We start from the raw sequence: 57540 nt of genomic DNA on the forward strand, positions 1-57540 counted from the left end.
AGCCAGGATCAAACTCTCAAGTTGAAATGCGATTGCTCGCATATCCTTGACGTTCGAACCTCTGCACATCTTCATCAGGAGGCTAATCCTGATGAAAGTCTCTGTTTGTGTGCTTGGTTTCCAAAGAAACCGAAGCCGTACAAACAGTGAAGCTGACACTGGATCATCGGAACCTAAGCTCCTACCAGCGCGATATACAGACGTTGATCCATCGAAATGAACCAAACCGCCCACATATCTCTTCAGTTATCTATCAATGTCAAAGAGCAACACCCAGCGGCCAAAACAAACAGATGCGCCAATCTCTCAGCGCGCCCGCCTGCCTCATCCTCAAAGATGCCCCAGTCTCTCCTGAGCGTCTCAACCGTCTTTCCGATCCGTCAGCTGCGTCTCCGCCGCGCCCCGTAGCGCCTCAGCGCCGCCGGTGAAGGGGGTTCTAGTCCCAACTCCAAATACCCGCAACCCCAAAATCAACAAAAACCGAAAAAACGGGAAATTTCTCGCAATACTCAACAAAATCAAATTCTTAGCCCAAACTTAAATCTGGCCCCGATGTGCGATTGAGCGGTACATTCTCCTATTTGCTGGTCCTCCCCCCCCACACTCGGCGAGGGACGCTTAGTCCTCCACAGGGTTATCCACAGAGCACCGTTGAATCACACCTGAATCGGGTTGGAAACGGATGGGAATCGCCCGGACGAGAGCCGGTCAGAGGGCCAAACCGACTCGACGACCATCGAAAATTGCCTGCGCTGCCATCCGGGGCGCATCGGCATCACCGACGAGTTGCGGCGTAACACCCAGCCCGATCAACTCGTCCCGCAGAGACATATCCGCATGGTTCGGGACCGCCATTACCAAATCGTCGGCCGGAATGGCCCTTTGCGAGCCGGTCAGCAGGCAGGTCACCGTCGCGCCCTGCCCGTCCCAGCCTGCGATGGCGGCCTCGGTCACGAAGGTGACACCCAACTCCGCCAGTGCGCGGCGGAGGTGGAGATCCGTGGCCGAACGCTGCAGCTCCTTGCCCACCATCGGGTCCGGCGTCACCAGCGTCACCCGGTGCCCGTCTTCGGCCAGCCGCCAGGCGGTGCCGCAGCCGCGCCAGTTGCCGCCTTCATCCAGGACGATCACCTCCTGGCCCAGACGGGCACGGCGGGCCATCACATCCTCGGCGGACCAGACGTGGCCGTGTTCGATCCCCGGCAGGTGGGCCAGATGCGGTAGGGCCTTTTGGAACCCGGTCTCCGTCGGCTGGCTGCCGGTAGCCAGGACCACCCTATCGGCGCCCTCGCCCTTTATGTCCTCCGCATCCATATAGGTGTTGAACCGGACATCAACGCCCAGACGAGTGAGCTGGCGATCGTACCAGCTGATCAGATCGGTAATCTGCCCCCGGCGTGGCTGCAGACCAGCCAGATGGAATTGCCCCCCTAGATGCGCAGCCGCCTCGGCCAGGGTCACGTGGTGGCCACGCTCGGCCGCAACCCGGGCAGCCTCCAGCCCGGCGGGGCCACCGCCGACCACCAGCACCTTTTTCGGATCGGTCGTCGGGTTGAAGCGATCACCGCCCCAGTCATGCTCTCGCCCGGCGGATGGATTGACCAGGCAGGAAATCCAGTAATCCCGGCTGCGCCTCCCCCAACACTGCTGGTTACAGGACAGGCAGCCCCGGATATCCTCTGCCCTGCCCGTCTCTGCCTTGGCGACAAGATGCGGATCGGCGATCTGGCCGCGCACCAGGGACACCAGATCTGCCTCTCCCGCGCCCAAAAGAGTATTGGCGTTCTCCGGCGTGCGGATATGACTTTCGGATGTCACAAGGGCCTGCTGCACAGCGCCCTTCAGCGTTCCGGCTAGATCCGAGGTCAGCTTCTCCCCGTGCTGAAAGCTGGGCAGCAACCGGGCGAAATCGAAATAGGAACCGGAGCCGACGGTCACATAGTCCATGGCACCTTCGCTGTCGTGCAGGGCGACGATCTCGGCCATGCTTTCACGGCTGAGAGCAATATCGACCCCCGGTTCGTCATTGACCGACAGGCCGATGATAAAGTCCTCGCCGCAGGCGCCGCGGATGCGGTGCAGGATCGTGCGCGAGAGGCGCGTTCGGTTTTCCAGACTGCCACCCCAGCGATCATCGCGCTGGTTGGAAAAGGGCGTCCAGAACTGATCGAGCAGACAATGATAGGCAGCCCAGACCTCGACCCCGTCGAACCCTGCTTTTTGGCAGCGGATCGCGGCCTGAACGAACCCTTCGATGGTTTCCTCGATTTCGGCCTCGCTCATCATGTGGCTGGCGTCGCTGTCGTGGTAACTTGGCCCGCCCGAGGGCGACCAGGCGGCGTGCCAGGAATTGTCCTGATCTCCGTGCGCGCCGACGTGATAAAGCTGCTGGATCATCACCGCGCCTTCGGCCTTGCTGGCCTCGGTCAGGCGACGGAAGTGGGGGATCACTTCATCGCTGGAATGGAGGAAATTCCCGCGCGTCAGCACCGCAGAGGCATGCACCGGCATCGGCTCGACCACGATCATCGCCGCGCCGCCCAGCGCCCGTTCGCGGTAATAGGCCGTATGCGCCTCCCCCGGCAGGCCGCCATGGGCCATGTTGGTGGTATGGGCGCCAAAGACGATGCGGTTGCGCAGCGTCTTGTGGCGCAGGGTCACCGGGCGAAAGATATGCGGAAAAGTGCTCAATGCTCAGCCCTCCAGGTCGTTCAGTCCTGACATCAGATCGCCGGTGATCCCGGCGGCCTCCATATGCTGGCGCAGGCGCTGGTTATAGCCGCCGGGTGTGTTCAGCGCTTCGATCAGATCGGCGCAACCGGTATCGGCCAGGCTGGTGGCGACCAGCATCCGCAGGAAGGCCTCTCCCTGCGCCGGATCTGTAACGCGCTCCCCCAGCCAATCCGCAGCATCGCCGACCATGCGCGCCACCGGTGACAGCACCGCCTGCGCACAAAGATAAGCGTCCAGTTCCGCACTGTCTTTGAGGGCAAAGACGGTATTGCGGGCGCCAAAGATTTCATTGACCAGAGCGGTATCGCCCTGCGCCATGATGGCGGATCCCCCCTGCGCGATACCGGGAAAGGGCATCATCACCGCCGAGGCCGACGCCGGGGCGATCATCTGCCCCACCTGCCCGAGATCGGCGCCCGCCATGAAGGAGATCACCCGCTGATCCGCGCGAAAGGTGAGCGGCGCGAGGATATCCGGCGCGACCCCGGCCATGAGCCCGAGAAAGATCACATCGCTTTGGTCCAGAACCTGCTGGTTCGGCGCGATGGTCACGTTTTCAAACGCATCGGCCAGCGCAGCAGAGACAGCCGTGCTGCGTTCTGATACCGTGATCTGGTGGCCATCGCCCGCGATGCCGCGCACCACCGCGCCCGCGATGGTGCCGGTGCCGATGACGCCGATCCGCACCTCAGATGTCCTTCATCAGGCGCAGGGCATCATAGATCGCCGCATGGGTGTTACGGGCCGAAACCGCATCGCCGATCCGGAACAGCTGGAAGGTGCCATCTGCATTGCGCGTCACCTCCTGTGGCGCACCTGCGATCAGCGCCTCGTGATCCAGCTCGCCGCCATTGCGGCTGAGCGGTTTCAGATCGAAGTAGAGATCATCCAGCGGCAGGGTGCCATAGTTCACCACCACCTGATCGTAGTCGGCGGTATAGCTGTGATCGCTGTAATCGGTGCCGACGGTCGCGGTCAGCATATTGCCGTTCTTCGCCACATCGAGCAGACGACGCGTCACGGTAAAGCGCACATCCTTGTCCTGAAGGCTACGCATGTAAGGCACCAGGTTCATCGCCATGATATCCGGTGCGAACACACGATCCGGGGTCATCACCTCGACCGTGCTGCCTGCGGCAGCCGCAGCCTCGGCCGCCATCAGGCCGGGGTGATCGCCGCTTTCGTCATAGATCAGCACGTTCTGCGCAGGCTTCACATCGCCCGAAATCAGATCCCAAGCCGAAATCACGTTGGCAGCTACTTCCTTTTCCTCAAACAGGTGGCCGTTGGGCAGGCCGCCAGTGGCCACGATCACCACATCAGGGTTGAGGGCGGTGACATCCGCCGCCTCGGCCCAGGTGTTGAAATGGAAGGTCACATCGCGCGCCGCGCATTGCGCCATGCGCCAGTCGATGATGCCGATCATCTCGCGGCGGCGTGGGCTTTGCGCGGTCAGCAGCACCTGCCCGCCGGGATCGGCGGCAGCCTCGAACACAGTCACGTCGTGGCCGCGCTCGGCGGCAACACGCGCTGCCTCCAGTCCAGCAGGGCCGGCGCCGATGATGACAACCTTCTTCTTCTCGTCTGCCGCCGGAATGTCATGCGGCATGGTCAGCTCGCGCCCCGTTGCAGCGTTGTGAATGCACAGGGCATCCCCCGCCTGATAGATCCGGTCCAGACAATAGGTGGCCCCGACGCAGGGACGGATATCATCCTCGCGCCCCTCCATAATCTTTTTCACCACATGGGGGTCGGCCATATGGGCGCGGGTCATCCCCACCATATCCAATAGCCCCGAGGCCACCGCATGGCGCGCCGTCGCCACATCGGGAATGCGCGCGGCATGGAAGGTGGGCATGCCGGTGGCCTGTTTCACCGATCCTGCAAAGTCCAGATGCGGCGCGGCGGTCATGCCCTGCACCGGGATCACATCGGTCATCGCCGGGTCGGTATGGATGCGCCCCCGGATCACGTTGAGGAAATCCACCATGCCGGTGGCAGAGAGGCGTTTGGAGATCTCAAGCCCCTCTTCGGGAGAGATGCCGCCGGTCTGGTCCTCATCCGCCGTGTAACGCAGGCCGACGATGAAATCATCGCCGACCCGGTCGCGCACCGCCTGAAGCACATCGAGCGGCAGTTTCATCCGACTTTCAAGGGTGGCACCGCCATAAGACCCATCCAGATCATTGGTCAGCGGCGACCAGAACTGATCCAGAAGGTGACCGTAGACCTGCAATTCGATACCATCCATGCCGCCTGCCTTCATCCGCTCGGCGGCATCGGCGAAATCGGTGATGATCCGTTCGATATCCCAATCCTCGGCCAGTTTCGGAAAGGCCCGGTGCGCCGGTTCGCGGTGGCGGGTGGAGCTGACCGAAGGCAGCCAGTCGCCCTTGTTCCAGTTGGTGCGGCGCCCCAGATGGGTCAGCTGGATCATTACCGCCGCACCGTGTTCGTGCACCCGGTCGGTCAGCGCCTGGATCCAGGGCACCACCTCGTCCTTATAGGCCAGCACGTTGTTGAACACCGGTGGGCTGTCCTTGGACACCGCCGCCGACCCCGCCGTCATGGTCAGCGCCACCCCCGCCTTGGCGCGTTCGGCGTGATAGGCGGCATAGCGTTCCTTTGGCATGCCGTCCTCGGGGTAGGCCGGTTCATGGCTGGTGGTCATGATCCGGTTGCGCAGGGTCAGGTGTTTCAGTTGGTAGGGCTGCAAAAGCGGATCATTGGACATCTTGGCGCTCTCCTTGCGGGCATCTGTTGCGGGGTGGTCGGGTCAATGGTGAAACGGAAACGGGTTCAGGAAAAGGCCTCAGTACAGGACTTAATACCAAGCATCGGGCACCTCGGCTTTCTTCTGGGTGATAAAGGCCTGAAGCGCCTCATCCGTACCTTTGTCCATGGCCGGCGCCTCATAGGCGGCCAGCTGTGCCTTCCAGCGGGCGTTGGCGCGGGAGGCCGCATCGACGCTGCCCTTTTCATCCCAGGTTTCCCAAGGCTGGTGATCGTCCACCGCGCTATCCCAATAGGCGGTCTGGTAATGGCGCAGGGTGTGCTGGGTGGAAAACAGGTGCTGCCCTGGGCCGCCTTCGGCCAGCGCGTCGAACCCGAGCGTGTCTTCGTTGACCTCGAACCCTTTCAGATAGGCATGCAGCGCACCGCAAAGGTCCGTATCGAGAATGAATTTTTCGTAGGACATCGACAAAAGCCCGTCGAGGAAACCTGCCGAATGCAGGATGTAATTGGCCCCGCATTGCACCGCAGACATCATCGACATCATCGCCTGCTGCATCGCCTGCGCATCCGGCAGTTTCGAGGTTGAGAAATTCCCGGCGCAGCGCAGCGGCAGCTTCAGGCGACGCGCCAGCTGCCCCATGGCCAGCGAGGCCAGCGCCGGTTCCGGTGTGCCAAAGGTGGGCGAGCCCGACCGCAGCGACATGGAACTGATGAAGGAGCCCAGAATGGTCGGGGCACCGGGACGCACCAGCTGGGTGATGGCGCAGGACACCATGGTTTCGGCCAGGCATTGCGCCAGCGCCCCGGCCATAGTCAGCGGCGCCACTGCCCCGCCCAGCAGGAAGGGCAGATGGATCGACCCCTGCCCCGCCGCCGCATAGGCACGGATCCCCTGCGAGGTGACGCCATCGATCACCAGCGGTGAGGTGGTGTTGAAATTGCCCATGATGACGCAGTTCTGATCGACGAACTCCGCACCAAACAGGATGCGGCACATCTCGATGCTGTCCTCGGCACGCTCGGGCGCGGTGATCGAACCCAGGAAGGCCCGGTCGCTATAGCGCATATGGGCATAGACCATATCCAGATGCCGCTTGTTGACGGCAATATCTGTCGGCTCGCAGATGGTACCGCCGGAATGGTGCAGGAAGGGACTCATCTGCGCCAGTTTCACGAAATTGCGGAAATCGGCGATGGTGCCGTAGCGGCGGCCATTGTCCAGATCCATCACGAAGGGAGAGCCGTAAGAGGGCGCCAGCACCATGGCATCGCCGCCGATCTCAACCGAGTTGGCAGGATTGCGGGCGTGCTGGGTAAATCGCGCGGGCGCGGTTTTCAGAATCTCCCGGATCATGCCGGGGGCAAATTTCAGATTCCAGCTGCTGGCGGTCAGATCGGTCACCGCGGCGCCCGCTGCGCGGAACAGGGCAACGGTTTCGGGATCGTCGCGGAACTCCAGTCCGATTTCGGACATGATACGCTCGGCGGTGGCCTCGATCTGCGCAAGACTCTCCTCGGACAGGATGTCATAGGTGGGGATCCTGCGGCTGATATAGGGCACGCGCAGGTGTTCGTTCTGCCCCGGCTCTGCCGTGCGCCCAGCGCTGCGGCGCGCCCGCCGACCCCGCGATTTGACTGCCACCTCTGCCATCTGTGCGACCTCCTCTTATCGAATTGACATCATCAGTTGACATAAGTGTCAATTCAATAATCACATACGTCAACTTCGATTGCGTCACGAGGATGTCGCTGTTATGCAAAATACCATGAACGCTTCTCAGACCCTTGCAGAACTCTCCCAGCAGACCAGCAGCGCGGATGCCTGGCTGATGGCCGCCTATGAAGAGCTGACCGCCCATGGCGTCGGCGCGGTGAAGATCATGCCGCTGGCGAAAAAACTGGGGGTCTCGCGCACCAGTTTCTACTGGTATTTCAAGGATCGCGAGGCGCTTCTGGAGGCAATGATCCGCCACTGGGAGGACAAGAACACCGGCAATCTGGTGGCTCGCACCGAAGCCTATGCGGAGAATCTGTTCGAGGCGGTGTTCAACCTCTTTGATTGCTGGCTAGACCCGGATCTGTTCGATTCCCGGCTGGATCTGGCGATCCGCAACTGGGCGCGCAGCGACCCGTCGCTACAGGCCCGACTGGATCTGGCCGATGCTCGCCGCAAGAGGGCGATGACCGATATGCTGATCCGGTACGGGTATGATCCCGAGGACGCCGAGATCCGCGCCCTCACCATGATCTACACCCAGATCGGTTATATCTCGATGCAGGTGCACGAGGATGCGGCCCAGCGTCTGGCGCGGATGCCAGGCTATATGGAGGTTTTCACCGGCCAGAAGCCCGCGCAAAAGGACATCGACCGGTTCATGGCGCGCCATCGCTGAACAGCGCGCCGTGCCTTAGTCGTTGAAGATCGCCACCGCTCGGATGAACCCGGCAGAGGCATCCTTGATCTTGAACGGAAAGCAGGAAATCTCGAACCCCGTGGGCGGCAGCTGATCAAGGTTGGTCAGCTTCTCCATATGGCAATAGCCCACCTCCATCGAGGCGCGGTGCCCTTCCCAGATGATCGCCGGGTCGCCCGATTTTGCGTATTCCTGCGCCGTCAGCGGAAAGGGCGCATCCCAGCTCCAGGCATCCGTGCCGGTGACACGCACACCCCGCTCGGTCAGGTACAGCGTCGCCTCCCGCCCGATGCCGCAGCCCCGCACCAGGTAATCGGGATGCCCATAGCGCTCCCCGGCCGAGGTATTGACCACCACGATATCAAGCGGCTGCAATTCGTGGCCGATCCGGTCCAGCTCGGCCTCCACATCCGCGGCTGTAACCACATAGCCATCGTCGAAATGGCGGAAATCCAGTTTTACCCCCGGCGCCATGCACCATTCCAGCGGCACCTCGTCGATGGTGATCGCCCGCTCCCCGCCATTCATGGTGGAATGATGGTGATAGGGCGCATCCAGATGGGTGCCGTTGTGGGTGGCGATCTGCAGCCGTTCGATCGCCCAGCCCTCACCGCCGGGAAGATCCTCCCGTTTCAGCCCCGGGAAAAAGCTCATCACCTGTTCAGCGGTCTGATCGTGAGAAAGGTATTCGATCTGCGGCAGCATGATCTCTGGGTCGGACTGGATACCTGTTTCTAGAGCAACGGAAAGATCGACAAATCGGCGCGGCATGGGAAATCCTTTTTGAAATCTGCCGCGATGCTAGCGCCTCAGGGCAGGCATGAGAACAGGGTTCTGTTGTCGCGAAACCAAGGTTCCAGAATGCCCTTGAGCGCCGTGACCTTGGCCGATCCCTGCAGGTCCCGGTGGCTCAGCAACCAGATCGGCGCGTAGGGTTGTACCGGCAGATGCGGCAGCGGCACCAACTGCGGATAGGCGCGCCCAAGGAAGACGGGCATGCGCAGGGCACCCATCCCCGCCAGCGCCGCCGCGATCATGCTGGGCATATCATCAAGCCGTGCCCGCACCCGTATATCGGGATGGATCTTGCTGGCGGCGGCGGGCGGCGCATCGTGCCCCGCATAAAGCACCCATTCCAGCGGTGCCTGCGGATCGCGCGCCGCCGCTTCGGCGATCTCGGGCAGCGCGAAAAACCCGCTCTGCTGTTCGGCCAGCTTGCGCCCCACCAGCGTCTCCTGCGGGTGGCGACTGATCCTGAGCGCCAGATCAGCCTCACGCCGGGCGAGATCCAGAACGCCATTGGCCGCCCTGACGGTCAGCTCCAACTGTGGGTGCGCGGCCGTGAACTCTGCCAAAAGCGGCGCCAGAAAGGTCTGGATCAGCAAGGGCGGCGCGGTGAGGCTCAAAGGGCCGCTCAGATCCTGCGCCCGGCCCGACAGGCGCCGCATCGCCGCCTGCTCCTCGGCCTCCATTCGGGCGGCGGCCGCAGCGATCTCATGCGCCTCTTCGGTCGGGTGATAGCCCTCGGGGCGGCGTTCGAACAACGGACGACCCAGCGCCTCCTCGGCGCGGCGGATGCGGCGCGCCACGGTGGTATAGGTCAGCCCCAGCTGCGCGCCCGCAGTGGCCAGATTGCCGCCGCGCACCAGCGCAAGAACGGTCTGCATATCATCCCATGTGATCTTCATGCGTGCGTTTTTGCATGTCTGATGTCGAAATTCACGCGTTTTTCTACACCACACTGCCGGGCATTCAGCACGGGTTGAAACACGGGTCGCAAACCCGACCACTCCACAGAAGGAAACGCATCATGGTTTATGCCTATGTCAATCTGCCCATCACCAACCCGGACAGCTTTGCCGCCTATCGCGAAAAAGCAGGCGCCGCGCTTGCAAAACACGGGGTGCGGGTCGTGACCTCCTCCCCGCAGCAGCGGGTGATTGAAGGCTCCCGTGACGAAACCGGGGTCGGCGTGATTCTGGAATTCGACAGCACCGAGGCTGCGCTCGGCTGGATCAACGATGAAGAGTTGAAAGAAGTGCACGGCCTGCGTCAGGCCGCGGGCAACGGGGCCATCACCCTCTTGGGCTGACCCATACAAATAAAACCGGGCGCAATGTGGATGACATTGCGCCCGGGCACAGCTTCATCTGGCTGGATTACTCGGCCGCGATCTGTTCTTCCGCCTTTTCGACCCGAACCGCCGAGAATTTGAACTCGGGGATCATGCCGTAGGGGTCCAGCGCCGAGTTGGTCAGCACGTTGGCTGCCGCCTCGACATAGGCGAAGGGCACAAAGACCATATCTTCGGACACGGCCCGGTCGGCGCGCGCCATGATCTTGATCGAACCGCGCCGGGTGGAGAGACGCACCATGCCGCCGGGCTCAACACCCAGTTTGCGTAGGGTCTTCGGGTGCAGCGAGCAGTTCGCTTCCGGCTCTACCGCATCCAGCACCAGCGACCGGCGGGTCATCGCTCCGGTGTGCCAATGCTCGAGCTGGCGGCCGGTGGTCATGATCATCGGATACTCATCATCCGGCGCCTCATCCGGGGCGATCACTGCCGCCGGCGTGAACATCGCCTTGCCACCTTCGCGCGGGAAGCCATCGCCGAACACCACCGACTGGCCCGGATCCTCGGGCGACAGCGATGGATAGGCCACGGTCTCGCGCTCCAGCCGCTCCCAGGTGATGTTGTTGAGCGACTTCATGTTGAGCTTCATCTCGGCAAAGACCTCGGACACATCGGTATAGGTCCAGGGCAGACCGATCCGCTGCGCCAGATCGACGGTGATCGACCAATCCTCGCGCGCCTCACCCGGAGGGGTGACAGCCGGGCGGACCCGCTGCACCTGCCGGTTGGTGTTCGAGACGGTGCCGTTTTTCTCGTAAAGAGCCGAAGCGGGCAGGATGATATCGGCAAAGTTCGCCGTCTCGGTCAGGAAGATATCCTGTACGATCATCAGTTCCAGCTTAGCAAAGGCCTCCCGCGCGTGATCCGCGTCGGGGTCGGACATCGCCGGGTTCTCACCCTGGATGTACATGCCCTTGATATTGCCCGCATAGACCTGATCGACGATCTCGGTCACCGTCAGGCCCTTCTCGTTCGAGAAGTCGCCGCCACCCCAGACATCGGTAAAGGAGCTGCGCACTTCGTCGCTGGTCACTGTCTGGTAATCCGGCAGGAACATCGGGATCAGGCCGGCATCGGATGCACCTTGCACATTGTTCTGACCGCGCAGCGGGTGCAGGCCCGTGCCCGGACGCCCGACGTTCCCGGTCATCAGCGCCAGACTGATCAGACAGCGCGAGTTGTCGGTGCCGTGGATATGCTGGCTGACGCCCATGCCCCAGAAGATCAGCGCAGATTGCGCGCCAGCGAACATCCGGGCCACGCGGCGCAGCTGCTCCGGCGGGATGCCGCAGATCTCGCTCATCTTTTCAGGGGTGAACTGGCGCAGATGCTCTTTCTCGGCGGCCCAGTTGTCGGTCCAGCGGTGGATATACTGGCTGTCGTAGAGTTCTTCCTCGACGATCACATTCATGATCGCGTTCAGCATCGACACATCCGCGCCGGGGCGGAACTGCAGCATCTCGGTGGCGTAGCGGCGCATGCCGACACCGCGCGGATCCATCACGATCAGCTTGCCACCGCGTTTGGTGAACTGCTTGAAATACGTCGCCGCCACCGGATGGTTCTCGATCGGGTTGGCACCGATGATGATCGCCACATCGGCGTTTTCGATCTCGTTGAAGCTGGCGGTCACCGCACCGGAGCCGACGTTCTCGATCAGCGCCGCAACCGAGGAGGCGTGGCACAGACGGGTGCAGTGGTCGACGTTGTTATGCTTGAAACCCTGGCGAATGAACTTCTGGAAGAGATAGGCTTCTTCGTTGGTGCATTTTGCCGAGCCAAAGCCCGCAACGTTGCGCGGATCCTCGTTGCGCAGCTTGATCAGCCCCTTGGCCGCGAGATCCAGCGCCTCTTCCCAAGTCGCTTCGCGGAAATGGGTGGAGAGGTTGCCCGGATCGACGTTCAGCCCCTTGGCCGGCGCGTCGTCGCGACGGATCAGCGGCTTGGTCAGGCGGTGCGGGTGGTGGATATAGTCGTAACCGAAGCGGCCCTTGACGCAGAGACGGCCTTCGTTCGCCGGGCCATTGATGCCCTCGACGTATTTGACCTTGCCGTCCTTCACCTTGAGGCTGACCTTGCAGCCGACGCCGCAGAAGGGGCAGACGCTCTCGGTTTCGGAATCGTAATCCTTGCTGTCGCCAACCTGCGCCTCGTCCACCACAGAGGCGGGCATCAGCGCGCCGGTCGGGCAGGCCTGAACGCATTCGCCGCAGGCCACGCAAGAGGACGCGCCCATCGGGTCGGCGATGTCAAAGGTCGGATAGGCATCGTGACCACGCCCGGCCATGCCGATCACGTCGTTCACCTGTACTTCGCGGCAGGCGCGCACACAGAGGCCGCAGGAGATGCAGGCGTCAAGGTTCACGCTCATCGCGACATGGCTATCGTCGAGCAGCGGAATGCGACCCTCTTCCAGCTTGGGGAAACGCGACTCCGAAACCCCGTTCAGCTCGGCCATGTCCCACAGGTGCGAGGACTTATCATGCGCCTCTTCCTGTTTGGGCTGGTCGGCCACCAGCAGTTCCATCACCATCTTGCGGGCATTTGTGGCGCGCGCATTGTTGGTGGTGACAACCATGCCCTCGGCGGGTTCGCGGATACAGGAAGCTGCGAGCGTGCGCTCTCCTTCGATCTCCACCATGCAGGCGCGGCAGTTGCCGTCGGGGCGGTAGCCGGGCTGCGGCTTGTGGCACAGGTGCGGGATTTTCAGGCCGCGACCGTTCGCGACTTCCCAGATGGTCATGCCCGCATCCGCGGTGACCTGTTCGCCGTCGAGGGTAAAGGTGATTTGCTTCGACATGGCTCAGATCTCCTTGGCTTGCGAAGATGAGAATAGGGAAGTGCCCGACCCGGGGTGGGCGTGAAGCGCCCGCCCATGGGGGCGGGTCGGGCGCTGCCCGGCGTTACCCGCCGGGCGGAACATCAACTGAAGGATCATGCTCAGATCTCCTCCGGGAAATGTTTCATGGTCAAACGGATCGGGTTCGGCGCAGCCTGGCCCAGACCACAAATAGAGGCATCCACCATGGTCTGGCTCAGCTCCTCCAAAAGGCCCTGATCCCACTTGTCGGCCTGCATCAGTTTTACCGCCTTCTCGCAGCCAGCCCGGCAGGGGGTGCACTGGCCACAGCTTTCATCCTCAAAAAACCGCAGCATATTGAGCGCGGCCTCGCGGGCGCTGTCCTGATCGGACAGGACCACCACGGCAGCGGAACCGATGAATGTGCCATGCGGCTGCAGCGTGTCGAAATCGAGCGGGATGTCATCCATATGCGCCGGAAGCAGACCCGAGGACGGACCGCCCGGCTGATAGGCCTTGAAGGCGTGGCCATCGAGCATACCGCCCGCAGCCTCGATGATATCAGCGATGGTGGAACCTGCGGGCAGCAGATGAACACCGGGGTTCTTGATCCGGCCCGAGACGGAGTAGTTGCGCAGCCCCTTGCGACCGTTTTTTTCAACCGAATTCAGCACTTCGGGGCCAAACCGGCAGATGCGCGCGACCCAGTAGAGGGTTTCGACATTGTGCACGAGCGTCGGCTGCCCAAAGATCCCCACCTGCGCCACAAACGGCGGGCGGTGACGCGGCTCACCGCGCTTGCCTTCGATGCTTTCGATCATCGCGCTTTCTTCGCCGCAGATATAGGCCCCTGCCCCGCGGCGCAGATCGATATAGCCTTCCTCGACAATACCGGCATCTTCCAGCGCCTTGATCTCGCGGCGCAGGATTTCCAGCACCGCCGGATATTCGTCGCGCATATAGATAAAGGCTTTCTCGGCCTCGACGGCCCAGGCGCCGATCAGCATGCCCTCAAGGAACATATGCGGGTCGCGCTCAAGATGGTGACGGTCCTTGAATGTGCCGGGCTCTCCCTCATCGCCATTCACGGCCAGATAGCGGGGACCGGGATTGGCGCGTACAAAGCCCCATTTCTTACCCGAGGGGAAACCGGCGCCGCCAAGACCGCGCAGACCGGCCTCAAGCACCTTGTCCTGCACCGCTTCCCAGTCGCCGCCCGCGCGCAGCTCGGCAAGGATGCGATAGCCGCCATCGGCGACATATTCGGCATAGGTTTGGTAATCAGGGATCTGCGGGTGCGTGTCACCGGCGTGAACGGCGGCAATCGCCTTTTCCGCAGTGGCGTGATCGATGTGATTGTGACCGATCTCCAGCACCGGCGCCGTGTCGCAACGGCCCATGCAAGGCGCGCGCAGCACGCGCACCTCGGACGGGTCCAGCCCATCCTCCAGCGCTTTTTGCAGCTGCTGGGCACCGGCCAGTTCGCAGGACAGGCTGTCGCAAACCCGGATGGTCAGCGCAGGCGGCGGGGTCTCGCCTTCCTTCACCACATCGAAATGTGCGTAGAAACTGGCGACCTCATAGATCTCGGCCTGACCAGTGCGCATTTCCTCGGCCAGCGCCCGGATATGCGCCGCGCTGAGACAGCCATACGCATCCTGGATGAGATGCAGGAATTCGATCAGAAGATCGCGATTGCGGGGGCGGTCCCCCAGAAGTGCCAAGACTTCCTCGTGGGCCTGATCGTCAAGCTGACGACCCTTGGGGGTTTTGCGTCCCTTGCCCTTGCCGGATTTCCATACGCCCTTGCTATTGTCCAACGGTGCCACGTTGATCTCCACTTCGCTGGTGCCATGCGCTTTGGCATTTCATCAGCTGTGAATATCGTCAAATCGCATATTCATAAGGCACGATAACGAAGACTTATTGTTCAAAGGCGGCAACCACGTCCCTCAGCGCCCGGACCGTGGTCAGCTCGGGCTCGCGGTCCAGCGTGGCCATGCAGATCGGCCGCGCCTGTTCCGGCGCCTCCAGCCGCAGCACCCGGGTTCCTTCGATCGGGCCCAGCGCATCTGCCAGCGCTTGCGGCAGGATGGTAGCCACAAGCCCCTCACGCGCCATAATAATAGCGGACATAAAGCCGCTGGATTCCGACAGGACCTCGGGCCGCAGCCCCTGCTCGGCAAAGATCCAATCCAGAATACGCCGGTTCTGCATCGATTGATCCAAGAGGCTCAGCGGCAGTTCAGCAGCCTGTGCCCAGCTGATTTCACCGGCGCCCTCGCCCGCCTGCAGAGCGATCTGCGCCACCAAGCCGACCGGCGCCAGAACCACATAACGTTCGTCGTAAAGCGGCTGCCTGATCACAAGATTTTGTTCGATGGAGTCCATATACGTGAGCCCCGCATCCAGCGTTCCCTCGAACAGACGCTGCTGGATGGCCGCCGAAGACATCACGTTGATTCGAGCTAGAATGCGCGGGTGGGCCTGTTGCAGCCGGTTGACCAACCGCGCCGCGAAACTGGTGGCCGTCGGCACCACACCCAGATCCAGCGTGCCAGTAACCTGCCCGCGGGCCGCCGCGATCTCCTGCTCCAGCGCCCGGGCGTCATCCAGCAGCGACCGGCCCCGCGCCACGATCAGCTCGCCTTCGCCTGTCAAACCCTGAAACCGGTTGCCGCGCCGCACGATGGACACGCCCAACTTGTCCTCCAGGTTGCGGATCCGCATCGAGAAGGCAGGCTGCGACATGCCGCATTCTTGTGCAGCTTTGGCGAAATGCTGGTGTCGGGCCAGCGCCGTCAGCAGTTGTAGGTCTTTGAGCTCAATCATGCGGTGACATTAGGGGCTTGCAGAGTGCAACTTCAATGCCGCGCGGTTCGGTCCAGATCACAATGACTTTTCCAATATTCGAAAGCTCGCGATGCCTGACATAGGCAGAATGCGATGCCATGAATGGAATCGGCGGGTAGCCGCCCCTGTGCCGTCAATATTCAACCATCAAAAACGCCATGAAAACCGCGAGATAACACTTACAATTTTAAGCTTGTTATCTCCAATGCCCGCCTGCGCACGCCTCCCTTCCCCCTGTTTCAAGGCTGTGTCTTCCTTACTGCGCCCTGTCACACAATCGTGATTTTGAATGTAATTCAGAGGCTTGCTGCATTTCGCAGGCACGCCCCCGATCAGTCGCTGCAACGCAGAATTTCCCTTCAAAACCTGGCCCAAAGGCCGCCCGGGACCCTCACTGCACCGTTAATTCATCCGTAAACCCTTGGACCTAGCGTCGATCATGGTCTGCATCCCGACCTAAATCACAGCAAAGAGTATCCAATGCGTATAGTTACCTGTTCCGCCCTGTTTTCCCTTGTTCTGTCGCCCGTCTGGGCCAACGACTTTGAGCCAAGCATGAAAGCGTATCTGGAAAATAGCATCCGTGACTGGGCAACCGCCCCGGTTCTGATTGATGCCATCAACGGGCAAAACGCCCGGACTTCCGGCTATTCGCAGGCTCAGATCGATGCCATGGACACAGCTTGGCGCGCCGAAGTGGGGACCGCCTCCACACCGACGATCACGCCTGTGCTGGAGAATGCCGCCGCCGACTTCCTGCGCGAGCAGGTGGTGAAATCGGGTGGCCAGATCACCGAAGTTTTCGTCATGGATGCCCATGGGCTGAACGTGGCTGCCTCGGCGGCGACCTCTGACATGTGGCAAGGCGACGAGGCCAAGTTCCAGCAGACCTACCCCGTCGGCCCGGATGCCGCGCACTTCGGGGATGTCGAGCTTGATGCATCTACCCAAAGCTATCAGGCGCAAATCTCGCTTACCATTGTGGATCCCGCAACCGGCGCTCCGATCGGAGCAATGACGGTGGCTGTTGACGCTGAATCGCTGATGTAATCCAGCGCGTTCCACGCACTGCAAAAGATCGAAAGGTGCACAAATGAAAGTCCGTCTTCCCTCGATATCCCTGTTCAAAGGCATGTCGGTATTCATGAAATGCTGCCTGTTGATCGCGGCAACCACTCTGGTGGTAGCCGGATCGCTGACCTACAAGAACGAGAAGACCTTCAAGGCCGCCGTTGAAAAGGGCGTCCGCACGCTGGGCAGCGGGGTCACAATCACCGTGGCGGCCCGCAGTGGCGGCGCCATCCGGTTTGGGGACTCGGACCGGCTGTCGGCTGATATCGAGAAACTGATCGAACTGTCCGATGGCCGCGCCCTGGCAGGGGTTGCCGTAAACAAGGATGGCAAGGTCGTTGCAACCGGTGGAGAAATCAGCGAAGCCGACCTGGCAAAGCTGAGCGAGCTCGGCCATGCCTCGGCTCAGTCTGGTCAGACGGAAATGTCGGCGGACGGTTACTATGTTGCTGCTCCCGCGACGGCCGGGGCCGATGGATCCGTCATTGTCGGCTCTGTCGCAATGCTCTGGTCGCCCGAGGTGGCCTTTGCCGAAGCCGCCTTTGACGAAATGATGTCCATGGTCTTCGCGATTGCCGCCTTTGTGATCATGTGTACACTATCGGTCTTTGCACTGCGCTCTATCCTGTCGCGCCCGCTCAGCAGCGTCACCAAGTCGATCGACGTGATTGCCGACGGCGATTACGACACCGAAGTCAGCCACCTGGACCGCCGCGACGAAATCGGCCGAATTGCCCAGACGCTGGATCATTTGAAGTCCCAACTGGCCGCCGCCCGTGAGGTGGAGGAGCAGCGCAAGGTGGCCCAGGCTGAGCAGAAAAAGGTCGTCGAAACGCTGAACGTGGCGCTGCAGGACATGTCCGAAGGCGATCTGAGCAAGACCATCGACACGCCCTTTGCCACCGAATACGAAAGCCTGCGCCAGAACTACAATGCCACCGTGGAAAAGATGGTCGGCATCATCGACGCGGTGATCGACAATTCGACCCGCATCCGGGAAAACTCCGAGGAAATCAGCCAGTCGTCCAGCGATCTGTCGCAGCGCACCGAAAGCCAGGCGGCCACGCTGGAGGAGACTGCAGCGGCCATGGAAGAGCTGACCGTCAGCGTCCGCTCCGCCGCCGATGGCGCCAAGGAAGTTGAAACCATCGTGACCGAGGCGAAATCCACCGCCGAGCAAAGCGGCAAGGTGGTGACCGATGCGGTCAACGCGATGTCCCAGATCGAAACCTCTTCCGAAAAGATCTCGCAGATCATCTCGGTCATTGACGATATCTCCTTCCAGACCAACCTTCTGGCGCTGAACGCCGGGGTGGAAGCCGCCCGTGCAGGCGAAGCAGGCCGTGGCTTTGCCGTCGTTGCCTCGGAAGTGCGTGCCCTGGCGCAGCGTTCCTCGGATGCTGCTCAGGAGATCAAGGGCCTCATCGCCGAAAGTTCCCAGCATGTGAACAAGGGCGTTGATCTTGTCGGCAAGGCCGGTGACGAGCTGAAGAAGATCATCGACCGCGTCGGCACCATCTCCGGCCATATCTCCGAGATCGCCGGCGGCGCCCGGGAACAGTCGACAACACTGGCCGAGATCAACACCGGCGTCACCCAGCTGGATCAGGTCACCCAGCACAACGCCGCCATGGTCGAAGAGGCAACCGCCGCAGCCCAGATCCTGCGCAACGATGCCAACGAACTGGCCCGGCATGTCTCGGTCTTCAACACCGGGGGCGGTCGTCGCCCCGTGGCCAGCATCGCAACGATGCCCGCGCCTTCGGCCCACCCGGCACCCGGCAGCGAGAACGACGATTTCTTTGCGGACGAGCCGCCTGCGAAAGTGGCGGTAGGCTGGGAAGACTTCTGATCCCCGCCCACTCCTCAAGGATAAAAAAACGCGGCCCAATAGGGGCCGCGTTTTTCATTGTAAGGGGGCACCATCGGCCTTTTGGGAAGGCCCCAGTGTCAACTTCCGTAAACGCTGCCCCAGCGCTCGATCAGCATCTGTTGCAGCGCTTTCGCCTTGCGGTTCCATCCACGCGCGCCTGGCGGGCGCTCCCGGTCGGCGCGTTTGATCCGTGACCGGGCCGTGGTGTTAGCAGCAAAGATCGCAAAGGCCAGCTCGGTGCCGTCGGCAGCGGTCATGAAGCCGCCCAGCCCTGAGACGAAATTCAGGGTCCCGGTCTTGGCCAGCACTTTGATGGGATGAGATTTCAAGACCCGCCCTTTGCGGTCCCTCATCGGAAACGGTTTCAGCAGGGGCTTCAGCTGCCCTGCCCCATGGGCCGCGATCAGCACCGTGACCAGATCATCCGGCGTCATCCGCGAGGCATCGCCAAGGCCCGAATGATCCACCAACCGGCTGTCTTTCATACCGTATTTACGCGCTGCCCAATCGCTCATCTGGGCAGCGGACTGCCGCAGCGATCCGGGACGCTTGCCCGCTGCTGCTGTCGCCGACATGCCGATCATTTCAGCCATCAGATTGTTGGAATACTTCAGCATCGCCTTCAGCATCACACTCAGCGGCGGGCTCTGATGCTGGGCAAGAACCTGCGTCTGCGGCAGGCTCTGCGTGACCTTGGCCTTGCGCAGGGCAATACCGTGCGACCGCGCCAGGGTCCGGAACACATCGCCCGCATATTCCGCCGGGCGCCGCACCGGCAACCAGCGCGAACCACCATTGCCCAGCGCCTGACTGGCCACGGTCCAGGTATCGGCGCCGCCCCGGTCCACATAGGTATAGACCGGCAGGGCGCGGTTCTTCACCGCCATGCGCGCCATGGCAACTTCGGGGCGGTATTTCTCGGTGCGGGCATCCATGCTGACGGACCAGCCCTTGGCCCCGCGTTTCCATTCGAAATGAACACGGTTGAAATTGAGCGCGATGCCAGACACCGCCGGGCTGTAACCCACGTGATCCGGCTGCTCCGGATCGATCGACTGCACCTGTGGCAAGGCGCCATCCCAGACTTTGAAATCGCCACGCACCTCACGCAGGCCCGCGGCCTTCATGCTACGCGCCAGCTGCGCCAGATGGTCGGTGTTCAGCATCGGATCGCCGCCACCAGCAAGGATCAGATCACCATGCAGCACGCCACTGCGGATCTGGCCTGCGGCCAGAACCTGGGTGGTAAACCGGTGTTCAGCCCCCAGCACATCCAGCGAATAAAGCGCCGTCAGGGTTTTTGCGACGCTGGCCGGCGGCAGCCCGGCCGCGCCCGCTTGCGATTCAAGCCGCGCCCCGGTTTTGACATCCGCCACCGCGCAGGCAACCTTGCCCTGCAGGCCAGAGCCCGCCAGGATCGCCTCCAGATCCGCAGCCGCTGCTCCGGCAAGTACCTTTTTCCGAGCTACAGGACGCAGGGACACCGTCGGCGCATTGGCCCAGCTTGCCGATCCTGCTAGCGCCGCTATCCCGGCGCCAAGGAATTTTCGTCGCGATATCATATCTGTCAGTGTCTTATAAAAACTGCCAAACGACAAACCCGGGCGGCTTTTTCTGTTTCGCCTCCGTGCCCTGCCTGCTACCGCTGGCCCCCATGTTCCAAGCAGTCACTATCATGTTCATCGCCATGTCAATGATCCCCGCCGGGGATCTTTGCGGGAAGTTATTGACCAGCGGCGGCCTGGCAACACCCGGGTTCGTGGCCTGGTCCCGTTTTGCCATCGGTGCGCTGCTGGTGCTGCCCTTTGCCCCCCGGGGCTGCCTGCGCCTGCTGAAGGACTGGCGGATCTGGCTGCGCGCGAGCCTCATCACCGGCGGTATCCTGTCGATCCAGACGGCCCTGCAGACAGAGGCGATCGCCGATGTCTTTGCCGCCTTCTTCATCGGGCCGGTGATCAGCTATGTACTGTCCGTGACCCTTTTGCGGGAAAGTACCACGCCGCTGCGCGCAATCTTGATGGGCGCGGGCTTCTGCGGTGTGCTTCTGGTGGTCCGCCCCGGTTTCGGTGGCTCGGCCAATCTGATGTATGCGGTTCTGGCGGGTTGTTTCTACGGCTGTTTCCTGACGGCGTCGCGCTGGCTGGCCCATGTCGGCAAACCGGTCGAGCTGAGCTTTACGCAGCTCCTGCTCAGCGCGCTGTTTCTGTTGCCGCTTGGCCTGTCCAACCTGCCCGAGGCGAGTCTCTCTACCGCCGCCCTGACCGTCGGAAGCGCGACCTTTTCCATGCTGGGGAACCTACTCTTGCTTTATGCCTACAGCCGGACCGAGGCCTCGCGTCTGGCCCCCACGGTGTATTTCCAGCTGATCGCGGCGGTGCTGCTGGGCTGGGCCGTCTTCGGTCAATTGCCGGATCTTCTGACATGGGCCGGGCTTCTGGTGGTGATCAGCGCCGGGATCGCCTCGGCCAGCTTACGTCGCTGACCAGTCCCCCCGCGCGCGGATTTCCGTCGAACTGGTATCGACCATCGGCACATTCAGGAAACACCAGGCAGGAGTCTCTGCCCCGGCCAGCAGGTGGCTCTGGCTGCTTTTCAGCCGGTATTGCCCATAGATCTTCGCAGCCGGAGACAGCCGCGCCGAGATCCGGTCGCCGGGGCGCGCCAGCACCCCGACCGGCACCGCCTCAAGGATCTCGCGCCAGTCCTTCCAGCGGTGAAAATGGGTGAGGTTGTCCGCCCCCATCAGCCAAACAAATCGCACGCCGGGATAACGCGCCCGCAGATGCCGCAGGGTCTCCGCCGTGTAACGCGTGCCAAGGCGCGCCTCGATATCGCTGATCTCGATCCGCGGATGCTGCATCATCTCCCGCGCCGCCGCGACCCGCCGCTCCAGCGTGGCCGGGGCACGGGATTTGAGAGGATTACCGGGCGACACCAGCCAGAGCATCCGATCCAGCCCAAACCGTTTCAGCGCCGCAAGACTGATCTGCACATGCCCCATGTGCGGCGGATCAAAGGAGCCGCCAAGCAGCCCCACGCGCATGCCGGGCCGAAGATATGGAAATCCACAGGTCATGGCCACTTGATGCGCATAGTTCTGCGGGGAAATCAATTGGGTGCGCCCCTCGGTTCGGACGCGGGTCCTTCCCAGGTGAGGCAAACCGCGCATTGGAGCGTTGCACTGATGGTTTATGCACACCTCCAAGATGCTGTGCGCGTCAGAGCCTCAGCCCCGCGCGCCTACCCGATTGCTCCTTCCCTGCCCATCCGCTATCACACCGGGCAGCGAATTTCCCCGATTATGGAGCAGTCACATGGCCGCCTATCAATACGTCTACCACATGCAGGGGGTCTCCAAGACCTACCCCGGTGGCAAGAAATGCTTTGAAAACATCCACCTGTCCTTTCTGCCCGGCGTGAAGATCGGTGTCGTCGGCGTCAACGGCGCCGGTAAATCGACTCTGCTGCGCATCATGGCCGGGATCGACAAGGATTTCACCGGTGAAGCCTGGGCCGCCGAAGGCGCCAAGGTGGGCTACCTGCCGCAGGAACCGCAGCTGGACGAAAGCCTGTCGGTGCGTGAAAACGTCATGCTGGGCGTTGCGGAAAAGAAAGCAATTCTGGACCGTTACAACGAACTGGCGATGAACTACTCGGACGAAACCGCCGAGGAAATGGCCAAGCTGCAGGACGAGATCGACGCCCAGAACCTCTGGGATCTGGACAGCCAGATCGACGTGTCGATGGAGGCGCTGCGCTGCCCGCCGGATGACGCAGACGTGAAGACCCTCTCGGGCGGTGAAAAACGCCGGGTGGCCTTGTGCAAACTGCTGCTCGAAGCGCCCGACGTGCTGCTGCTCGACGAACCGACCAACCACCTCGATGCCGAAACCATCGCCTGGCTGCAGCAGCACCTCATTGATTACAAAGGCACAATCCTCTGCGTCACCCACGACCGTTATTTCCTCGATGATATCACCAGCTGGATTCTGGAGCTGGACCGCGGCGCCGGTGTGCCCTGGGAAGGCAACTATTCCAGCTGGCTGGAGCAGAAGGCCAAACGGCTGGAGCAGGAAGCCCGCGAAGACAAATCCAAGCAGAAAACGCTGGAGCGCGAACTGGAATGGATGCGTCAGGGTCAGAAGGCACGTCAGGCCAAATCCAAGGCCCGTATTGCCGCCTATAACGAGTTGGCAAACCAGTCCGAACGCGAAAAGGTCGGCCGCGCCCAGATCGTCATCCCCAATGGTCCGCGCCTTGGCTCCAAGGTGATCGAGGTCCACGGTCTGTCCAAACACTATGGCGACAAGCAGCTGATCGAAGGGCTGGACTTCTCGCTGCCGCCCGGCGGCATCGTCGGCGTGATCGGCCCCAACGGCGCCGGTAAATCGACTCTGTTCCGCATGCTGACCGGGCAGGAACAGCCCGACGATGGCACCGTCGAATTCGGCGATACGGTAAAGCTTTCATACGTCGACCAGTCGCGCGATGATCTCAATGACAATGAAACCGTCTGGGAAGCGATTTCCGGTGGCGCCGAGATCATCGAACTGGGCGACGCGCAGGTAAACTCCCGCGCCTATTGCTCTTCCTTCAACTTCAAGGGCGGCGATCAGCAGAAAAAGCTGAACCTGCTATCCGGTGGTGAGCGCAACCGCGTCCACATGGCCCGGCTCCTGAAAGAAGGCGGCAACGTGCTGCTGCTTGACGAACCGACCAACGATTTGGACGTGGAAACCCTGCGCGCGCTCGAAGACGCGCTGGTGGATTTCGCGGGCTGCGCGGTTGTCATCTCGCACGACCGTTTCTTCCTCGACCGGATCTGTACCCACATCCTGGCCTTTGAAGGCGATGCGCATGTGGAGTGGTTCGAGGGCAACTTCGAAGATTACGAAGAAGACAAGAAACGCCGCCTTGGCGCCGACGCGCTGGAACCCAAGCGCCTGAAGCACAAGAAATTCGTGCGTTAAACCTCAGCCGGGCCTGTCCATATGGCAGGCCCGGGTCTGACCCTAGGGAGGTGCGAAAGCGCCTTGCCGCGGGGAAAGTCTGGCGCGGTCAGAACTATAAAAAGCCTGCAAAACGCAGGGCCAGATGCCCAACCGCCCCACTCCCTGCCGTGGATTTTCCACAGCTTCGCCGCAGACCCATCCAGATTTAAACAAAATCTTAAAAACTATTGTCTGTAGTGAAAGACACGGGCTGAGGTATCGTCCTTTCGTCGATCTATCCGGAAACAGGAGAAGACATGGCACTTGCAGGCATCATGATGGGAACGCTGACCGGTTTCTTCTCGGCGCTGTTCAGCCTTGTTGTACTGGGCCATTCCGTCTGGACCAGTCTTCTGGTCTACTCCGGCGTCGGCATTGCAACAGCGCTGGTGCTGACGATTGCGGTGCTGTTGCGCAATCTTTCTGATGCACCGCACCTGACTGACGAGGCGACGGCCGAGGCCTGAACGCTGGGTCCAGCCTCGAACGCAGCCCGTTTAGGCGACCGTTACGCCGGGCTTTGCACCCATCCGACAATCTGACCTTCGCTCAGCGCGCCTGACTGGCGCTTGCTCTCGCGGCCGCGCTCAAAGGCGACCATGGTCGGAATACCGCGAATCCGATAGCGCGCGCCGGTGGACTGGTGGTCCTGGGTGTTCAGCTTCACCAGCCGCGCCTTGCCCGCCAGCTTCTTCGACGCCTTGGAGAACTCCGGCGCCATCATCCGGCAGGGGCCGCACCAGGGCGCCCAGAAATCCACCACCAGCGGCAGGTCATCATTCTTGGCTGCCTTTTGCAGAATGGCCGGATCGATATCCAGCGGCGCATCCGGGATCAGAGCCGCGCCACAGGTGCCGCACTTGGCGCCTGCGGTCACTTTCTCCTCGGGCACCCGATTCAGCTGGGCGCAGGACAGGCAGGTCAGGGTTTTGGCTCCCATGACAGGATCCTCCTCAAAAGGGGTCTGGCGCAGAGGGCGCTGCGCCTCTGCTAAAATATTCAAAATTCCATATAGGAATGAAACCGTCCCCAGCAAGAGGCGCACATGCACTGTCAATCACCGCCTCAGGTCATTGTGATCACACCTCTGACTGCATGCTTCCCGCCCCCATTGACGCAAATTCAGCACCAGATCAAAATATTGATCTGTAACGTTCCATAGTAAATGAGGCCGATATGATTTCACGCCGCCTGTTTCTCGCCAGTTCCGTCCTCGCCGCGACCCTTCCTGGTTTTGCCGCTGCTGAGGGTGCTTTCGATCCGACTCCTCAGGTCGTGAGAATCAAGAAAGAATTCGCCCCCGGGCAAATTCTGGTCCTGCCCCGGTCCTATTACCTCTATTTCGTGACAGAGCCCCGCAAGGCGATCCGTTATGGGGTCGGGGTCGGCCGGGCGGGCCTGGAATTCACCGGCAGCGCGGTGATCGAGGCCAAGAAGGAATGGCCCACCTGGCGGCCGACGCAGGAAATGATCGAGCGCAGCCCGCGCACCTACAGCCGGTTTGCAGGCAACAAGTACATCCAGCCGGGCGGCCCCGATAACCCATTGGGCGCGCGGGCTCTTTACCTGTTTCAGAACGGCATCGACACCTATTTCCGCATCCATGGCACCAACCAGCCGGACACCATCGGGCATTCGGTGTCCAACGGTTGCATCCGCATGCTGAACGAACATGTGGTGGACCTTTATGAACGGGTTCCGCTGGGCACCGTCGTGACCGTTCTTTAGGCGCTGCGCGCATGGCAACAGGCGCATTTTAGCCACACAGCAAAAATCCCCACCAAGATAAGGCGCGCGTTTTTCTTGCGTGATGGGGGCAGGATGGCCAATGCTGTTACTGCGACGTTACGCGAATGACATTACTGTACGCCTTACAGGCACGGTCGTGACCATCTGCTGATGCGGCCGCCTGACCGCACCGGCGGTTAGACTGAGACTAGACTTTAGGAGTACAGACGATGGCCACAGGCACCGTCAAATGGTTCAACACAACCAAAGGCTATGGATTTATTGCCCCCGATGCGGGCGGCAAAGACGTATTTGTTCACATTTCAGCGGTTGAACGCTCGGGCCTGACCGGCCTCGCAGACAACCAAAAAGTATCCTACGAGCTGCAACCGGGCCGTGATGGCCGCGAGTCGGCCGTGGATCTTCAACTGCTCTGACTGCCGGGTAAATCCTCCGGACCAGCGCTACGATGCTGCAGCTCCCTGCCTGGGGGCTGCTTTCTCGGTCGTTCTTGCTGCAGTGTTAAGGAGCGGCTCAGCCCGAAACCCGTGCCACGAGTTGCAGCGCGACCGGACCTAGCGCCTCGATATTTTCCCGAACGCCTTCGGCATTTGGGTGGATATCGTCGTCCTGCATGAATTCTTGCGCCTTGGCGGGATCCCCTCCGACACGTTCAAAAATCCCGGCGAAGGCATCCGGGTGCAGCAGGGCGCCGAACTCCTTGGCCAGATCCGGGTACACAGCGTTGAACGCGGCCCGATAATCGGGTCCATAGTTATTGGGCGCCCGCATGCCGACCAGCAGGACCTCGGTGTCGGCCTGTTCTGCGGCGCTCAGGATCTTGCTCAAATTGGCGCGCATTTCCTCGGCCGACAGGCCGCGCAGCAGATCGTTGCCGCCCAGAAGGACGATCAGAGCGTCGGGGTCATCCGCCAGCGTCCAGTCGATCCGCGCTGCCCCACCCGCGCTCGTGTCGCCCGAGACGCCCGCGTTGGTGATCTCGACCTCGGCGCCGTGCGCCTGCAGCCAGTGTTCCAGCTGGGGCACGAATCCATCCCCCTGTGGCAGGCCATATCCCTGCACCAGACTGTCGCCAAACGCCGTGATCCGCACCGGTTCGGCCCAGGCCGCAGAGACACTGATCAGAAATCCGATTATCACCCATACCTTGCGCATTGTCACAATCGCTCCATATCCGAAAGAACACATTCAACAGGCCGCCTTTATGACAGATCAAAACCGCCCCGTTCTTCACCTCAAAGATGCGTCTTTGACCCTGAATGGCAATACCGGTCCCGTCCGTATTTTGCAGGACATCACCCTGGATGTGCACAAGGGCGAGACACTGGGCATGATCGGCGCCTCGGGATCGGGGAAATCCTCGCTCTTGATGCTGATGGGCGGGCTTGAACAAGCCACCGGTGGTACAATTACGGCACTGGGGCAGGATCTGACCGCGATGAACGAAGACGCACTGGCCCATTTCCGCCGCGATCACATGGGGGTGGTCTTTCAGAACTTTCATCTGATCCCAGCGATGACAGCGCTGGAAAACGTGGCGACCCCGCTTGAGCTGGCCGGGGTTACGGATGCCTTTGAACGCGCGCAGGCGGAGCTCGACGCTGTCGGTCTTGGCCACCGTTCAGGCCACTACCCGGCACAGCTGTCCGGCGGTGAACAACAGCGGGTGGCGCTGGCCCGCGCGCTGGCGCCGCGCCCGGCGATCCTGCTGGCGGATGAACCCACCGGCAATCTGGACGAGGCCAACGGCGCCGCCGTGATGGATCTGCTATTTGGCCTGCGCGACCGTTATGGCGCCACGCTGATCATGGTCACCCATGCGCCGGAACTCGCCGCCCGCTGCGACCGGGTCGTGCGACTGCGCGATGGGCATCTGCTGGATGATCGGGCCGCGCACGAGGCCGCGGAATGAAGTTTCCAGATCTTCGCCTCGCCTGGCGTTTTGCCCTGCGTGAGTTGCGCAGCGGGCTGAAGGGATTTCGCATTTTCCTGGCCTGCCTTGCGCTGGGCGTCGGGGTGATCGCCGCCATCGGTTCGATACGCGCCTCGATCGAGGCCGGGCTAACCCGCGAGGGTGCCACCATGCTGGGCGGCGATGCGGAGATGTCCTTTACCTACCGCTTTGCCAACGAGGAAGAGCGCGCCTGGATGGCCTCCATCGCCGAGCGCAGCTCGGAAATTGCCGACTTCCGCTCCATGGCAGTAGTGGGCGAGGAACGCGCGCTGACACAGGTGAAGGCGGTCGATGGGCTTTACCCCCTGACGGGGACCCTGCGCCTGTCGCCCGACATTCCGCTGGAAGACGCGCTGGCGGGATCGACCGGGGTGCCCGGCGGTCTGATGGAGCGGGTCCTGGCGGACCGTCTGGGCCTTGCGCCCGGGGATGTCTTCCGTCTTGGTACCCAGGATCTGCGCCTCGCGGCCATTATCGAAAACGAACCGGATGCGGCGGCATCCGGCTTCACCCTCGGCCCACGCACGATTGTTGCCACAACCGCGCTGGCGCAGTCGGGTTTGCTGGAGCCGGGAACGCTATATTCCTCAAAATACCGGCTTGATCTGCCCCCCGGTGCAAACCTTGAACAGCTGCAAGCTGCCGCCGAGGAGCGGTTTGCCAATTCCGGCATGCGCTGGCGCGATGCACGCAATGGTGCCCCGGGCATCACCTCCTTTGTAGAGCGCCTGGGCGGGTTCCTGGTGCTGGTCGGCCTCTCCGGCCTCGCGGTGGGCGGTGTCGGCGTTTCGGCCGCCGTACGCGCCTTTCTGGCAGGCAAGACCGAAACCATTGCCACCCTGCGCACCCTTGGCGCCGGGCGGCAGGTGATCTTTCTCACCTATTTCCTGCAAATCGGGGTGCTGGCGCTCTTGGGCATTGCCATGGGCATGGCGATCGGCGGGCTTGGACCGGTTCTGGTGGGGCCGCTGATCGCCGCGCAGCTGCCATTTCCCGCGATCTTCTCAGTCTACCCCGGCGCGCTGGCCGAGGCGGCGCTTTATGGTCTGCTGACCGCCTTCATCTTTGCGCTCTGGCCGCTGGCCCGGGCTGAGCGGATCCGCGCAGCGGCGCTGTTCCGCGATGCCTTTGCCGGTGGCAGCAGCCTGCCCGCGCCCCGTTATGTGCTCGCAACCGCGCTGGCACTGGCGCTGCTGGTGGCCGCGGCGGCCCTATTCAGCGGATCGGTGCGGCTGACGCTCTGGACCGCTGGCGGGCTTGGGGGGGCGCTGGCCGTCCTGATGGTGGCCGCGCTGATCCTTGGCGGTCTGGCCCGGCGCGCCGCGCGCATTGCCCGTGGACGCCCGGCCCTGCGATGGGCGCTAGCGGCGATTGGCACCTCCCGCGATGGCGCGGTTCCAGCCGTTCTGGCGCTGGGTCTTGGCCTGACTGTTCTGGCCGCCATCGGGCAGATCGACGGCAATATGCGCCGCGCCATCACCGGCACCCTGCCAGATGTCGCTCCCTCCTATTTCTTCGTCGACATCCAGCGCGATCAGATGCCCGCCTTTCTGGATCGGGTCGAAGGCGACCCCGCCGTCAGCCGTATCGAAAGCGCACCGATGCTGCGCGGGGTCGTGACTGGCATCAACGGTCAGCCCGCCAGCGAAGTCGCTGGAGATCACTGGGTGGTGCGCGGCGACCGTGGCCTCACCTACGCAGGCGCCAAACCCGAAAACACCCAAATCACCGCAGGCACCTGGTGGGACGAAAACTACAGCGGCCCGCCACAGATCAGCCTGGCCGAAGAAGAGGCCGGAGAGCTCGGCATTGCCATCGGCGACACCATGACGGTGAATGTACTGGGCCGCGACATCACCGCCACAGTCACCAGTTTCCGCTCGGTCGATTTTTCCACCGCCGGGATGGGTTTCGTGATTGCCATGAACGAATCCGCGCTGGCCGCTGCGCCGCACAGCTATATCGCCACCGTCTATGCCGAGGAGCAGGCCGAGGCGCAGATCCTGCGGGATCTGGCCCAGGAAATGCCGAATATCACCGCGATCCGGGTGCGCGATGCGGTGGACCGGGTGTCCGACATCCTGCGCCAGCTGGCAGCGGCGACTTCATACGGGGCGGCGGCAACTCTGCTGACCGGGTTCCTGGTGCTGCTTGGCACCGCAGCCGCCGGAGAACCCGCCCGCCGCTACGAGGCTGCTTTGCTGAAAACACTCGGGGCACCACGCGCGCAGATCCTGAAAAGCTTTGCGCTGCGCTCCATCATTCTGGGCGCAGGCGCGGGCATGGTGGCGCTGGCGGCAGGTATCGCCGGAGCCTGGGCAGTGAATTCCTATGTGTTTGAAACCAGCTACAGCATCATCTGGCCGAATGCGCTGGCCGTGGTCGGCGGCGGGATCCTGACGACACTTCTGGCCGGTCTTGCCTTCGCTTTGCGTCCGCTGGCAGCCCGTCCGGCCCGCATTCTGCGCGCCCGAGATTGATTAGCTGCCCCGACAACGGGGCGGCAACTGCGATCACCGGGTGCAGGTAGCTGGTTGCAGCAAGCGCATCAGATCCGGATTGTCGCAGATCAGAGAATCCAATGAGACGTTGTCGAGGGATTCGTAGAAAGCCTGCGCCGCATCCGAAAGCGCCAGCCGCAGCCGACAGGCATCGACCAAGGGGCAGGTGTTATCGGCGTCAGCAAAACATTCCACCATCGGCAGATCGCCTTCGATATGACGAAACACGTCACCGATCCGGATCTCAGTGGCGGTTCGCCCCAGGCTCATACCGCCATTGCGGCCCCGCTGGGTGTGCAGGTAGCCAAGCTGGCTCAGCTGATTGATCACCTGCGCCAAATGATTTTCTGATATATTGCAGGACTCTGCGATCTCTGATTTGGTCACCAACCGGTCAGCATTGGCCGCACAGTACATCAGCAACCGGACGGCAATATTCGTCCTCTTTGTAATTCGCATCGTTCTGCACCCCTCAAAACATGCAGATTACAGTATATATTTTTTCAGCGCCCGATTTGACATAGATCAAATGGCAAGGAGGACCCGAGATGACCCAGACCGCTCCGTATTTCTTTGGATATGGCAGCCTCGTGAACACGGCGACCCACGATTACAGCGATCCGCGCCCTGCCCGGCTGAGTGGCTGGCGCCGCACCTGGGCACATACCGATCTGCGCGACGTGGCCTTTCTGACCGCCAAACCGGCGCCGGGCGATAGCATCGACGGGCTGATCGCTGCTGTTCCCGGCGCGGATTGGGCGGCGCTTGATGAACGCGAGTACGCCTATGACCGGGTTCTCGCTTCGCAAGCGGTGGGCCACGACCTGCCCGGCGCGCCGGACATTTCAGTCTACGCGGTTCCGGCTGAGCGCCAAGCACCGGGGTCGAACCGCCATCCGATCCTGCTGAGCTATCTTGACGTGGTGCTTCAGGGATACTTGCAGGTCTTTGGCCGCGAAGGCGTGATCGACTTTGTCGCGACCACCGATGGCTGGGACGCGCCTATTCTGGATGACCGCGACGCGCCCCGTTATCCGCGCCACCAACCCACCACCGCGCAGGAACGCAGCCTGTTTGACGATCTGATCGCATCAACCGGCGCCCGCAGACTGCGCCCTGCGTCATGATCTCGAAAACACTGCTCTATTTCCAGCGCCTGACGCGCCAGCTGTGGTTGAGGGTGGTTCTGATCTCGCTCTGCTCCGTGCTCGCTCTGGCATTGGCGCCGCTTCTGACCCCCATGCTGCCTGAGGGGCTGAGCAACCGGTTCGGGCGTGACGCAGTCCTGCCGATCCTGACCATTCTTGCCTCTGGCATGCTGGCGGTAACAACCTTTTCGCTCAACGTCATGGTCAGCGCCTACCGGACCGCCTCTTCGATGTCTACGCCGCGGGTCTACCGACTGCTGCTCGAAGACACTGTCACGCAAAGCGTTCTTGCCACTTTTGTCGGCGGGTTCGTCTATTCGCTGTGCGCGATCATCCTGTTCCGGGCCAAGGTCTACGCGCCTGAATCCGCCATTGTCGTCTTTGCCATGACCATCTTTGTCGTTGCGCTGATTGTCATCGCAATCCTGCGGTGGATCGACCACCTGTCGGGACTTGGCAGCATGGACCACACCCTGCGTCTTATTGAAACCCGTAGCCGTACCAGCCTGAAACAGCAGGCAAAACGCCCCTGCCTGGGGGGCAAACCCGCTGACAGCGATGAACAGCCAGAGGACGCCCTGCCCATTCCGGCCCGGCGCAGTGGTTTCGTGCGTTTTGCCGATATGGCGCGTCTGAACGAGATCGCCGCCGAGGCAGGCGCGCATATCACCATGCACCGCGCCCCGGGTGATTTTGTCCTGCGCGGCCGCCCTGTCGCCTGGGCAGAAAGCGGCGATGAGAGCCTCTGCAAGGAAGCCGCAAAGGCCATTGAAATCGGCGATGTACGCAGTTTCGATCAGGATCCGGTTTTCGGCCTGACGCTGCTGGCCGAGACGGCACAAAAGGCCCTGTCGCCCGGGGTCAACGACCCTGGCACCGCGATTGAGGTGATGGGACGGCTGGAACGCCTGCTGTGGGAAACCCTCCCCGAAGATCCGACCGAGGATGACTGCATGTTTGAACATGTCAGTATGGTGCCAGTATCGCCCAAGCTTTTGCTGGACAGCAGCTTTGCCCCGATTGCCCATTGCGGCAAGCAGGACCCTTTCGTGATGAAATGGATGCAGCAAGCGCTGACTGCCCTCTCCTCGCATCCGAACAGGGAACTGGCGAATTCCGCAACCGACATGGGCAAAGAGCTGAAAGCATAGCCCTAGATCTGCTGGTACGACTGGCCTTCAAAGAAAAAGACGGCCCGGAAACCGGACCGCCTTTATAACCTGGTCAATCAGGCGCAGGTCGCACCCCAACCGCTCAGCCCTTGGCGCGGACCTTCTCCATCAGCGCCAGAAGGGCACTCATGTCGGGGCCGCGTTCCATGCCCGTGACTGCGTGGCGCAGCGGCATGAAGAGGGATTTGCCCTTGCGGCCAGTCGCCTCTTTCACCGCAGCGGTCCAGCTGCCCCAGGTGGTTGAGTCGTAGGGGCCATCGGGCAGCAGCGCCATCGCCTCGGCAATGAACTCCTTGTCTTCATCCGCGATCAGCGGCTCAGCCCCGTCGCGGCACAGCGTCCACCAGCCTTCAAGGTCTTTCAGCGTGGTGATGTTTTCCTTGGCCATATCCCAGAAGGCGGCCTGTTTTTCCGCCGGAACACCCAGCGCCTCGACCTGCTCCTGGACGGCTTCCAGCGGCAGGCTCTGCAGATAACGACCGGTGAGCGGGAACAGATCTTCAACGTCGAATTTCGTCGGCGCGGCGCCAAAACGGTTGATGTCGAAGCCCTCGATCAGCTCGGCCATCTCGCTGCGCAACTCGACCGGGTCAGAGGAGCCAAGCCGCGCCATCAGGCTCAGCAGCGCCATCGGCTGCACGCCCTGTTCGCGCAGATCGCGCAGCGCCAGCGTGCCAAGACGTTTCGACAGCGCCTCGCCCTGCGGACCGGTCAGGAGAGAGTGATGGGCAAATTCCGGCACCTTGCCGCCCAGTGCCTCGATGATCTGGATCTGGGTCGCGGTATTGGTCACGTGATCCGATCCACGCACCACGTGGGTGACGCCAAATTCCGTGTCATCCACGACCGAGGCCAGCGTATACAGGAACTGCCCGTCGCCACGGATCAGAACCGGATCCGAAACCGAGGCCGCGTCGATCGAAATATCGCCAAGAATACCATCGTTCCATTCGATGCGCTGGTGGTCCAGCTTGAACCGCCACACACCATCGCCGCGCTCGGCGCGAAGGGCGGTTTTTTCATCTTCAGACAGCTCCAGCGCAGCGCGGTCATAGACCGGCGGCTTGCCCATGTTCAGCTGCTTCTTGCGCTTCAGATCCAATTCGGTCGGCGTCTCGAAGGCCTCGTAGAACCGGCCCATCTCGCGCAGTTTGTCAGCCGCTTCATGGTAGCGGTCCAGCCGTTCAGACTGGCGTTCGATCCGGTCCCAGCCAAGACCCAGCCACTCCAGATCCTGCTTGATCGCATCGACATATTCTTCCTTGGACCGCTCGGGGTCGGTGTCGTCGATGCGCAGGATGAACGTGCCGCCAGCCTTGCGGGCGATCAGGTAATTCATCAGCGCGGTGCGCAGGTTGCCCACATGGATATAGCCGGTGGGCGACGGAGCAAAACGGGTGGTGGTCATGAATGGTCTCCTGTTGCTGTGCCCCATCTCACATGGAACGGGTTTTGTCCAGTTTCGGCACCCATAGCCCTCCCTCCTTTCGGATTGGTGTCTTTGCTTGGGCCCAGAGGAGATTTACCCGCTGAACCCCCTCGTAAAGCGACACGATCCCGTGACCTCGGTCTGCGCGTACCTTGTCCCCCGCCAAAAAGCCCTATCTCGATCCCAAAGACCGCATAACAAGTGCCAACCAACACAGAGGAGACCAGAATATGACCGTAAAGATGTCCCGCCGCAGCGTGCTGACCGGCGCAACCGCCCTCCCCCTGGCCGCGACCGTCACACCCGCCTTGGCAGAGGGCCACGCGGCCATGGCACCGGCCACCCACGCTCGCAGTTTCAAGCTGGGCGATTTCACCGTGACGACCCTGCTGGACGGCAGCCTGCCCCGCGACGGCGCCAAGGCAATTTTCGGCGGCGGTGCAACGGACGAGGAATTCGCCGAAGTCTCGGCCCAGAACTTCATCCCCGCCGAGATGGCGCAGTTCTTTTTCACCCCCACGCTTGTCGATACCGGCAAAGAAAAGATCCTTTTCGATACCGGGCTTGGTCAGGGCGGCATCCAGAAAGCCCTGGCAGAGGCAGGCGTCACCCCGGATCAGATCGATGTGGTCGTCATCACCCATATGCACCCCGACCACATCGGCGGCATGACCACCAGCGGCGCCGCGACCTTTGCCAATGCGCGCTATGTGACGGGGCGCACCGAGTATGATTTCTGGGCCAAGATGGACGCCGAAAACCGCGTTGCCGATCTGGTTTCAAAGAAGGTGACCCCGATGGCCGAAAAGATGACCTTTGTCGAGGACGGCGGCGAAGTAGCCTCTGGTATCACGGCGATGGCCGCCTTTGGCCATACCCCCGGTCACATGACCTATATGCTGGACAGCGGCGATCAGCAGCTGCTGCTGACAGCGGATCTGGCCAACCATTATGTCTGGTCCTTCGCCCACCCGGAATGGGAGGTCCGCTTTGACATGGACAAGGCTGCTGCCACGGCATCGCGCCGCCGTATTCTGGATATGCTGTCCGCCACGCGCACGCCGATGATCGGCTATCACATGCCCTTCCCGGCAGCCGGTTTTGTCGAAACCCGTGGCGAGGGATTCCGTTTTGTGCCGGTCAGCTATCAGATGATGGGCTGAGAATTGCGCCGCGCGCCTTAGCGGGCGGTGCCAATGACCTCGGGCGCGGGCACAGCTGTCCGCGCCTTTTTCGTGAACCTGCTCAGCGCAAAGGCGCGCGGGTCCACGATGGGCGCATCACCGGTCACCAGATCTGCGGTCAGCCGTCCAGCAGCAGGGCCAATGCCAAACCCATGGCCGGAATAACCGGTCGAGACGAACAGCCCCGGCAGATCGTCCACCTGCGAAATTACCGGAATGGCATCCGGGGTCACGTCAATCATGCCGCCCCAGCTTTGCACCACATCGGCGGACTGCAGGATAGGAAAGGCCTTTTGCGCGGCGGCCCAGCTGTTGCGGATCGCCTTTTGCGAGGGCGCGGGATCCAGCACCCGGCAGGTTTCGAACGGCGTGCGCTGATCCGGTGCCCAGCGCCGGTCGTACCCCGCCTCGATCCGCCAACGGTCGGACAGGCGGAAGCGGAGGGATCGCCATTCCTCCAAGAAGGCCGGGAAAAACTTCAGTGCCAGCCGCAAGCTATCGGGAACGATGTCCACCACGTTTTCGGTGCCATCGGCGATGGAATAGCCACCATCGGCGCGCTTGCGCATGGCAAATCCGGCGGCCCACATGGCCGCCTCGGGACCGCCCTGCACCGCCGAGGTTCTAAGCACAGAATTCAGAACTTTGAGCTGCGGCAGCGCCACACCCGCATTGCCAAGGAACAGCCGCGACCAGGCCCCACCCGCAACCACCACGGCCGAACAGCCGACGCGGCCGCGTTCGGTCATCACGCCGCTGACACGTCCAGCCTCGGTTTCGACGCTGCGCACAGCGCATTCGGTCATCACCTTGGCCCCGGCTGCCCGCGCGGCGCTGGCAATAGCATGGGTGGCCAGTTGCGGCTCGGCCCGGCCGTCTTCGGGCGTATGCAGCGCCGCGATGGTGCCGGTTTGGTGTCCCGGCATCAGCTCCGCCAGTTGCTCTCCACGCACCATCTGTGCCGGAATGTCATAGGGGGTCAGATGCTCTGCCCAGGCCGCCAGTTCGGCCTCGGCCCGCGCCCGTTCGGCGGTGAACAGAATACCAGCCCGGGTATAGCCGGTGGGATGTCCGGTGCGAGCCTCCAGCCCGGGCCAGATCTCCATCGCCTTGGCCATCAGGGGCAATTCGCGTGGATCGCGCTGCGAGATACGCACCCAGCCCCAGTTGCGCGAGCTTTGCTCGGCGCCAATCTGGCCCTTTTCACAAAGAAGAACGGAATATCCCCGCTCGGCCAATTCGAGAGCGGTCGTAGAGCCGATGATTCCCCCGCCGATGACAACTGCATCGACACGTTTGGGCAGGGCAAGATCAGCTTGGAAATGTGGCAGCTTAGGTCCAGGCATAAGAGGTCTATGCCGTGCCCCGCGCCCCTGGTCCATGGGGCAAGAGCGCTCTTTCATCCACCCCGTGCAAGCTGTGGCTTTTTCGCGTCAGCCCAGGCACGCGGGGGTATGGTTTTCCTGCCCCCGGACGCGCACTCTTGCTGACAAATACCCCGGTTCAGCCCGGATCGCGCCAGCGGTTTGCAATCGGGTAACGCCGGTCCAGCCAGAAGGCGCGCGGCGTCAGGCGGGTGCCCGGAGCGGACTGGAAGCGCTTGTATTCACTGATATAAATCAGGTGTTCTACCCGTTTCGCCACATCCCGGTCGAACCCGGCAGCGACGCAATCGGCAATCGAGCCTTCCTCGTCCACCAAGATGGTGAGCAGCGCATCCAGCTCGGGATAATCGGGCAGGCTGTCGCTGTCTTTCTGATCCTCACGCAGTTCGGCGCTGGGGGGTTTGTCGATTACATTGGGGCGGATCACCTCGCCCACCGGGCCCATCATCCAGGGCCGGTGATTGGCGTTGCGCCAGCGGCAGGTTTCAAAGACGCGGGTTTTGTAGAGATCCTTGATCGGATTGTAGCCGCCGTTCATATCGCCATAGATCGTGGCATACCCCACCGCGACCTCGGACTTATTGCCGGTGGTCAGCAGCATCTCGCCAAACTTGTTCGACATGGCCATCAGCAGAAGACCGCGTAGGCGGGACTGGATGTTTTCCTCGGTGATGTCGGCATCGCGCCCTTCGAACAGCGGTGCCAGCGTGTTGGTGATGGCAGCGCGCCCCTCGCTGATCGGCACATAGTCGTAATGCACGCCCAGCGCCTTGGCGACGGCTTCGGCATCTTCCAGGGATTCCGCGCTGGTATATTCCGAGGGCAGCATCACGCAGCGCACATTTTCAGCCCCGATGGCATCGACGGCAATGGCGGCAACAATGGCCGAATCCACCCCACCGGACAGACCCAGAAGCGCCTTTTTGAACCCGGTCTTGGCCATGTAATCGCGCAGGGATTCGACCATGGCGCGGTAGTCCTGCTCCCATTCATCGGGGAAATGCGCTTTCTCGCCCTCGACCGCGCGCCAGCCTTCGTCGGTGCGTTCAAGATCCAGCTGGATCACCGCCTCGTCATAAAGCGGCATCTGCAGCGCCAGCGCGCCGCCGGGGTTCAGCACGAAACTGCCCCCGTCAAAGATCTGATCGTCCTGCCCGCCAACCATGTTGAGGTAGATGACCGGCAGATGGGTTTCGATGCAGCGCGCCACCATCATGTTATAGCGCACCTCCATCTTGCCGCGGAAATAGGGCGAACCGTTCGGGATCAGCAGGAACTCGGCGCCGGTCTCTGCAAGCGTCTCGGCCACGTCTTCGTGCCAGCCATCCTCGCAGATCGGACTGCCGATGCGGGTATCGTCAATCGCATAAGGCCCGCCCAGCGGCCCGGCATCAAAGACACGAACCTCGTCAAAGACGGTTTCATTGGGCAGGTGGTGTTTCAGGATGCGCGATGCGATCCGCCCGTCCTTGAGGATCAGATAGGCATTATAGAGCTTGCCACCCTCGGCCCAGGGCGCGCCGATGGCCAGCGCGGGCCCGTCGGCACAATCCTGCGCAAGCTGTTCGGCAGCCGCCATGGCGGCGCGGTGGAACACCGGCTTCATCACCAGATCCTGGGTGTTATAGCCGGTCAGGAACATTTCGGGCAGCGCCACAAGCTGCGCACCGGCCTTGCGACCTTCCTCCCAGGCCGCGTGGGCCTTGGCCGCATTGCCCGCAATATCGCCGACCGTCGGGTTCAGCTGCGCCAGAGAGATACGGAAACGGTCTGCCATGGTGGTCGTGCCCTTCGCAAAACTTCTTCTCAGCCGTTTACCAGATCCCCGGCCAAGGGAAAGAGTGCAGGCCGCAAAAGACATTGCGACAGGCCGCCCTGTCGCATAGTTTCGCAGCTGAGATGCAACATCAGGCGGTGTTCCATCCGCAGACTGGCACCGCGCCCGGCCCATTGGTCCGGCGCAGAACTAAAGGGCAGGCAGAAGTTTCATGACCCGTTTCGGCTCCGTATTCGTGATTTCAGCAGCTATGGCGCTGGCCTCTCCCCTGCAGGCGCAGGACGGTCAGGTCCTCACCACGCAGGATGAAATCGGCGGCGAATACGAAGGCACCTTTCGCGGCGGCCTGCAGCATGGCACCGGCACCTACCGGCTGCCCAATGGTTATGAGTATTCCGGCAACTGGGTCGATGGCGAAATCCGTGGTCAGGGCGTGGCGCGCTATCCAAATGGCGCCGTCTACGAAGGCGAGTTCGCCAAGGGCAAACCCGAGGGGCTCGGCAAGATCACCTTTGCCGATGGCGGCACCTATGAAGGCGAATGGACCGATGGTCTGATCAGTGGTCAGGGCATCGCGGTCTACGCCAATGGCGCGCGCTACGAAGGCAGCTTTGTCAACGGCCAGCACCATGGCAAGGGCGTGATGCGCAATCCCGGCGGTTATGAATACGCTGGCGACTGGGTGGAGGGCCGCAAGGAAGGCGAAGGCAAGATCGTATACCCCGATGGCGCAACCTACGAAGGTGGGATCGCCGATGGTCTGCTGCATGGCACCGGCACGCTGACCATGCCTGACGGGCTGATCTACGAAGGCGACTGGGCCAGCAACCAGATGCACGGCACCGGCAAGCTGACCCAGCCCAACGGCGACGTCTACGAAGGACCGCTGGAAAACGGCCGCAGGCAGGGTATCGGCAAACAGACCCATGCCAATGGTGACGTCTATGTCGGCGAATTCCAGGATGACCTGCGCCATGGCACCGGTACCTTCACCAAGACCGATGGCTACGTCTACGAGGGCGAATGGCTGGCGGGTCAGATCGAGGGCACCGGCAAGGTCACCTATCCCGACGGCTCGGTCTACGTGGGGGAATTCCGCGATGATCTGGCTGATGGCACAGGTAAGATCACCTATCCCGATGGCTCGACCTATGAAGGCGACTGGATCGCCGGAGTGATCGAAGGCACCGGCACCGCCACCTATCCTAACGGCGTGACCTATACCGGCGGTTTCAAGAACGCCCGCAACCACGGTCAGGGCGTGATGACCTATGCCAGCGGATACCGCTATGAAGGTGAATGGCAGGACGGGCAGCGCCACGGTCAGGCCAAGGTCACATATGCGGATGGATCGGTCTACACCGGGCAATTTGCCAACAGCCAGCGCCACGGCAAGGGCCGGATCGAGATGCCCGGCGGCTTTGTCTACGAAGGCGACTGGCAGGAAGGTAAGATCACCGGCGAAGGTGTTGCCACCTATGCCAATGGCGACGTCTACGAAGGCAGCTTCGTCAACGGCAAGCGGCAGGGCCCCGGCAAGATGCGTTATGCCACTGGTCAGGAAACCGACGGTGACTGGCAGAATGGCGCCTTGGTGACCGAATCTACTGAAACGGACGCCGCTGCGGACGACAACGCCGCCAGCACCGACAACTGATCCAGCGGCGGTCCGCGCTTCGGGTCAGACCGTACCGCCCGCCTCAAGCCCGGCCAAAAAGGCGTCAGCCTCTTCCAGAATCTGCGCGCGCTTCTCCGCATCCATCCGGTCCCAGCTGCGGTACATGTTGCCCATGCGCGGATTTGCCGAGAACCGCTCCCGGTGGCGGTCGAGGAAATGCCAGTAGAGCAGGTTGAACGGACAGGCGCCCTCCCCCACCTTGCGACTGACGGAATAGGCGCAGGATTTGCAGTAGTCCGACATGCGGTTGATATAGGCGCCGCTGGAGACATAGGGTTTGGAACCCACGATACCGCCATCGGCAAACTGGCTCATCCCGACGGTATTAGGCGCCTCGACCCACTCAAAAGCATCGGCATAGACTGCCAGATACCATTCGTGCACCGCCTGCGGATCAATCCCGGCCAGAAGCGCGAAATTGCCGGTCACCATCAGCCGCTGGATATGATGAGCATAGGCCTCTTCCCGGGTCTGCGAAACCGCCTGTGACAGGCAGTGCATGCCCGTCTCAGCGCCCCAGTAAAGCGGCGGCAGCGCGCGATCATGGCCCAGCGCGTTGCGCTGCGGATAGTCCTCTCCTTCGAGGAAATAGATCCCACGCACGAATTCGCGCCAGCCAAGGATCTGCCGGATGAACCCTTCGGCGGCGTTGAGCGGCACATCACCTGCTTTCCACGCCTCTTCGGCCGCGACGCACAGTTCCATCGGCTGCAACAGGCCGATATTGAGATAAGGCGACAGAACCGAATGGTAGAGCCATTTCTGCCCTGTCATCATCGCATCCTGATAGTCCCCGAACAGCGGCAGGCCATGCCGGATGAAATGCGCCATTGCCCTCAGGGCATCGGCACGGGTGACCGCGAAATGGAACGGACGCAGATCGCCGAAGTGGTCCCCAAACCGCCGCTCGACAAGGTCCAGAACCTCTTCCGTCTCGTCATCCGGGGTGAACTGCATGGGCCCTGGGGTCTTTATGTCCTTGGACGGTGCCTTGCGGTTCTCCTGATCGTAGTTCCATTTGCCCCCTGCGGGAGTGTCCCCCTCCATCAACAGCCCGGTCTTGCGCCGCATCTTGCGATAGAAATACTCCATGCGCAGTTGCTTGCGCCCCTCGGCCCAGTCGTTGAAATCAGCCCGCGTGGCAATGAACCGCGTGTCCGGCCTGAGGCTGACCTTCAAAGGCAGGGACTGCAACTCCCGGATCAGCCGCCATTCCCCCGGCGTTGTGGCGATCACCTCATCTGCGCCGCTCTGGGCCGCCCGGCGCAGGATTTCCTCCGCGATGGAGCCGGTGTTTCCCGCATCGTCAAGCCGGGTATAGGCGACAGTCCAGCCCTCTGCCCGCAACTGCTCCGCAAACTTCCGCATCGCCGCGAGAATCAGCGCGATCTTCTTGGGGTGGTGACGCACATAGGTACCTTCCTCGGCAACCTCGGCCATGACGATGATGTCGGTGTCCTTGTCCGCGACCTGCAGCGCCGACAGCGACAGGCTCAGTTGATCGCCAAGAATTAGGATGAGTTTTGCCATGTGTCCTGCCTCTGCCGCACCTTTTGCCTATGGCTCATCGCCAAGGCTCTGGCGCAGCTAGGAGGAATTTTCCACAAATCAAACCTGCCCGCACCAAAGCGCCCTGCCGACCGCCAAATGGTCAGGATCACTGAGCTATTTTCGCTCTTTCCATTCGCGGCGCGCTCTGTATAACTTTGCCGCATGACAGCTCGCGCACATATCTTCGGCCCGGCCACCGCCATTTGCGGTGCGGCTCTGCGCGACCTACTGATCCTAACCCGCCTCTGAGCGTGCCATTCGGCGCGCCCGCTCAGAGGAGGAGGCTTGCGCGCCACGAGAATGGATCCAGGACAGAGTTTTAAGAAAGCTACCGACATGACGACTGCACTTGAAAAAGATCGCGTATTGATCTTCGACACCACTTTGCGCGACGGCGAGCAGAGCCCCGGCGCCACCATGACCCACGATGAAAAGCTGGAAATCGCGGGCCTTCTGGACGAGATGGGCGTCGACATCATCGAGGCCGGTTTCCCCATCGCCTCCGAAGGCGATTTCAAAGCGGTGAGCGAGATCGCCGAACGCTCCAAGAACGCGGTGATCTGCGGTCTGGCGCGCGCCAATTTCAAGGATATTGACCGCTGCGCCGAGGCCGTGCGCAAGGCTGCGAAACCCCGCATTCACACCTTTATCGGGACTTCGCCCCTGCACCGCGCCATTCCGAATCTCACCATGGATGAGATGGCCGAGCGGATTCACGACACGGTGACTCATGCGCGCAATCTCGTCGATGACGTGCAATGGTCGCCCATGGATGCGACACGCACCGAATGGGATTATCTCTGCCGGGTGATCGAGATCGCCATCAAGGCCGGCGCCACCACCATCAACATCCCCGATACCGTCGGCTATACCGCGCCGCTGGAATCGGCTGATCTGATCCGCCGCCTGATCGAAACCGTACCGGGCGCGGACGAGGTGATCTTTGCCACCCACTGCCACAACGACCTGGGTCTTGCCACGGCCAACGCTCTGGCCGCCGTCGAGGGCGGCGCGCGTCAGATCGAATGCACCATCAACGGTCTGGGCGAGCGAGCCGGCAACACCGCGCTCGAAGAGGTGGTGATGGCGCTGAAGGTGCGCAATGACATCATGCCCTGGCACACGCAGATCGACACCACCAAGATCATGCATATCTCCCGCCGGGTCTCCACCGTCTCTGGCTTCCCGGTGCAGTTCAACAAGGCCATCGTCGGCAAGAACGCCTTTGCCCACGAAAGCGGCATCCACCAGGACGGGATGCTGAAGAACAAAGAAACCTTCGAGATCATGCGCCCCGAGGACGTAGGTCTTTCAGGAACCTCGCTGCCGCTTGGTAAGCACTCAGGCCGCGCGGCGCTGCGCGACAAGCTGAATAACCTCGGCTATGAGGTCGGCGACAACCAGCTCAAGGATATCTTTGTCCGCTTCAAGGAGCTTGCCGACCGCAAGAAGGAAGTCTTTGACGACGACATCATCGCGCTCATGCGTTCTGGCGAAGATGCCGAGAACGATCATCTGCAACTGGTGTCGATGAAAGTGATCTGCGGCACCGGCGGCCCGGCCGAAGCGACGCTGGAAATGGAGATCGACGGCAAGGATCTGAGCGCCACGGCACAGGGCGATGGCCCGGTGGATGCCGCCTTCAAGGCGGTGCGCGAGCTTTATCCGAACTCGGCGCACCTGCAGCTTTATCAGGTTCACGCCGTGACCGAAGGCACTGATGCACAGGCAACGGTTTCCGTCCGGCTGGAGGAAGACGGCAATATCGCCACCGGCCAGTCGGCCAACACAGATACTGTGGTTGCCTCGGCCAAGGCCTATATCAACGCGCTGAACCGGCTGATCGTGCGCCGCGGCAAGGTCGGCGAAGGCGCCGATACCCGCGAAATCTCCTACAAGGACGCGACCTGAGCGTCTGAAAGATTCGGCGCCGTGCCACAGGCGCGGCGCCAGGCCCAACGCCTTGTCGCCCATCTCTGATGGGCGGCCAAGGGGGCGGGAGATCCCCCCACCTCTACAGGTCTTCGCCTCAGCCCTGATTGAGCCTCTCGAACAGGGCAGAAATACGCGCGGCTTCCTCTTCGGCGCCAAAGGGCGCATTCACTACGAACATACCCGATCCAACCATCCGGTGCCCGGCGCGCACCGGCGGAAAGCGCACCTCGTGGCGCAAGGCGCCCGGCAGCGCCTGCGTCTCTAGCGCGCTCAGCATCTTTTGATGCGCCCCATCTGTCAGGATCGGATACCATAGCGCGATGATGCCGACGTTCCATTTCCGGTGCAGCTTGCCGATGATGCCGGGGATACGTGCGTAATCGGATTTCACCTCATAAGACGGGTCGATCAGCATGAGCCCTCGGCGCGGCGTCGGCGGTGCCAGCGACAGGGCCAGCTCGAACCCATCCTGCTGATGCACCTTGGCATGCCAGGGCCTCAGCGCCTGCCGCAGGGCAGCGTATTCCTGCGGGTGCAATTCGGCAAAATGCAGGCTGTCTATCTCGCGCAGCAAGGCCGCCGCCACCAGCGGCGATCCGGGATAGCTGGTCGCGCCAAACCGCTCGCGGCAGGCATCAATGGCGCGGCTCAGCGGATGATCCGCCGCCAGTCCGTGGTTTTCCAGCACCCGGGAAATCCCCGCGGCCGCCTCCCCCGTCTTCAGCGCCTCGGGGGCCTGCAACTCATAGACGCCCCGCCCGGCATGGGTTTCGATATAGCTGAGCGGTTTGTCCTTGCGGGTCAGATAGGCCAGCATCCAGGCCAGAAGCGCGTGTTTCTGGACATCCGCCAGATTTCCGGCGTGGTAGATATGTTGATAGGACAGCATGACACAGCCCCTACCCCGGTTGGCGCGCCATAGAAAGATCCTTTCGCCGATGCTGCGCCGCAAAACGCCCTGCCCAGCATCGTCCAAGAACCACCCGAACCACAGTGTTCAACATGCCCAAGGCGTGGCCAACCCCCATGTTTCACAGGCGGAAAGGCGCTAGTTGGAGGTAATCGGCCCTTTCGCGGCAGCGCTGCGCTGCTTATAAGATCTACAATGCGCGTTGGCAGCAGAGTCGCGGGCACGAACGGCAGAACTTACAGGATCCCTCATTTATGGCGCTCTTTGGAAATCTAGGCGGTCTGTTCACTTCGGACATGGCCATCGATCTCGGCACTGCGAACACTCTGGTCTATGTCAAAGGCCGCGGCGTGATCCTGTCCGAGCCGTCGGTTGTTGCCTATCACGTCAAGGACGGCGTCAAGAAAGTTCTGGCCGTGGGCGAGGACGCCAAGCTGATGCTGGGCCGTACCCCCGGCTCGATCGAGGCGATCCGCCCGATGCGCGAAGGCGTGATTGCGGACTTCGACACCGCCGAGGAAATGATCAAGCATTTCATCCGCAAGGTGCACAAACGCTCGACCTTCTCCAAGCCCAAGATCATCGTCTGCGTACCCCATGGCGCGACCCCGGTTGAAAAACGCGCGATCCGTCAGTCGGTGCTCTCCGCAGGTGCCCGCCGCGCCGGGCTGATCGCAGAGCCCATCGCCGCCGCCATCGGCGCGGGCATGCCTATCACCGACCCCACCGGCAACATGGTCGTGGACATCGGCGGCGGTACCACCGAGGTGGCGGTTCTGTCCCTTGGGGATATCGTATACGCACGCTCGGTCCGCGTCGGCGGCGACCGCATGGACGAGGCAATCATCTCCTACCTGCGCCGCCAGCAGAACCTTTTGATCGGTGAAGCCACCGCCGAGCGTATCAAGACCTCCATCGGCACCGCCCGCATGCCCGACGATGGCCGAGGCCAGTCGATGCAGATCCGCGGCCGTGACCTGTTGAACGGCGTGCCCAAGGAAATTGAGATCAGCCAGGCGCAGGTCGCCGAGGCGCTGGCCGAACCGGTGCAACAGATCTGCGATTCCGTGATGACCGCGCTGGAAACCACCCCGCCGGATCTGGCCGCCGATATCGTCGACCGTGGCGTCATGTTGACCGGCGGCGGCGCGCTGCTGGGCGATCTGGATCTGGCCCTGCGCGAGCAGACCGGCCTTGCGGTTTCCATCGCCGACGAAAGCCTGAACTGCGTGGCCCTTGGCACCGGCAAGGCACTGGAATTCGAAAAACAGCTGCGCCACGCCATCGACTACGACAGCTGAGGCGCCCTGCCCCGCGCCTGCCGGGGTGATCCACACCCGAAAGGAGTCCCTTGGCCAAAGACCGGTCACAGCGCGAAGATTATTCCGCCCCGCTGCGCCGTTTGCTGATCGGGCTGGTGTGCCTGTGCCTTGCCGCCATTTTTCTGGTCTGGCGGATCGATAGCCCAAGGGTCGAACGCTTCCGCGCGCAGCTAGTGGATACCGTTGTGCCGAATATGGACTGGGCTATGGTGCCGGTCACCGCGACGGTCAACCTGTTCCGGGACTTCCAAAGCTATCAGCGCCTTTCCGAACAGAACCAAGAGTTGCGCTCCGAGCTGCGCCAAATGCGCGCCTGGAAAGAAGCTGCGCTGCAGCTGGAACAGGAAAACGCCCGCCTGCTGGATCTCAACAACGTGCGCCTCGATCCCAAGCTGACCTATATCACCGGTGTGGTGATGGCCGACAGCGGATCGCCCTTTCGCCAGTCTGTGATCCTCAACATCGGCGCCCGGGACGGGATACAGGATGGCTGGGCCGCCATGGACGGGATCGGTCTGGTGGGACGTATTTCCGGCACCGGACAGGATACCGCGCGGGTCATTCTGCTGACTGATGCCGCCAGCGCGGTGCCCGCCACCATCCAGCCTTCGGGGCAGACCGTTCTAGTGACCGGTGACAACAGCGCTGCGCCAGTGCTGGATTTCCTTGAAAACCCCGATCTGATCCGCCCCGGCGACCGGGTCATCACCTCTGGCGATGGCTCCGTCTTTCCGCCCGGGCTGCTGATCGGTCAGGTGACCGAGGACCGCACCGGCCGTAAGCGGGTGCGCCTGTCTGCCGACTACGAACGGCTGGAATTCCTGCGGGTGCTGCGCCATCAGGGCTCTGAGGTGATCAAGGAGCCCGGCGGACTGGTTGTCCCGGCGCCGGATGCCACTGTGCCTCTCCCGCGGCCGCAAAATCTGGCGCCCGAGGCCCTGTCCGCGTCCGAAGGGGAGAGCAATGGCTAGCACCTCGCCCGCGCGGATCTGGATGATGCGGATGGCCTTTCCGGCTCTGGCACTGGTGCTGATCTTCTTTCACCTGCTGCCGCTGGACACTCTGCCGCGCCGTTGGGCGCCGCCAGACCTGCTGCTGGCGCTTGCCATGGCCTGGTCACTGCGGCGGCCGGATTTCGTGCCTGTTCTGCTGCTGGGGGCAACCATGCTGGTCGCCGACATGATGTTCCAGCGCCCGCCCGGCCTTTTTGCGCTGCTGGTGGTACTGGGCTGCGAATTCCTGAAGTCGCGAATCCCGCCGCACCGGGAAACCGCCTTTGCCGCGGAATGGCTCGCCGTCGCCTTTGTGATCGCAGGTATCGTGGTGCTCAACCGAGCCATTCTTGCTATTCTGGCCGTGGCGCAGGCACCCTTGGGCCTCACGCTGATTCAAGCCCTGCTGACGATTGCTGCCTATCCGCTTGTCGTGATCTTCAGTCAAAGCCTTTTGGGTGTGCGCAAACTGTCACCTGCCGAAGCCGAAGCCCTGGGAAGCCGCTGATGAAACGCAATCCGAAAGAGCTGGAATTCAGCCACCGCAAGCTGACCCGTCGGGCGCTGCTTCTGGGCGGTTTGCAACTGGGGTTTGCGGGCGGGTTGGCGGCCCGCATGCGCTATCTGCAGGTAGATCAGGCCGATCAGTTCCGGCTGCTGGCCGAGGAAAACCGGATCAATATCCGCCTGCTACCGCCAGCACGCGGTGAGATCTTCGACCGCAACGGCATCACCCTGGCGCAGAACTCGCCCTCCTATCGCATCACCATTGTCCCCGAGGACGCCGGCGATGTGGGCGAGGTGATCGCCAAACTGTCGCGGCTGATCGAAATCGACCCTGAAGATATCGAGCGCGCCATGGCCGAAATGCGCCGCTCTCCGCCCTTCCTGCCGGTAACGCTGGCCGATCAGATCGGCTGGGAGGACATCTCGAAAGTAGCGGTCAACGCCCCTGCCCTGCCCGGCATTACCCCCGAGGTCGGCCTGACGCGGATCTATCCGCAACGCGGCGCCTTTGCCCATGTGGTCGGCTATGTCGGGCCGGTCTCGGATTATGACCTCAGCAAGATGGAATCGCCGGAACCGATCCTGCGCATTCCTCGTTTCCAGATCGGCAAGGTTGGGTTTGAGGCCAAGCGTGAGGACGCCCTGCGCGGCAAGGCCGGCGCCAAGCGCGTCGAGGTGAATGCTACCGGCCGCGTCATGCGCGAGCTGGACCGGCGCGAAGGTGAGGCCGGCGCCGACATGCAACTGACCGTCGATGCCGAGTTGCAAAGCTATGTGCAGGCGCGCCTTGGCAACGAAAGTGCCGCTGCGGTGATCATCGATTGCGAACATGGGGACACCCGCGCCATCGCCTCCTCGCCCAGCTTTGATCCCAATCTCTTTGTGCGTGGCATCTCGGTCGCCGACTATAGCCTGCTGACCGGCGACCCCTACCGTCCGCTGGCGAACAAGGCGGTGCAGGGCACCTACCCGCCAGGTTCGACCTTCAAGATGGTGACAGCGCTGGCTGCACTGGAGGAAGGGTTGATCGGCCCCGAGGAAACCGTCTGGTGCCCCGGGTATCTGGAGGTCTCCGGCCGCAGGTTCCACTGCTGGAAACGCGCGGGCCATGGGCATGTGGATCTCAACACCTCGCTGAAACAATCCTGCGACGTCTATTACTACGATCTGGCGCTGAAGGTGGGGATCGACAAAATTTCTGCCATGGCCAACCAGCTGGGGCTGGGTGTCCGTCACGATCTGCCGATGTCGGCCGTGGCCAGCGGCCTGGCCCCGAACCGCGAGTGGAAGCAGCGGGTGCACGGGCAGGACTGGCTGATCGGCGACACTGCAAACGCCTCTATCGGGCAGGGCTATATGCTGGCCTCGCCAATGCAACTGGCAGTGATGACCGCGCGGATCGCCTCGGGGCGCAGTATCACCCCGCGCCTGCTGAAATCCATCGACGGGATCGAACAGCCTAGCGGCGGCGGCGAGCCTTTGGGGCTCAATGAAAACAACCTGCGGACCGTGCGCCGAGGCATGTTCTCGGTCAGTAACGACCGGCGCGGCACTGGCTACCGCTCACGCATCATCGCCGAAGACATCCGCATGGCCGGCAAAAGCGGCACCAGCCAGGTGCGCAATATCACCGCGGCCGAACGCGCCGCCGGGGTGATCCGCAACGAGGATCTGCCCTGGGAGCGGCGCGACCACGCGCTCTATGTCTGCTTTGCGCCTTATGACAAACCCCGCTTTGCGGTTGCTGTCGTGGTCGAACACGGGGGTGGCGGGTCACGCGCCGCCGCACCCATTGCCCGCGATGTCATGTTGCAGGCGCTGTTTGATGGAACGCCGCCCCTGTCCGCCTACCCCAAAGGCGATCGCAGCCGCATCAAGGCGCAGCAGGAGCGGCTGGAACGCGAACGTCTGAAACGGGAAGAAACCGGAGGCAGCGACCGGGCATGAGTTATCTTGAAAGCCGCGCCAAATCCGTCCCCTCGGGCCTGCGCAAGATCCTGTATCTGAACTGGCCGCTGACCTTGCTGCTGGCCTCGGTCGCCGGGGTGGGATTCCTGATGCTCTATTCCGTGGCAGGTGGGTCGTTCTCGCCCTGGGCAGAGCCGCAGGCAAAACGCTTTGCCCTTGGCATGGCGGTCATGATCATGGTGGCCATGGTGCCAATCTGGTTCTGGCGCAACATTTCCGTCCTTGCCTATCTGATGTCCATCGTGCTGCTGCTGGCGGTGGAGTTCTTCGGCACCGTCGGCATGGGTGCGCAGCGCTGGATCGACATTGGTTTCATGCGGCTGCAACCCTCTGAACTGATGAAGATCACCCTCGTTATGCTCTTGGCTGCCTATTACGACTGGCTGCCAACGGAAAAGACCTCGCGCCTGTTCTGGGTGCTGGTGCCGGTGATCATGATCCTGTTCCCCACATTTTTGGTGCTGCGGCAGCCGGATCTGGGAACCTCGATCCTGCTGATGGCCGCCGGGGGCGGGGTCATGTTTCTCGCAGGAGTGCACTGGGCCTATTTCGCGACGGTGATTGCTGGCGCCGTTGGCCTGGTCACGGCGGTGTTCTACAGCCGCGGCACCGACTGGCAGCTGATCAAGGATTACCAGTTCCGCCGCATCGATACCTTTCTTGATCCCTCTCAGGATCCGCTCGGCGCCGGCTATCACATCACCCAGTCCAAGATCGCCCTTGGCTCGGGCGGCTGGTCAGGGCGCGGTTTCATGCAGGGCACCCAGTCCCGATTGAACTTCCTGCCGGAAAAACACACCGATTTCATCTTTACCACCCTGGCAGAGGAATTCGGTTTCATTGGCGGCTTTACCCTGCTCAGCATCTACGTGCTGATCATTGTCTTCTGCGTCGCCACCGCGCTTGCGGCGCGAGACCGGTTCTCGTCACTGGTGACGCTTGGCATCGCCATCACCTTCTTCCTGTTCTTTGCCGTGAACATGTCGATGGTGATGGGGCTTGCGCCGGTCGTCGGCGTGCCCTTGCCGCTGGTCTCTTACGGGGGCTCGGCCATGCTGGTGCTGCTCGCCGCCTTTGGTCTGGTGCAAAGCGCAAACGTCCACCGCCCGCGCTAGAACGGGCGGCCCAACCAACAACAGGAACTGCGGAAAATGAGCATATTTCACCTTGCCTATCATGTTGACGATCTGGAGGCAGCCCGCGCCTTTTATGGCGGTGTTCTGGGCTGCAACGAGGGGCGTAGCACCGACACCTGGGTCGATTTCAATTTCTTCGGCCATCAGATTTCGCTGCATCTCGGGCCGGTCTTTGCCACCGCCAATACAGGCAAGGTGGGTGAGCACATGGTGCCGATGCCGCATCTGGGTGTGATCCTGCCACAAGAAGAATGGCGCGCTCTTGCCGACCGGCTGGAGGCCGAGGGGATCGACTTCACCATTCCCCCCACCACCCGCTTTGCCGGAGAACCGGGTGAGCAAAGCACGATGTTTTTTCACGATCCCGCAGGCAACCCGATCGAAATCAAGGGCTTCCGGGACATGGCAGGAGTATTTGCCACATGATCAACGTTCAGTTCGCCGCCCTGCCCGCCCGCTGGGACACCTACCGCGAGCCGCTGAAACGCGCCTTTGACGAGGCCGGGCTGACGGTCGATATGCGGCAGGATCATCCCGCCGATCAGGTGGATTACGTGGTCTATGCGCCCAATTCCGACCTGCAGGATTTTACCCCCTACACCCGCTGCAAGGCGGTGCTGAACCTTTGGGCCGGGGTGGAAAAGATCGTCGGCAACCAGACCCTGACCATGCCGCTGTGCCGGATGGTGGATCCGGGGCTGACGGCGGGCATGGTGGAATGGGTCAGCGGCCACGTGCTGCGCTATCATCTGGACATTGACCGCTCCATCGCCATGCAGGACCGGTGGGAGCCGGTGGTGCCGCCGCTGGCCTTTGAACGCCCGGTCACGGTGCTGGGCCTTGGCGCATTGGGCAGCGCCTGCGCGCAGAGCCTGGCCCGTATCGGCTTTCCGGTCACCGGCTGGTCGCGCTCGGCCAAGGAAATCGACGGGATCAACTGCCTGCATGGAGACGACGGGCTGAAACAGGCGCTGTCAGAGGCGGAAATCGTGATCCTGTTGCTGCCGGATACACCCGCGACCAACAACATCCTGAATGCCGATACTCTGGCGATGCTGCCCAAGGGCGCGCGGATCATCAATCCGGGCCGGGGGCCACTGATCGACGACGCCGCCCTGTTGGAAGCGCTGGATAGCGGTCAGGTGGGCCATGCCACGCTGGATGTGTTCCGGGTGGAACCGCTGCCTGCGGACGATCCTTATTGGGCGCATCCCAATGTCACCGTCACGCCCCATATCGCGGCGGAAACCCGGGCCAGCACGGCATCCCAGGTGATCGCGGAAAACATCCGCCGCGGCGAGGCGGGTGAGCCGTTCCTGCATCTGGTAGACCGGTCTCTGGGTTACTGACTGGACCATTTTCTAACCCCGAAACGAATGGCGCCGGGAAGATTGCTCTTCCCGGCGCCAGTTTTTTGTTCAGCGGCTTATTCTGCGGCCAACCCCCGCCCCTTCAGCAGCGCCTCCACCCCGGGCAGACGCCCGCGGAAGGCGGTATACAGCTCTGCCGGATCCTTGGAACCGCCAGTGGACAGGATATGCTCCTCCAGCGCCTTGGCGCGTTCGGGCTCAAAGGCCCCGCCTGCCTCTTCAAAGGCGGCAAAGGCATCGGCATCCATCACTTCGGACCACATGTAGCTGTAGTAACCCGAACTGTAGCCATCGCCGGAGAAGACATGCGCGAAATGCGGCGTCGCGTGGCGCATGGTGATGGCATGGGGCATGCCGATTTCGGCCAGAACCTCGGCCTGACGCGCCATCGGATCTGCCGGGGCGGCGCCATCGTGGAAGGCCAGATCGACAAGCGCCGAGGCAACGTATTCCACCGTCTGAAAGCCCATGTCATAGGTCGCAGCGCCCAGAACCTTGTCCAGCATTTCCTTGGGCATCGGCTCGCCAGTCTCGGCATGGGTAGCAAACTCGCTCAGCACCTCGGGCACTTCCAGCCAGTGTTCATAGAGCTGCGAAGGAAGCTCCACGAAATCGCGCGCCACCGAGGTGCCCGAGATGCTTTCATAGGTCACATCCGACAGCATCTGGTGCAGTGCATGGCCGAACTCGTGGAACAGTGTGCGCGCATCATCATAGGACAACAGCGCCGGATCGCCCTTGGCAAAGTTGCAGACGTTGATCACGACAGGCGCCTGTTTTTCCGGAAACTTCGCCTGACCGCGCATGGCCGAACACCAGGCGCCCGAGCGTTTTGATCCACGGGCAAAATAGTCGCCGATGAAGACCGCCATATGCTCACCGTTGCGCGTGACCTCCCAGGCGCGGCAATCGGGATGGTAAAGCGGGATATCAAGCGGCGCGAACTCCAGCCCGAACAGGCGGTTCGCACAGGAGAAGGCCGCCTCGATCATCTTGTCGATCTGCAGATAGGGCTTCAGCTCGGCCTCATCGAGGTCATGTTCGATCTTGCGGCGCTTTTCCGAGTAATAGCGCCAGTCCCAAGGCTCCAGATCACCGTTGATACCATCGGCCTGCATCATCTCGGTCAGGATGACCGCATCCGCATCCGCCCGCGCCTTGGCCGGGCCCCAGACATCCATCAGCAGGCCCCGCACGGCTTCGGGCGTCTTGGCCATTTCAGTTTCCAGCTTGTAAGCCGCGAAATTCTCATATCCCAAGAGCTTGGCTCGTTCCTCGCGCAGGGCAAGGATCTCTGCCGCAATCTCCCGGTTGTCCGTCTTGCCGCCATTGGCTCCGCGCGCCGCCCAGGCTTGGAACGCCTTTTCCCGCAGATCCCGGCGCGGAGAGAATTGCAGGAACGGCGTGATGATGGAGCGCGAGGTCGTTACGACAGGCCCGTCCACGCCCTTTTCCTTGCCCGCAGCCCGGGCAGCCGCGATGGCGAAGTCCGGCAGGCCTTCCAGATCCTCTTCAGAGAGCTCCATGAACCAGTTGCTCTCATCCGCTAGCAGGTTCTGAGTAAATTCAGTGCCAAGGGTGGCAAGCCGTCCCTTGATCTCCTGCATCCGGGCATCCTCCGCCCCTTCCAGTGCTGCACCACCGCGCACGAAACTGCGGTGGGTCAGCATCAACACGCGCTGCTGTTCCTCGGTCAGGTCCAGCTCATCGCGCTGATCCCAGACCGCCTTGATCCGTGCATAAAGCGCCTTGTTCGCGGTAATGGCCGAAGAATGCGCCGCCAGTTTCGGGGAAAATTCGCGCTGCAACTCCTGCCGCTTGGGATTACTGTCGGCGCCTGCCACCGTGTAGAACACCGACAGGACCTGCTCCAGCTCAAGGCAGGGCGTTTCCAGCGCGCCGATCACATTGTCAAAGGTCGGCGCATCGGGGTTGGATGCGATGGCATCGATCTGGGCGTTATGGGCCGCAAGGGCCTGATCCAGCGCGGGCGCGAAATCTTCGTCGGAAATCTGGTCGAAGGGCGCGATTTCAAACGGGGTATCCCAGTGGGACAACAGGGGGTTGGTCATAGGCAAGGCCTCCTTTGCCCAGAAGCTATGCTCGCGCCCCGGCAGCGTCCAGAGACGCACGCGGATTTTCCGCAAATACTAGCCGCCCGGCCTTAGATCCTCGACCAGATCGGCGGCAATGATGCGGATCGGAACGCCTGCAATATTCGCGGCTCGGGCAATGCGCCACTCGAACCGGCCCATGACCCCATCGGTGTCGATCAGCACCACGACGGCCTCCTTGCCGGCGATTTCTGCCGCGAACAACGCCTGTTGCAGACTGTCAAGGCTGCTGCGCTTGTCGAGGCCAAACTCCACCACCCGATTGCTGTTCTCGCAATCGACCCGGATCGAGGCCCGGCCTTCGGGGTAGTCGAATTGATGCACCTGTTCCGGCTCACCGCCCATCAGGGCACCGCACAACAGGGAAATATATAGCGCTTCGGGCACGTGGGGACTTCGCTCTATGCGTGGCGTTTGACGCTTATTCGTTGCCAGAGTCAGCTTTGCCACCGCTGTCGTCAGACCCATTCCCATCGCCCCCGGCGCCGCAGATCGGGCAGTCGACCCGCTGTTTCAGCCCGATGCGGCGGGTTTCGCTGTAAAGGGCATCGTAGATCAGCATGGCGCCACGCAGCACTTCGCCCGCTCCGGTGATCTGCTTGATCGTCTCCACCGCCATCATCGCGCCGACGACGCCGGGCAAGGGACCGATAACACCAGCCTCAGAGCAGCTGGGCGCCAGCCCCGCTGCCGGGGCCTCCGGGAAGATACACTGATAGCAGGGGCCGCCTGCCTTGGGATGAAAGACAGACAGTTGTCCCTCCCATTGCGACAGGGCGCCGGAAATCAACGGCTTGCTCAGCGCCACGGCGGTGCGGTTCGACAGATAGCGACTTTCGAAATTATCGGTCCCATCCAGAATGATGTCATATTCCGCAAACAGGTCGGCGGCGATCTCATCCGTCAGACGGCGGTGATAGGGGCGCACGGTGACAAAGGGGTTCTGCGCCTCCATCGCCTTTTGCGCCGAGAATACCTTGGGCAGGCCGATGTCCTGATCGCGGTGAATAACCTGCCGCTGCAGGTTGGCGTTTTCCACCACATCGTCGTCGATCACACCAATGGTGCCAACGCCCGCCGCCGCCAGATATTGCAGCGCCGGGGCGCCAAGTCCCCCGGCCCCGATCACCAGCACCTTGGCGTTCTTCAGCTTCTTCTGCCCCGGACCGCCCAGTTCCCGCAGCACGATATGCCGCGCATAGCGGTTCAGCTCTGTCTCGGAAAACCGGCCCGGTTTGGCCGCCGTTTTCGCCTCGGCCGTGGGTGCTTCCCCGCCATCTTCGGCTTCTTCATTAGCCTCCGCCCGGGCGCGCAGGCGGGACACGCCCCTGCTGTAGACACCGATCAGCAGCACGATCCCGCCAAGGATCAGCCAGGAGGAGGCTGAGCCACCGGTGGCGACCCGCAAACCATGGCCATTCGGCAGGGTCAGTTGCAGGATCACGACGGCCGCAAACAGCAGCGCCAGCAGGCTCCCCCGCATCGCGCGCGGCAGCCCCATCAGGCGCCCGCCCCACCAGATCAGCCCTGCAAGGCCCAGAACCAGTATCATTAGCCTCTCCCCGTGGAGCCAAAACCACCGCTGCCGCGCTCTGTCTCGCTCAGCTCCTGCACCTCGACGAAGACCGCCTGCAAAACCGGCGCGATCACCATCTGCGCAATCCGCTCCCCGTGGCGGATCTCGAACGGTTCCTGCCCCGCGTTCAGCACGATGACGCCCAGCGGTCCGCGATAATCGCTGTCGATGGTACCCGGCGTGTTCGGCAGGGTGATCCCGTGTTTCAGCGCCAGGCCGGAGCGGGGCCGAATTTGGATCTCGTATCCCCCCGGGATTTCCACCCGCAGCCCGGTTGGCACCAGTGCTCGCTCTCCCGGCGCCAGCAGGATGCTGCCGCGCCCTGTCAGGTCGGCCCGCAGATCCGCGCCTGCGGCGCCCGGCGTTTCATACGAGGGCAGCGGCAGATCGTGATCCGCCTCTGCATCACGGCGTATACGGATTGTCACCATATCGGAACCTGCGGTTTGATGTGCTGTGTCAGTGGCTGGATGGGACGGGCTTAGCTATCGAGGGCAGCAGCGATGCGGTTGGCCAGTTTCCCGGCAACCTCCTGCTTCGCCATGCGCGGCCATTCCTCGGCACCGGTGTCCGTGATCAGGATCACCGCGTTTTCGCTGCCACCCATGATACCGGTGGCGGGTGAGACGTCATTGGCCACGATCCAGTCGCACCCCTTGCGCAGCCGTTTGGCGGTGGCGTTGTCCACCACGTCGTTGGTCTCTGCAGCGAACCCCACCACCAGTCCCGGTCGGTGATCAGTCATATGCGAAACCGTTTTCAGGATGTCGGGGTTTTCGGCGAATTCCAGCGTCGGCAGGCCGTCCTTGGATTTCTTCAGCTTCCGGTCCGAGGCGCTGGCCACCCGCCAATCGGCCACCGCAGCGGCGAATACAGCTGCATCGGCGGGCAAGGCTGCCTCTACCGCCGCCTGCATTTCCAGCGCGCTTTCGACGGGAACGACCTCTACCCCCTCGGGGGGCCGGACCGTTGCCGGGCCCGTGACGAACACCACTTCCGCTCCCAGATCGCGCAGAGCACGGGCCACCGCTGTGCCCTGCGCCCCGGAGGAGCGATTGGCGATATAGCGCACCGGATCAATGGGCTCATGTGTCGGGCCGGAGGTCACGACGATGCGTTTGCCGCTGAGAGGTCCATCACGGAACTCGGCGGCAGCGGCAGCGACGATTTCATCCGGCTCGGCCATCCGACCCGGACCGAATTCGCCGCAAGCCATGCCGCCCGCGTTTGGGCCGACAAAGCGGATGCCGTCTGCTTTCAGCGTGGCGATATTGCGTTGCGTGGCGGCGTGTTCCCACATGCGCACGTTCATGGCGGGCGCCACCAGAACCGGCGTGTCGGTGGCCAAGAGCAGGGTCGAGGCCAGATCATTGGCCAGCCCCTGCGCCATCTTCGCCATCAGATCCGCGGTGGCAGGCGCCACAACAACCAGATCCGCACTGCGCGACAGTTGGATATGGCCCATTTCCGCCTCGGCTGTGAGGTCAAACAGATCCCTGTGCACCGGCGCCCCAGCGAGGGCCGAGACCGACAGCGGGGTCACGAACTCTTCCCCGGCCTTGGTCAGGACCGGCGCCACGCTGGCGCCCTGATCCTGCAGGCGGCGGATCAGTTCCAGCGCCTTATAGGCCGCGATGCCGCCACCGATGATCAGTAGAATATGTTTGCCTGCCAGCATATTATCCGCCCCTGCGCCACCTTGGAGTTCTGCGTCAGCGCCGACTTTACTTGGCCCGGGCCAAAGTGTGAAACGGTTTTCCCCTCAACCCTTGCCGAAGGCAAGACAGGGGTCCGGGCGCTCTGCCGCCGCGCTATCCAGCAGCAGATCGAAATCCCCGGATATCGCGCCGCCCTCGCTTTGGCCAAGGCTCTGGATCCGCACCTCGGGCCGCGCCTTTGACAGGTAGACCGCAAGACCCCGATCCAGCCGTGCATGACCATTGCCGGTGATCACCGCCACCGGCCCGCCAGTCTCTTCCAGCGCCTGATCCACCGCTGCAGCAAGTGCCGCATCACGCAGCCGCTGGAAATCAACCAGCACCGGCAGCATTTCGGCAGGCATCGCATTGCAGTGATTGGCCATCTGATCCACCTCGCGTTCCGTCTGCTCCGCCTCTGGCAGGGGCTGATCCAGCCCGAAATCTGCGGCCCGGGTGCCAAAATAGGCCGCGATCCCCTGATCCAGCGCCTGACGCGCGACCGAGCGCGGTACCAGCGCGCCGTACTGCCGCGCGGGCGCGGCGGCTGCAAAGACTGGCGCGTAGAGCGTAAACTCAGGCCAGCCCGAGGCCTCCCAATCGAGCGCGTCGGCAGTCGCTTCCGCGTCGCTCATCATTGGCTCGCTCAGCCTCTCTGCCTGCGCCTCCGTGATCATTTCCCAAACCACGGCGCGCGGCGCCAGATGCCGCAGGATTTCGGCCTGCTTCTGGTGGTGGGCCGCGTTGTCATGCACCTCACCCAGAATGGCCACATCGGCTTCCTGCAGGACTTCGGCCGCAGCCTTGGCCGAGGGAAGGACGGCAGGCTCGGCCACGGCGGCGGAGTTTGCCGCAAACATAAAGAAAGCGGCTGCCGTAA

The 57540-nt window shown here is 62.3% G+C and carries 49 protein-coding genes; 23 read left to right on the forward strand and 26 right to left on the reverse strand.

The window, feature by feature from the left end:
* Positions 1–708: 708 nt before the first annotated feature.
* The 4 genes from SM764_RS00005 to SM764_RS00020 all read right to left on the reverse strand — a co-directional run bounded on the left by SM764_RS00005 (position 709) and on the right by SM764_RS00020 (position 7120).
* Positions 709–2691: an oxidoreductase gene (locus SM764_RS00005; protein WP_369000695.1), complete on the reverse strand. Its 1983-nt coding sequence runs from the start codon at positions 2689–2691 to the stop codon at positions 709–711.
* Positions 2692–2694: 3 nt separating this feature from the next.
* Entirely contained in the window at positions 2695–3420 is a 726-nt protein-coding gene (locus tag SM764_RS00010; RefSeq protein WP_369000697.1) for an NAD(P)-binding domain-containing protein, read from the reverse strand.
* A 1-nt stretch (position 3421) separates the two neighbouring features.
* On the reverse strand, positions 3422–5467 hold the full coding sequence (locus tag SM764_RS00015) for an oxidoreductase (RefSeq protein ID WP_369000698.1): 2046 nt from the start codon (positions 5465–5467) through the stop codon (positions 3422–3424).
* Between the two features lie 90 nt (positions 5468–5557).
* Entirely contained in the window at positions 5558–7120 is a 1563-nt protein-coding gene (locus SM764_RS00020; protein ID WP_368947121.1) for a trimethylamine methyltransferase family protein, read from the reverse strand.
* 103 nt (positions 7121–7223) lie between these two features.
* On the opposite strand from SM764_RS00020, the gene SM764_RS00025 reads away from it, so the two are divergent.
* Complete coding sequence (locus SM764_RS00025) at positions 7224–7862, forward strand: TetR/AcrR family transcriptional regulator (protein ID WP_274869708.1); 639 nt, start codon at positions 7224–7226, stop codon at positions 7860–7862.
* Positions 7863–7877: 15 nt separating this feature from the next.
* Here the strand turns inward: SM764_RS00025 and SM764_RS00030 are convergent, their stop codons facing one another.
* Positions 7878–8654 carry a cyclase family protein gene (locus SM764_RS00030; RefSeq protein WP_369000699.1) on the reverse strand — a complete coding sequence of 259 codons (777 nt, stop codon included), beginning with the start codon at positions 8652–8654 and terminating at the stop codon, positions 7878–7880.
* A 38-nt stretch (positions 8655–8692) separates the two neighbouring features.
* Positions 8693–9571: a LysR family transcriptional regulator gene (locus SM764_RS00035; RefSeq protein ID WP_369000701.1), complete on the reverse strand. Its 879-nt coding sequence runs from the start codon at positions 9569–9571 to the stop codon at positions 8693–8695.
* A 122-nt stretch (positions 9572–9693) separates the two neighbouring features.
* Between SM764_RS00035 and SM764_RS00040 the strand changes: the two genes are divergently transcribed.
* On the forward strand, positions 9694–9975 hold the full coding sequence (locus SM764_RS00040; RefSeq protein WP_065272788.1) for a DUF1330 domain-containing protein: 282 nt from the start codon (positions 9694–9696) through the stop codon (positions 9973–9975).
* Positions 9976–10042: 67 nt separating this feature from the next.
* Here SM764_RS00040 and fdhF read toward each other — a convergent pair whose 3' ends face one another.
* From fdhF to SM764_RS00060, 4 genes are all read right to left on the reverse strand, one after another.
* Positions 10043–12817 carry a formate dehydrogenase subunit alpha gene (gene fdhF, locus SM764_RS00045; RefSeq protein ID WP_274867110.1) on the reverse strand — a complete coding sequence of 925 codons (2775 nt, stop codon included), beginning with the start codon at positions 12815–12817 and terminating at the stop codon, positions 10043–10045.
* Positions 12818–12820: 3 nt separating this feature from the next.
* Positions 12821–12955: a hypothetical protein gene (locus SM764_RS00050; RefSeq protein ID WP_368999414.1), complete on the reverse strand. Its 135-nt coding sequence runs from the start codon at positions 12953–12955 to the stop codon at positions 12821–12823.
* Positions 12956–12957: 2 nt separating this feature from the next.
* Entirely contained in the window at positions 12958–14646 is a 1689-nt protein-coding gene (locus SM764_RS00055) for an NAD(P)H-dependent oxidoreductase subunit E (RefSeq protein WP_369000703.1), read from the reverse strand.
* Between the two features lie 94 nt (positions 14647–14740).
* On the reverse strand, positions 14741–15649 hold the full coding sequence (locus tag SM764_RS00060; protein WP_274837687.1) for a LysR family transcriptional regulator: 909 nt from the start codon (positions 15647–15649) through the stop codon (positions 14741–14743).
* A gap of 501 nt (positions 15650–16150) precedes the next feature.
* Here SM764_RS00060 and SM764_RS00065 point away from each other — a divergent pair.
* Both SM764_RS00065 and SM764_RS00070 read left to right on the forward strand, forming a co-directional pair.
* Positions 16151–16720 (forward strand): hypothetical protein, encoded by a 570-nt coding sequence (locus SM764_RS00065; protein ID WP_065272785.1) that lies wholly within the window; start codon positions 16151–16153, stop codon positions 16718–16720.
* A 43-nt stretch (positions 16721–16763) separates the two neighbouring features.
* The gene (locus SM764_RS00070) at positions 16764–18593 is read left to right on the forward strand and encodes a methyl-accepting chemotaxis protein (protein ID WP_065272784.1); all 1830 of its coding nucleotides are present in this window, start codon (positions 16764–16766) and stop codon (positions 18591–18593) included.
* A gap of 98 nt (positions 18594–18691) precedes the next feature.
* On the opposite strand, the gene dacB is transcribed toward SM764_RS00070, so the two are convergent.
* A complete protein-coding gene (gene dacB, locus SM764_RS00075) occupies positions 18692–20176 on the reverse strand; it encodes a D-alanyl-D-alanine carboxypeptidase/D-alanyl-D-alanine endopeptidase (RefSeq protein ID WP_369000704.1) in 1485 nt (494 codons plus the stop codon).
* Between the two features lie 113 nt (positions 20177–20289).
* Here dacB and SM764_RS00080 point away from each other — a divergent pair, with 113 nt between their 5' ends.
* A complete protein-coding gene (locus SM764_RS00080; protein WP_369000705.1) occupies positions 20290–21096 on the forward strand; it encodes a DMT family transporter in 807 nt (268 codons plus the stop codon).
* Here SM764_RS00080 and SM764_RS00085 read toward each other — a convergent pair.
* A complete protein-coding gene (locus tag SM764_RS00085; RefSeq protein ID WP_369000914.1) occupies positions 21085–21690 on the reverse strand; it encodes a nicotinate-nucleotide adenylyltransferase in 606 nt (201 codons plus the stop codon). The two genes, SM764_RS00080 and SM764_RS00085, sit on opposite strands and share 12 nt — an antisense overlap.
* 238 nt (positions 21691–21928) lie before the next feature.
* Between SM764_RS00085 and ettA the strand changes: the two genes are divergently transcribed.
* Positions 21929–23584, forward strand: coding sequence for an energy-dependent translational throttle protein EttA (gene ettA / locus SM764_RS00090; protein ID WP_369000706.1), 1656 nt, complete (start codon positions 21929–21931; stop codon positions 23582–23584).
* A gap of 278 nt (positions 23585–23862) precedes the next feature.
* Complete coding sequence (locus tag SM764_RS00095) at positions 23863–24072, forward strand: hypothetical protein (RefSeq protein WP_274831237.1); 210 nt, start codon at positions 23863–23865, stop codon at positions 24070–24072.
* 41 nt (positions 24073–24113) lie between these two features.
* Here the strand turns inward: SM764_RS00095 and trxC are convergent, their stop codons facing one another.
* Positions 24114–24545: a thioredoxin TrxC gene (trxC, locus tag SM764_RS00100; RefSeq protein WP_274836363.1), complete on the reverse strand. Its 432-nt coding sequence runs from the start codon at positions 24543–24545 to the stop codon at positions 24114–24116.
* A 236-nt stretch (positions 24546–24781) separates the two neighbouring features.
* Here trxC and SM764_RS00105 point away from each other — a divergent pair, with 236 nt between their 5' ends.
* The gene (locus SM764_RS00105) at positions 24782–25333 is read left to right on the forward strand and encodes a L,D-transpeptidase (RefSeq protein ID WP_368947133.1); all 552 of its coding nucleotides are present in this window, start codon (positions 24782–24784) and stop codon (positions 25331–25333) included.
* A 230-nt stretch (positions 25334–25563) separates the two neighbouring features.
* Positions 25564–25770, forward strand: a complete 207-nt coding sequence (locus SM764_RS00110) for a cold-shock protein (RefSeq protein WP_065272777.1) — start codon at positions 25564–25566, stop codon at positions 25768–25770.
* Positions 25771–25867: 97 nt separating this feature from the next.
* Here the strand turns inward: SM764_RS00110 and SM764_RS00115 are convergent, their stop codons facing one another.
* Positions 25868–26509: an arylesterase gene (locus SM764_RS00115; RefSeq protein ID WP_274827810.1), complete on the reverse strand. Its 642-nt coding sequence runs from the start codon at positions 26507–26509 to the stop codon at positions 25868–25870.
* 49 nt (positions 26510–26558) lie between these two features.
* On the opposite strand from SM764_RS00115, the gene SM764_RS00120 reads away from it, so the two are divergent.
* Together SM764_RS00120 and SM764_RS00125 are read left to right on the forward strand one after the other, a co-directional pair.
* Positions 26559–27266 (forward strand): ABC transporter ATP-binding protein, encoded by a 708-nt coding sequence (locus tag SM764_RS00120; RefSeq protein ID WP_065272776.1) that lies wholly within the window; start codon positions 26559–26561, stop codon positions 27264–27266.
* Positions 27263–29788 (forward strand): ABC transporter permease, encoded by a 2526-nt coding sequence (locus SM764_RS00125; RefSeq protein WP_369000707.1) that lies wholly within the window; start codon positions 27263–27265, stop codon positions 29786–29788. Before SM764_RS00120 ends, SM764_RS00125 begins: the two co-directional genes overlap by 4 nt.
* 33 nt (positions 29789–29821) lie before the next feature.
* On the opposite strand, the gene SM764_RS00130 is transcribed toward SM764_RS00125, so the two are convergent.
* Positions 29822–30268: an RrF2 family transcriptional regulator gene (locus tag SM764_RS00130; RefSeq protein ID WP_065272774.1), complete on the reverse strand. Its 447-nt coding sequence runs from the start codon at positions 30266–30268 to the stop codon at positions 29822–29824.
* 89 nt (positions 30269–30357) lie between these two features.
* Between SM764_RS00130 and SM764_RS00135 the strand changes: the two genes are divergently transcribed.
* Positions 30358–30936 carry a gamma-glutamylcyclotransferase family protein gene (locus SM764_RS00135; RefSeq protein WP_369000708.1) on the forward strand — a complete coding sequence of 193 codons (579 nt, stop codon included), beginning with the start codon at positions 30358–30360 and terminating at the stop codon, positions 30934–30936.
* A complete protein-coding gene (locus SM764_RS00140) occupies positions 30933–32108 on the forward strand; it encodes a DUF2254 domain-containing protein (protein ID WP_369000709.1) in 1176 nt (391 codons plus the stop codon). The genes SM764_RS00135 and SM764_RS00140 overlap by 4 nt, the downstream gene beginning before the upstream one ends.
* Positions 32109–32211: 103 nt before the next feature.
* Here the strand turns inward: SM764_RS00140 and gltX are convergent, their stop codons facing one another.
* Positions 32212–33537, reverse strand: a complete 1326-nt coding sequence (gene gltX / locus SM764_RS00145) for a glutamate--tRNA ligase (RefSeq protein WP_369000710.1) — start codon at positions 33535–33537, stop codon at positions 32212–32214.
* A 251-nt stretch (positions 33538–33788) separates the two neighbouring features.
* On the opposite strand from gltX, the gene SM764_RS00150 reads away from it, so the two are divergent.
* On the forward strand, positions 33789–34721 hold the full coding sequence (locus SM764_RS00150; RefSeq protein ID WP_274867098.1) for an MBL fold metallo-hydrolase: 933 nt from the start codon (positions 33789–33791) through the stop codon (positions 34719–34721).
* Positions 34722–34738: 17 nt separating this feature from the next.
* Here SM764_RS00150 and SM764_RS00155 read toward each other — a convergent pair whose 3' ends face one another.
* On the reverse strand, positions 34739–36088 hold the full coding sequence (locus SM764_RS00155; protein WP_369000711.1) for an NAD(P)/FAD-dependent oxidoreductase: 1350 nt from the start codon (positions 36086–36088) through the stop codon (positions 34739–34741).
* Positions 36089–36245: 157 nt separating this feature from the next.
* A complete protein-coding gene (locus SM764_RS00160) occupies positions 36246–37904 on the reverse strand; it encodes an NAD+ synthase (protein ID WP_369000712.1) in 1659 nt (552 codons plus the stop codon).
* A gap of 211 nt (positions 37905–38115) precedes the next feature.
* Between SM764_RS00160 and SM764_RS00165 the strand changes: the two genes are divergently transcribed.
* Positions 38116–39561, forward strand: a complete 1446-nt coding sequence (locus SM764_RS00165; RefSeq protein ID WP_368947137.1) for a 2-isopropylmalate synthase — start codon at positions 38116–38118, stop codon at positions 39559–39561.
* Between the two features lie 24 nt (positions 39562–39585).
* Here the strand turns inward: SM764_RS00165 and SM764_RS00170 are convergent, their stop codons facing one another.
* Positions 39586–41112 (reverse strand): cryptochrome/photolyase family protein, encoded by a 1527-nt coding sequence (locus SM764_RS00170; protein WP_369000713.1) that lies wholly within the window; start codon positions 41110–41112, stop codon positions 39586–39588.
* A 357-nt stretch (positions 41113–41469) separates the two neighbouring features.
* Between SM764_RS00170 and SM764_RS00175 the strand changes: the two genes are divergently transcribed.
* Positions 41470–43044 (forward strand): 2-isopropylmalate synthase, encoded by a 1575-nt coding sequence (locus SM764_RS00175; RefSeq protein ID WP_065272765.1) that lies wholly within the window; start codon positions 41470–41472, stop codon positions 43042–43044.
* A gap of 118 nt (positions 43045–43162) precedes the next feature.
* Here SM764_RS00175 and SM764_RS00180 read toward each other — a convergent pair whose 3' ends face one another.
* Complete coding sequence (locus SM764_RS00180; protein WP_369000714.1) at positions 43163–43957, reverse strand: 23S rRNA (adenine(2030)-N(6))-methyltransferase RlmJ; 795 nt, start codon at positions 43955–43957, stop codon at positions 43163–43165.
* A gap of 275 nt (positions 43958–44232) precedes the next feature.
* On the opposite strand from SM764_RS00180, the gene SM764_RS00185 reads away from it, so the two are divergent.
* The 7 genes from SM764_RS00185 to SM764_RS00215 are packed head-to-tail and all read left to right on the forward strand — an operon-like array spanning position 44233 to position 51252.
* Positions 44233–45279, forward strand: a complete 1047-nt coding sequence (locus SM764_RS00185; RefSeq protein WP_065272763.1) for a rod shape-determining protein — start codon at positions 44233–44235, stop codon at positions 45277–45279.
* Between the two features lie 50 nt (positions 45280–45329).
* Positions 45330–46271: a rod shape-determining protein MreC gene (mreC, locus tag SM764_RS00190; protein ID WP_274827800.1), complete on the forward strand. Its 942-nt coding sequence runs from the start codon at positions 45330–45332 to the stop codon at positions 46269–46271.
* Positions 46264–46800 (forward strand): rod shape-determining protein MreD, encoded by a 537-nt coding sequence (locus tag SM764_RS00195; protein WP_274827799.1) that lies wholly within the window; start codon positions 46264–46266, stop codon positions 46798–46800. Before mreC ends, SM764_RS00195 begins: the two co-directional genes overlap by 8 nt.
* Positions 46800–48746, forward strand: a complete 1947-nt coding sequence (mrdA, locus tag SM764_RS00200; RefSeq protein ID WP_274827798.1) for a penicillin-binding protein 2 — start codon at positions 46800–46802, stop codon at positions 48744–48746. Before SM764_RS00195 ends, mrdA begins: the two co-directional genes overlap by 1 nt.
* Positions 48743–49882 (forward strand): rod shape-determining protein RodA, encoded by a 1140-nt coding sequence (gene rodA, locus SM764_RS00205; protein ID WP_065272759.1) that lies wholly within the window; start codon positions 48743–48745, stop codon positions 49880–49882. Before mrdA ends, rodA begins: the two co-directional genes overlap by 4 nt.
* 36 nt (positions 49883–49918) lie before the next feature.
* Entirely contained in the window at positions 49919–50329 is a 411-nt protein-coding gene (locus tag SM764_RS00210) for a VOC family protein (protein WP_065272758.1), read from the forward strand.
* Entirely contained in the window at positions 50326–51252 is a 927-nt protein-coding gene (locus SM764_RS00215; protein ID WP_369000715.1) for a 2-hydroxyacid dehydrogenase, read from the forward strand. The genes SM764_RS00210 and SM764_RS00215 overlap by 4 nt, the downstream gene beginning before the upstream one ends.
* A 77-nt stretch (positions 51253–51329) precedes the next feature.
* Here the strand turns inward: SM764_RS00215 and SM764_RS00220 are convergent, their stop codons facing one another.
* The 6 genes from SM764_RS00220 to SM764_RS00245 all read right to left on the reverse strand — a co-directional run bounded on the left by SM764_RS00220 (position 51330) and on the right by SM764_RS00245 (position 57520).
* Positions 51330–53345, reverse strand: a complete 2016-nt coding sequence (locus tag SM764_RS00220) for a M3 family metallopeptidase (RefSeq protein ID WP_369000716.1) — start codon at positions 53343–53345, stop codon at positions 51330–51332.
* 78 nt (positions 53346–53423) lie between these two features.
* Positions 53424–53774 carry a hypothetical protein gene (locus SM764_RS00225; protein ID WP_369000717.1) on the reverse strand — a complete coding sequence of 117 codons (351 nt, stop codon included), beginning with the start codon at positions 53772–53774 and terminating at the stop codon, positions 53424–53426.
* A gap of 34 nt (positions 53775–53808) precedes the next feature.
* Positions 53809–54939, reverse strand: a complete 1131-nt coding sequence (locus tag SM764_RS00230) for a HesA/MoeB/ThiF family protein (protein ID WP_369000718.1) — start codon at positions 54937–54939, stop codon at positions 53809–53811.
* The gene (dut, locus tag SM764_RS00235) at positions 54939–55394 is read right to left on the reverse strand and encodes a dUTP diphosphatase (RefSeq protein ID WP_369000719.1); all 456 of its coding nucleotides are present in this window, start codon (positions 55392–55394) and stop codon (positions 54939–54941) included. The genes SM764_RS00230 and dut overlap by 1 nt, the downstream gene beginning before the upstream one ends.
* A 50-nt stretch (positions 55395–55444) precedes the next feature.
* Positions 55445–56641 carry a bifunctional phosphopantothenoylcysteine decarboxylase/phosphopantothenate--cysteine ligase CoaBC gene (coaBC, locus tag SM764_RS00240; protein WP_369000720.1) on the reverse strand — a complete coding sequence of 399 codons (1197 nt, stop codon included), beginning with the start codon at positions 56639–56641 and terminating at the stop codon, positions 55445–55447.
* An 84-nt stretch (positions 56642–56725) separates the two neighbouring features.
* Positions 56726–57520: a ChaN family lipoprotein gene (locus SM764_RS00245; RefSeq protein ID WP_369000721.1), complete on the reverse strand. Its 795-nt coding sequence runs from the start codon at positions 57518–57520 to the stop codon at positions 56726–56728.
* Between the last annotated feature and the right edge of the window lie 20 nt (positions 57521–57540).

This window comes from Pseudophaeobacter sp. 1A16562, assembly GCF_041008785.1.
Taxonomy (GTDB): domain Bacteria; phylum Pseudomonadota; class Alphaproteobacteria; order Rhodobacterales; family Rhodobacteraceae; genus Phycobacter; species Phycobacter gallaeciensis_A.

Excerpts from the sequence above, each read along its gene's own strand:
- SM764_RS00015 (WP_369000698.1), bottom strand. The coding sequence starts at position 5,467 with ATGTCCAATGATCCGCTTTTGCAGCCCTACCAACTGAAACACCTGACC.
- SM764_RS00020 (WP_368947121.1), bottom strand. The coding sequence starts at position 7,120 with ATGGCAGAGGTGGCAGTCAAATCGCGGGGTCGGCGGGCGCGCCGCAGC.
- SM764_RS00025 (WP_274869708.1), top strand. The coding sequence starts at position 7,224 with ATGCAAAATACCATGAACGCTTCTCAGACCCTTGCAGAACTCTCCCAG.
- SM764_RS00030 (WP_369000699.1), bottom strand. The coding sequence starts at position 8,654 with ATGCCGCGCCGATTTGTCGATCTTTCCGTTGCTCTAGAAACAGGTATC.
- SM764_RS00035 (WP_369000701.1), bottom strand. The coding sequence starts at position 9,571 with ATGAAGATCACATGGGATGATATGCAGACCGTTCTTGCGCTGGTGCGC.
- SM764_RS00040 (WP_065272788.1), top strand. The coding sequence starts at position 9,694 with ATGGTTTATGCCTATGTCAATCTGCCCATCACCAACCCGGACAGCTTT.
- fdhF (WP_274867110.1), bottom strand. The coding sequence starts at position 12,817 with ATGTCGAAGCAAATCACCTTTACCCTCGACGGCGAACAGGTCACCGCG.
- SM764_RS00050 (WP_368999414.1), bottom strand. The coding sequence starts at position 12,955 with ATGATCCTTCAGTTGATGTTCCGCCCGGCGGGTAACGCCGGGCAGCGC.
- SM764_RS00060 (WP_274837687.1), bottom strand. The coding sequence starts at position 15,649 with ATGATTGAGCTCAAAGACCTACAACTGCTGACGGCGCTGGCCCGACAC.
- SM764_RS00065 (WP_065272785.1), top strand. The coding sequence starts at position 16,151 with ATGCGTATAGTTACCTGTTCCGCCCTGTTTTCCCTTGTTCTGTCGCCC.
- SM764_RS00070 (WP_065272784.1), top strand. The coding sequence starts at position 16,764 with ATGAAAGTCCGTCTTCCCTCGATATCCCTGTTCAAAGGCATGTCGGTA.
- dacB (WP_369000704.1), bottom strand. The coding sequence starts at position 20,176 with ATGATATCGCGACGAAAATTCCTTGGCGCCGGGATAGCGGCGCTAGCA.
- SM764_RS00080 (WP_369000705.1), top strand. The coding sequence starts at position 20,290 with ATGTTCATCGCCATGTCAATGATCCCCGCCGGGGATCTTTGCGGGAAG.
- SM764_RS00085 (WP_369000914.1), bottom strand. The coding sequence starts at position 21,690 with ATGACCTGTGGATTTCCATATCTTCGGCCCGGCATGCGCGTGGGGCTG.
- ettA (WP_369000706.1), top strand. The coding sequence starts at position 21,929 with ATGGCCGCCTATCAATACGTCTACCACATGCAGGGGGTCTCCAAGACC.
- SM764_RS00095 (WP_274831237.1), top strand. The coding sequence starts at position 23,863 with ATGGCACTTGCAGGCATCATGATGGGAACGCTGACCGGTTTCTTCTCG.
- trxC (WP_274836363.1), bottom strand. The coding sequence starts at position 24,545 with ATGGGAGCCAAAACCCTGACCTGCCTGTCCTGCGCCCAGCTGAATCGG.
- SM764_RS00105 (WP_368947133.1), top strand. The coding sequence starts at position 24,782 with ATGATTTCACGCCGCCTGTTTCTCGCCAGTTCCGTCCTCGCCGCGACC.
- SM764_RS00110 (WP_065272777.1), top strand. The coding sequence starts at position 25,564 with ATGGCCACAGGCACCGTCAAATGGTTCAACACAACCAAAGGCTATGGA.
- SM764_RS00115 (WP_274827810.1), bottom strand. The coding sequence starts at position 26,509 with ATGCGCAAGGTATGGGTGATAATCGGATTTCTGATCAGTGTCTCTGCG.
- SM764_RS00120 (WP_065272776.1), top strand. The coding sequence starts at position 26,559 with ATGACAGATCAAAACCGCCCCGTTCTTCACCTCAAAGATGCGTCTTTG.
- SM764_RS00125 (WP_369000707.1), top strand. The coding sequence starts at position 27,263 with ATGAAGTTTCCAGATCTTCGCCTCGCCTGGCGTTTTGCCCTGCGTGAG.
- SM764_RS00130 (WP_065272774.1), bottom strand. The coding sequence starts at position 30,268 with ATGCGAATTACAAAGAGGACGAATATTGCCGTCCGGTTGCTGATGTAC.
- SM764_RS00135 (WP_369000708.1), top strand. The coding sequence starts at position 30,358 with ATGACCCAGACCGCTCCGTATTTCTTTGGATATGGCAGCCTCGTGAAC.
- SM764_RS00140 (WP_369000709.1), top strand. The coding sequence starts at position 30,933 with ATGATCTCGAAAACACTGCTCTATTTCCAGCGCCTGACGCGCCAGCTG.
- gltX (WP_369000710.1), bottom strand. The coding sequence starts at position 33,537 with ATGACCACCACCCGTTTTGCTCCGTCGCCCACCGGCTATATCCATGTG.
- SM764_RS00150 (WP_274867098.1), top strand. The coding sequence starts at position 33,789 with ATGACCGTAAAGATGTCCCGCCGCAGCGTGCTGACCGGCGCAACCGCC.
- SM764_RS00155 (WP_369000711.1), bottom strand. The coding sequence starts at position 36,088 with ATGCCTGGACCTAAGCTGCCACATTTCCAAGCTGATCTTGCCCTGCCC.
- SM764_RS00160 (WP_369000712.1), bottom strand. The coding sequence starts at position 37,904 with ATGGCAGACCGTTTCCGTATCTCTCTGGCGCAGCTGAACCCGACGGTC.
- SM764_RS00165 (WP_368947137.1), top strand. The coding sequence starts at position 38,116 with ATGACCCGTTTCGGCTCCGTATTCGTGATTTCAGCAGCTATGGCGCTG.
- SM764_RS00170 (WP_369000713.1), bottom strand. The coding sequence starts at position 41,112 with ATGGCAAAACTCATCCTAATTCTTGGCGATCAACTGAGCCTGTCGCTG.
- SM764_RS00175 (WP_065272765.1), top strand. The coding sequence starts at position 41,470 with ATGACGACTGCACTTGAAAAAGATCGCGTATTGATCTTCGACACCACT.
- SM764_RS00180 (WP_369000714.1), bottom strand. The coding sequence starts at position 43,957 with ATGCTGTCCTATCAACATATCTACCACGCCGGAAATCTGGCGGATGTC.
- SM764_RS00185 (WP_065272763.1), top strand. The coding sequence starts at position 44,233 with ATGGCGCTCTTTGGAAATCTAGGCGGTCTGTTCACTTCGGACATGGCC.
- SM764_RS00195 (WP_274827799.1), top strand. The coding sequence starts at position 46,264 with ATGGCTAGCACCTCGCCCGCGCGGATCTGGATGATGCGGATGGCCTTT.
- mrdA (WP_274827798.1), top strand. The coding sequence starts at position 46,800 with ATGAAACGCAATCCGAAAGAGCTGGAATTCAGCCACCGCAAGCTGACC.
- rodA (WP_065272759.1), top strand. The coding sequence starts at position 48,743 with ATGAGTTATCTTGAAAGCCGCGCCAAATCCGTCCCCTCGGGCCTGCGC.
- SM764_RS00210 (WP_065272758.1), top strand. The coding sequence starts at position 49,919 with ATGAGCATATTTCACCTTGCCTATCATGTTGACGATCTGGAGGCAGCC.
- SM764_RS00215 (WP_369000715.1), top strand. The coding sequence starts at position 50,326 with ATGATCAACGTTCAGTTCGCCGCCCTGCCCGCCCGCTGGGACACCTAC.
- SM764_RS00220 (WP_369000716.1), bottom strand. The coding sequence starts at position 53,345 with ATGACCAACCCCCTGTTGTCCCACTGGGATACCCCGTTTGAAATCGCG.
- SM764_RS00230 (WP_369000718.1), bottom strand. The coding sequence starts at position 54,939 with ATGATACTGGTTCTGGGCCTTGCAGGGCTGATCTGGTGGGGCGGGCGC.
- dut (WP_369000719.1), bottom strand. The coding sequence starts at position 55,394 with ATGGTGACAATCCGTATACGCCGTGATGCAGAGGCGGATCACGATCTG.
- coaBC (WP_369000720.1), bottom strand. The coding sequence starts at position 56,641 with ATGCTGGCAGGCAAACATATTCTACTGATCATCGGTGGCGGCATCGCG.
- SM764_RS00245 (WP_369000721.1), bottom strand. The coding sequence starts at position 57,520 with ATGTTTGCGGCAAACTCCGCCGCCGTGGCCGAGCCTGCCGTCCTTCCC.